44 protein-coding genes and 3 pseudogenes are annotated in these 54,571 nt (G+C 72.3%); 18 read left to right on the top strand and 29 right to left on the bottom strand.

Annotated elements, in window-relative coordinates:
• Positions 1-171: 171 nt before the first annotated feature.
• Entirely contained in the window at positions 172-951 is a 780-nt protein-coding gene (locus ABZZ74_RS08005; RefSeq protein WP_356762442.1) for a DUF3050 domain-containing protein, read from the bottom strand.
• 205 nt (positions 952-1,156) lie between these two features.
• Between ABZZ74_RS08005 and ABZZ74_RS08000 the strand changes: the two genes are divergently transcribed.
• Genes ABZZ74_RS08000 through ABZZ74_RS07975 form a run of 6 tightly spaced genes read left to right on the top strand, consistent with a single transcriptional unit; the run spans position 1,157 to position 9,124 of the window.
• Entirely contained in the window at positions 1,157-1,762 is a 606-nt protein-coding gene (locus tag ABZZ74_RS08000) for a hypothetical protein (protein ID WP_356762505.1), read from the top strand.
• Positions 1,763-1,791: 29 nt separating this feature from the next.
• Positions 1,792-4,035 carry an aminodeoxychorismate synthase component I gene (pabB, locus tag ABZZ74_RS07995; protein ID WP_356762441.1) on the top strand — a complete coding sequence of 748 codons (2,244 nt, stop codon included), beginning with the start codon at positions 1,792-1,794 and terminating at the stop codon, positions 4,033-4,035.
• Positions 4,032-5,555, top strand: coding sequence for a benzoate-CoA ligase family protein (locus tag ABZZ74_RS07990; RefSeq protein WP_356762440.1), 1,524 nt, complete (start codon positions 4,032-4,034; stop codon positions 5,553-5,555). The genes pabB and ABZZ74_RS07990 overlap by 4 nt, the downstream gene beginning before the upstream one ends.
• 23 nt (positions 5,556-5,578) lie before the next feature.
• Complete coding sequence (locus tag ABZZ74_RS07985; protein ID WP_356762439.1) at positions 5,579-7,141, top strand: class I adenylate-forming enzyme family protein; 1,563 nt, start codon at positions 5,579-5,581, stop codon at positions 7,139-7,141.
• Positions 7,138-8,316: an FAD-dependent monooxygenase gene (locus ABZZ74_RS07980; RefSeq protein ID WP_356762438.1), complete on the top strand. Its 1,179-nt coding sequence runs from the start codon at positions 7,138-7,140 to the stop codon at positions 8,314-8,316. Before ABZZ74_RS07985 ends, ABZZ74_RS07980 begins: the two co-directional genes overlap by 4 nt.
• A 13-nt stretch (positions 8,317-8,329) precedes the next feature.
• Entirely contained in the window at positions 8,330-9,124 is a 795-nt protein-coding gene (locus ABZZ74_RS07975) for an aminotransferase class IV (RefSeq protein ID WP_356762437.1), read from the top strand.
• Between the two features lie 101 nt (positions 9,125-9,225).
• Here the strand turns inward: ABZZ74_RS07975 and ABZZ74_RS07970 are convergent, their stop codons facing one another.
• The gene (locus ABZZ74_RS07970; protein WP_356762436.1) at positions 9,226-9,711 is read right to left on the bottom strand and encodes a carboxymuconolactone decarboxylase family protein; all 486 of its coding nucleotides are present in this window, start codon (positions 9,709-9,711) and stop codon (positions 9,226-9,228) included.
• 60 nt (positions 9,712-9,771) lie between these two features.
• Complete coding sequence (locus tag ABZZ74_RS07965) at positions 9,772-11,160, bottom strand: PLP-dependent aminotransferase family protein (protein ID WP_356762435.1); 1,389 nt, start codon at positions 11,158-11,160, stop codon at positions 9,772-9,774.
• Between the two features lie 47 nt (positions 11,161-11,207).
• On the opposite strand from ABZZ74_RS07965, the gene ABZZ74_RS07960 reads away from it, so the two are divergent.
• The 3 genes and pseudogenes from ABZZ74_RS07960 to ABZZ74_RS07950 all read left to right on the top strand — a co-directional run bounded on the left by ABZZ74_RS07960 (position 11,208) and on the right by ABZZ74_RS07950 (position 12,539).
• Positions 11,208-11,705 (top strand): carboxymuconolactone decarboxylase family protein, encoded by a 498-nt coding sequence (locus ABZZ74_RS07960; protein ID WP_356762434.1) that lies wholly within the window; start codon positions 11,208-11,210, stop codon positions 11,703-11,705.
• Positions 11,706-11,730: 25 nt separating this feature from the next.
• Positions 11,731-11,817: pseudogene (locus ABZZ74_RS07955) on the top strand (carboxymuconolactone decarboxylase family protein); the annotation flags it as partial.
• Positions 11,814-12,539: an isocitrate lyase/phosphoenolpyruvate mutase family protein gene (locus ABZZ74_RS07950; protein ID WP_356762433.1), complete on the top strand. Its 726-nt coding sequence runs from the start codon at positions 11,814-11,816 to the stop codon at positions 12,537-12,539. The pseudogene ABZZ74_RS07955 and the gene ABZZ74_RS07950, both read left to right, overlap by 4 nt.
• On the opposite strand, the gene ABZZ74_RS07945 is transcribed toward ABZZ74_RS07950, so the two are convergent.
• From ABZZ74_RS07945 to ABZZ74_RS07925, 5 genes are all read right to left on the bottom strand, one after another.
• A complete protein-coding gene (locus ABZZ74_RS07945) occupies positions 12,540-13,493 on the bottom strand; it encodes an ABC transporter substrate-binding protein (protein WP_356762432.1) in 954 nt (317 codons plus the stop codon).
• A 1-nt stretch (position 13,494) separates the two neighbouring features.
• Positions 13,495-15,432, bottom strand: a complete 1,938-nt coding sequence (locus ABZZ74_RS07940; protein WP_356762431.1) for an ABC transporter permease subunit — start codon at positions 15,430-15,432, stop codon at positions 13,495-13,497.
• Positions 15,432-16,487 (bottom strand): glycine betaine/L-proline ABC transporter ATP-binding protein, encoded by a 1,056-nt coding sequence (locus ABZZ74_RS07935; RefSeq protein WP_356762430.1) that lies wholly within the window; start codon positions 16,485-16,487, stop codon positions 15,432-15,434. The genes ABZZ74_RS07940 and ABZZ74_RS07935 overlap by 1 nt, the downstream gene beginning before the upstream one ends.
• Positions 16,484-18,016 (bottom strand): GMC oxidoreductase, encoded by a 1,533-nt coding sequence (locus ABZZ74_RS07930; protein WP_356762429.1) that lies wholly within the window; start codon positions 18,014-18,016, stop codon positions 16,484-16,486. Before ABZZ74_RS07930 ends, ABZZ74_RS07935 begins: the two co-directional genes overlap by 4 nt.
• Positions 18,017-18,135: 119 nt before the next feature.
• Positions 18,136-19,665, bottom strand: a complete 1,530-nt coding sequence (locus ABZZ74_RS07925; protein WP_356762428.1) for an aldehyde dehydrogenase family protein — start codon at positions 19,663-19,665, stop codon at positions 18,136-18,138.
• A 194-nt stretch (positions 19,666-19,859) separates the two neighbouring features.
• Between ABZZ74_RS07925 and ABZZ74_RS07920 the strand changes: the two genes are divergently transcribed.
• Entirely contained in the window at positions 19,860-20,618 is a 759-nt protein-coding gene (locus ABZZ74_RS07920; protein ID WP_356762427.1) for a hypothetical protein, read from the top strand.
• Position 20,619: 1 nt separating this feature from the next.
• Here ABZZ74_RS07920 and ABZZ74_RS07915 read toward each other — a convergent pair whose 3' ends face one another.
• The 4 genes from ABZZ74_RS07915 to ABZZ74_RS07900 form a co-directional block, all read right to left on the bottom strand.
• On the bottom strand, positions 20,620-21,393 hold the full coding sequence (locus tag ABZZ74_RS07915) for a hypothetical protein (protein ID WP_356762426.1): 774 nt from the start codon (positions 21,391-21,393) through the stop codon (positions 20,620-20,622).
• 568 nt (positions 21,394-21,961) lie between these two features.
• Positions 21,962-22,330: a hypothetical protein gene (locus ABZZ74_RS07910; protein ID WP_356762425.1), complete on the bottom strand. Its 369-nt coding sequence runs from the start codon at positions 22,328-22,330 to the stop codon at positions 21,962-21,964.
• A complete protein-coding gene (locus tag ABZZ74_RS07905) occupies positions 22,320-24,077 on the bottom strand; it encodes a hypothetical protein (protein WP_356762424.1) in 1,758 nt (585 codons plus the stop codon). The genes ABZZ74_RS07910 and ABZZ74_RS07905 overlap by 11 nt, the downstream gene beginning before the upstream one ends.
• 123 nt (positions 24,078-24,200) lie before the next feature.
• Positions 24,201-25,127 (bottom strand): LysR family transcriptional regulator, encoded by a 927-nt coding sequence (locus tag ABZZ74_RS07900; RefSeq protein WP_356762504.1) that lies wholly within the window; start codon positions 25,125-25,127, stop codon positions 24,201-24,203.
• Positions 25,128-25,223: 96 nt separating this feature from the next.
• On the opposite strand from ABZZ74_RS07900, the gene ABZZ74_RS07895 reads away from it, so the two are divergent.
• Both ABZZ74_RS07895 and ABZZ74_RS07890 read left to right on the top strand, forming a co-directional pair.
• Positions 25,224-26,627, top strand: a complete 1,404-nt coding sequence (locus ABZZ74_RS07895; protein ID WP_356762423.1) for an MFS transporter — start codon at positions 25,224-25,226, stop codon at positions 26,625-26,627.
• 45 nt (positions 26,628-26,672) lie between these two features.
• Positions 26,673-27,362: a siderophore-interacting protein gene (locus ABZZ74_RS07890; RefSeq protein ID WP_356762422.1), complete on the top strand. Its 690-nt coding sequence runs from the start codon at positions 26,673-26,675 to the stop codon at positions 27,360-27,362.
• Between the two features lie 3 nt (positions 27,363-27,365).
• On the opposite strand, the gene ABZZ74_RS07885 is transcribed toward ABZZ74_RS07890, so the two are convergent.
• The 6 genes from ABZZ74_RS07885 to ABZZ74_RS07860 form a co-directional block, all read right to left on the bottom strand.
• On the bottom strand, positions 27,366-28,382 hold the full coding sequence (locus ABZZ74_RS07885; protein WP_356762421.1) for a hypothetical protein: 1,017 nt from the start codon (positions 28,380-28,382) through the stop codon (positions 27,366-27,368).
• Positions 28,383-28,544: 162 nt separating this feature from the next.
• Positions 28,545-29,534 carry a malate dehydrogenase gene (locus ABZZ74_RS07880; protein ID WP_356762420.1) on the bottom strand — a complete coding sequence of 330 codons (990 nt, stop codon included), beginning with the start codon at positions 29,532-29,534 and terminating at the stop codon, positions 28,545-28,547.
• A 313-nt stretch (positions 29,535-29,847) separates the two neighbouring features.
• A complete protein-coding gene (locus tag ABZZ74_RS07875) occupies positions 29,848-31,029 on the bottom strand; it encodes a DUF2690 domain-containing protein (RefSeq protein WP_356762419.1) in 1,182 nt (393 codons plus the stop codon).
• Positions 31,030-31,225: 196 nt separating this feature from the next.
• Positions 31,226-31,681 carry a helix-turn-helix transcriptional regulator gene (locus ABZZ74_RS07870; RefSeq protein ID WP_356762418.1) on the bottom strand — a complete coding sequence of 152 codons (456 nt, stop codon included), beginning with the start codon at positions 31,679-31,681 and terminating at the stop codon, positions 31,226-31,228.
• A 210-nt stretch (positions 31,682-31,891) separates the two neighbouring features.
• Positions 31,892-32,341 carry a DUF3017 domain-containing protein gene (locus ABZZ74_RS07865; RefSeq protein ID WP_356762503.1) on the bottom strand — a complete coding sequence of 150 codons (450 nt, stop codon included), beginning with the start codon at positions 32,339-32,341 and terminating at the stop codon, positions 31,892-31,894.
• A 385-nt stretch (positions 32,342-32,726) separates the two neighbouring features.
• On the bottom strand, positions 32,727-33,581 hold the full coding sequence (locus ABZZ74_RS07860) for a bifunctional methylenetetrahydrofolate dehydrogenase/methenyltetrahydrofolate cyclohydrolase (RefSeq protein ID WP_133043176.1): 855 nt from the start codon (positions 33,579-33,581) through the stop codon (positions 32,727-32,729).
• A 258-nt stretch (positions 33,582-33,839) separates the two neighbouring features.
• On the opposite strand from ABZZ74_RS07860, the gene ABZZ74_RS07855 reads away from it, so the two are divergent.
• Entirely contained in the window at positions 33,840-34,559 is a 720-nt protein-coding gene (locus ABZZ74_RS07855) for an RDD family protein (protein WP_356762417.1), read from the top strand.
• 136 nt (positions 34,560-34,695) lie between these two features.
• Here the strand turns inward: ABZZ74_RS07855 and ABZZ74_RS07850 are convergent.
• Positions 34,696-34,800 (bottom strand): annotated as a pseudogene (locus ABZZ74_RS07850) (ATP-binding protein); the annotation flags it as partial.
• Positions 34,801-34,812: 12 nt separating this feature from the next.
• On the opposite strand from ABZZ74_RS07850, the pseudogene ABZZ74_RS07845 reads away from it, so the two are divergent.
• Positions 34,813-34,896 (top strand): annotated as a pseudogene (locus ABZZ74_RS07845) (transcriptional regulator); the annotation flags it as partial.
• Between the two features lie 107 nt (positions 34,897-35,003).
• Here the strand turns inward: ABZZ74_RS07845 and purH are convergent.
• Together purH and purN are read right to left on the bottom strand one after the other, a co-directional pair.
• Positions 35,004-36,572, bottom strand: coding sequence for a bifunctional phosphoribosylaminoimidazolecarboxamide formyltransferase/IMP cyclohydrolase (gene purH, locus ABZZ74_RS07840; protein ID WP_356762416.1), 1,569 nt, complete (start codon positions 36,570-36,572; stop codon positions 35,004-35,006).
• Positions 36,569-37,198, bottom strand: a complete 630-nt coding sequence (gene purN / locus ABZZ74_RS07835) for a phosphoribosylglycinamide formyltransferase (RefSeq protein WP_356762415.1) — start codon at positions 37,196-37,198, stop codon at positions 36,569-36,571. Before purN ends, purH begins: the two co-directional genes overlap by 4 nt.
• A gap of 339 nt (positions 37,199-37,537) precedes the next feature.
• On the opposite strand from purN, the gene ABZZ74_RS07830 reads away from it, so the two are divergent.
• On the top strand, positions 37,538-38,311 hold the full coding sequence (locus ABZZ74_RS07830) for a hypothetical protein (protein ID WP_356762414.1): 774 nt from the start codon (positions 37,538-37,540) through the stop codon (positions 38,309-38,311).
• Between the two features lie 250 nt (positions 38,312-38,561).
• Here ABZZ74_RS07830 and ABZZ74_RS07825 read toward each other — a convergent pair whose 3' ends face one another.
• Positions 38,562-40,346 (bottom strand): DUF6350 family protein, encoded by a 1,785-nt coding sequence (locus ABZZ74_RS07825; protein WP_356762413.1) that lies wholly within the window; start codon positions 40,344-40,346, stop codon positions 38,562-38,564.
• Between ABZZ74_RS07825 and ABZZ74_RS07820 the strand changes: the two genes are divergently transcribed.
• Entirely contained in the window at positions 40,329-41,273 is a 945-nt protein-coding gene (locus ABZZ74_RS07820) for an RNA polymerase subunit sigma-70 (RefSeq protein ID WP_356762502.1), read from the top strand. The genes ABZZ74_RS07825 and ABZZ74_RS07820 overlap by 18 nt on opposite strands.
• A gap of 87 nt (positions 41,274-41,360) precedes the next feature.
• On the opposite strand, the gene sucD is transcribed toward ABZZ74_RS07820, so the two are convergent.
• From sucD to ABZZ74_RS07790, 6 genes are all read right to left on the bottom strand, one after another.
• Positions 41,361-42,245: a succinate--CoA ligase subunit alpha gene (gene sucD / locus ABZZ74_RS07815; RefSeq protein ID WP_208784794.1), complete on the bottom strand. Its 885-nt coding sequence runs from the start codon at positions 42,243-42,245 to the stop codon at positions 41,361-41,363.
• A 27-nt stretch (positions 42,246-42,272) separates the two neighbouring features.
• A complete protein-coding gene (gene sucC, locus ABZZ74_RS07810) occupies positions 42,273-43,454 on the bottom strand; it encodes an ADP-forming succinate--CoA ligase subunit beta (RefSeq protein WP_133043188.1) in 1,182 nt (393 codons plus the stop codon).
• Positions 43,455-44,265: 811 nt separating this feature from the next.
• A complete protein-coding gene (locus ABZZ74_RS07805; protein WP_356762412.1) occupies positions 44,266-45,453 on the bottom strand; it encodes a hypothetical protein in 1,188 nt (395 codons plus the stop codon).
• Positions 45,454-45,679: 226 nt separating this feature from the next.
• Positions 45,680-46,846, bottom strand: coding sequence for a VWA domain-containing protein (locus ABZZ74_RS07800; protein ID WP_356762411.1), 1,167 nt, complete (start codon positions 46,844-46,846; stop codon positions 45,680-45,682).
• Positions 46,847-47,042: 196 nt separating this feature from the next.
• Positions 47,043-49,571, bottom strand: coding sequence for a DUF5682 family protein (locus tag ABZZ74_RS07795; protein ID WP_356762410.1), 2,529 nt, complete (start codon positions 49,569-49,571; stop codon positions 47,043-47,045).
• Complete coding sequence (locus ABZZ74_RS07790) at positions 49,568-50,707, bottom strand: AAA family ATPase (RefSeq protein WP_356762409.1); 1,140 nt, start codon at positions 50,705-50,707, stop codon at positions 49,568-49,570. The genes ABZZ74_RS07795 and ABZZ74_RS07790 overlap by 4 nt, the downstream gene beginning before the upstream one ends.
• A 133-nt stretch (positions 50,708-50,840) precedes the next feature.
• Here ABZZ74_RS07790 and ABZZ74_RS07785 point away from each other — a divergent pair, with 133 nt between their 5' ends.
• On the top strand, positions 50,841-52,193 hold the full coding sequence (locus tag ABZZ74_RS07785; RefSeq protein WP_356762408.1) for an SWIM zinc finger family protein: 1,353 nt from the start codon (positions 50,841-50,843) through the stop codon (positions 52,191-52,193).
• A gap of 161 nt (positions 52,194-52,354) precedes the next feature.
• Positions 52,355-53,977 carry a DUF5691 domain-containing protein gene (locus ABZZ74_RS07780; RefSeq protein WP_356762407.1) on the top strand — a complete coding sequence of 541 codons (1,623 nt, stop codon included), beginning with the start codon at positions 52,355-52,357 and terminating at the stop codon, positions 53,975-53,977.
• Between the two features lie 113 nt (positions 53,978-54,090).
• On the opposite strand, the gene ABZZ74_RS07775 is transcribed toward ABZZ74_RS07780, so the two are convergent.
• Positions 54,091-54,507 carry a cobalamin B12-binding domain-containing protein gene (locus ABZZ74_RS07775; protein WP_037886971.1) on the bottom strand — a complete coding sequence of 139 codons (417 nt, stop codon included), beginning with the start codon at positions 54,505-54,507 and terminating at the stop codon, positions 54,091-54,093.
• Positions 54,508-54,571: the final 64 nt, after the last annotated feature.

Below are 54,571 nucleotides of genomic sequence, written 5' to 3'. Positions count from 1 at the left end.
GAGACCGGCGCCCCGCACCACCGAGACCGCCACACGAGCCGCCGAGACCGGCGCCCCGCACCACCGAGACCGCCACACGAGCCGCCGAGACCGGCGCCCCGCACCACCGAGACCGCCACACGAGCCGCCGAGACCGGCGCGCTGGGCCGCCCCCGACCCACGTGCCGCTGCTCAACCCATCGCCTCCATGATGCCGTCCCACAGGCGTGACCTGGCCTCCAGGGCGAGGATGGCCGTTTCGACGGCCTGCTCCCAGCGGGTGTCGTCCGTGCCGCAGAGGTCGGCGACCATCTGCATGGCCATGGGGGTGTGTTCCTCGCCGTCGACCTCGATGTGGCGGGCGAGGTAGTCGCAGAAGAGCGGGAAGCGTTCCGTGCCCTCCTTCTTGATGACCTGGTCGAACATGTCGGGGATCAGGTCCTCGCGGGAGAAGGCGAAGGCGGCGGCCCGGCAGTGCAGGGGGCGGTCCTCGATGATGCCGAAGGTCGTGCGCACGAAGTCGGACGCGGGGAGCGGTACTTGGGCACCGCGCAGGGCGGCCGGCACGCCGTGGCCCTCCCCTATCAGACCGAGGAACGTGTCGACACGGGTCGTGTCGGCCCCCGCCTCCTCCATACCGGCGCGGTAGAGCTCGAAGTGGCTGGTGAAGCCGCCGTTCAGTTCGTCGCTCTCCTCGACGAGGACGATGTCGTTGATGAGGCGCCGGCTGACCTGTGAACCACGCGGGCGCCAGGGGACGTCGACGCAGGTGAGTTCGCGTTGCAGCGACTTCAGCAGGGACATGAAGTCCCACACCGCGAAGACGTGGTGGGCCATGAACGTGGCCATGTCCGCCCGGCTGTTTATGTGCCGGTAAATCGGGTGCGCGGTCACTTCTTTTCGTGCCGGTTCGATCACGGAACGCGCCCGGTCGATTCCTTCGTGCTGCATGTCCCAGTCGTACCTCGACATGGTTCTCCTTCGGTTCGGGGAAGATGAGGGAAAGTCGGGGGAAGGCGATCGTGCAGCTTTCACGAGTTACTCGGCAAGCGCTTTCGGCAATTCAGCGGAAGTTACCTCGAGTACCGATCTCTTACAACACGTCAAGGCGCCCGAAAAACTGATAAAGAGCCACGATACGGACACTCGAAAAAACCGTCATTGAAAATTGAACGCCATGTGGAGATCTTGCGTACCAGTCGTCGTGAGCAGCAATCCCGTCACCGTCACCGTGGCCTACCACGTGGTGCCGGGCCGAGAGGCCGACTTCCACTCGTGGGGGTGGGCGATGCTGGGCGCGAGCGCTCAGCAGCCGGGCTTCCTGGGGGGTGGCGTCCTTGTCGACCGAGAGGCGGAGTGGCATGTGGTCTATCGCTTCGCCAGCGAGGGAACGGCTCGGGCCTGGGAGGACTCCGCCGAGCGGGCGCAGTGGGACGTCGGGACGGCGGGCTTCGCCAGGCAGGCGGAGCGCCGGAGCGTACGCGGGTCCAAGGTGTGGTTCGACTCCCAGACCATCGCGCCGAAGGCGCCGGCCCCGCCTCCAAAATGGAAACTCTGGTTCATCAATATGAGCGCGGTTTTTCCGCCGGTGCTCCTGTTCAATCTGCTTGTCATTCCCTATCTCGGCGGACTCAATCCGCTCGTCCGCACACTGCTGTTGTGCCTGTGTGTGACGGCCCTCGTCACCTGGATTCTCATGCCACGGCTTCAGCGTTTCTTCAAGAAATGGCTGTATCCACCGCTCCAGGCACTGCGGGGACGGCACAAAAGACGGACCGCATAGGCCCGGAACGAAAAAAGGGAGGTGGGCGGGTGAAGACCCTGCTCATCGACAATTATGACTCGTACACGTACAACCTGTTCCAGCTGATCGCCGAGGTCAACGGCGAGGAACCGGTTGTGGTCCTGAACGACGTCGCCGACAGAATTCCCGATCTGGTGGGGTATCTCGCGGAATTCGACAATGTCGTCATCTCGCCGGGGCCCGGGCACCCCGCCGAACCTCGGGACTTCGGGCTCAGTGCCGCCGTGCTCGCCGCGTCCCCCATCCCCGTGCTCGGCGTCTGTCTGGGGCACCAGGGCATGGCGCTCGGCGAGGGGGCCCGCGTGGAACCCGCCCCTCAGCCACGGCACGGGCATCTGTCCACGGTCCGGCACGACGGACGGGACCTGTTCCTGGGGCTGCCGCAGGACATCACCGCGGTGCGCTACCACTCGCTGGCCGTGCACGAGCCGCTCCCGGAGACGCTGGAGGCCACCGCCTGGGCGGAGGACGGTGTGCTGATGGGGCTCAGGCACCGGAGCCGACCGCTGTGGGGGGTGCAGTTCCATCCGGAGTCGGTGCTGACCGAGTACGGCCACCGCATGCTCGTCAACTTCCGCAATCTGACGGCGGAACGGGCCCGTAAGCAGCGTACGAAGAACACCGCCGTCACCCCGGCCGCGGCGGCGATCCCCCAGCCGGCGGTCCCGCGTCCCCGGCACGCCGCCTCCCGTGCCTCCGCGCCGGCCATCCCCCGCCCCCGGCGCGCGATCCCCGCCTACCGTCTGCACACCCGGCGCATCGCCGGCGCGGTCGACGCGGAGGCGGCCTTCACGCGGATGTACGGGGCCTCGCCGCGGGCGTTCTGGCTGGACAGTGCCCTGGCGGAGGAGGGGCTCGCGCGGTTCTCGTTCTTCGGGGACGACAGCGGGCCGCTGGCGGAGTTCGTCCGTTACGACGTCGACAGCGGCCGGTGCGAGATCGAGCGGGCCGGGCGGCCGCCGCGCAAGGTGGCGGCGAGCGTCTTCGACTATCTGCGACGGCAGTTGACGAGCCGTCGGGTGGACGGCACCGGGCTGCCCTTCGACTTCACGGGGGGCTATGTCGGCTACTTCGGCTACGAGACGAAGGCCGACTGCGGGTCGCCGAACCGGCACTCCTCCGGCGTGCCGGACGCCTGCTGGCTGTTCGCGGACCGGATCGTCGCGGTGGATCATCTGAAGGGGTTCACCTACGCGGTCTGTCTCGCCGAGGACACCCCGCAGGCCGCGCGGGAGGCCGAGGACTGGCTCGAGAGCGCGCTGGCGCAGCTGTCGTTCGTCGCCGCCGAGTCCGAACCGCCCCCGCTGCCCGCCCGCGCGGAGCCCGACCTCGGCGCCGCCGAGCCCTGGCTGGTGCGGGACCGGGCGAGGTATCTCGCGGACATCGAGGCGTGCCAACGGGAGTTGCGCAACGGCACCAGCTACGAGATATGCCTGACGAACGCCGCGCGGTTACCCGCCCCGCCGGACGCGTTCGACTTCTACCGGGTGCTGCGGCGGGTGAACCCGGCACCGTACGCGGCCTTCCTGCGGTTCGGGGACGTGGACGTGGCCGGCTCCTCCCCCGAGCGGTTCCTGCGGATCACCCGGGACGGCGTCGCCGAGGCGCGGCCCATCAAGGGCACCGCGCCCCGGGGTGAGGGGCCCGAGGAGGACGCCCGGCTGCGGGACGCGCTGGCGGCGGACGCGAAGACCCGCGCCGAGAACCTGATGATCGTCGATCTGCTCCGCAACGACCTGGGCCGGGTCTGCCGGACCGGCTCGGTGCGGGTGACCCGGCTGATGGCCACCGAGACGTACGCCACGGTGCACCAGCTGGTCTCCACCGTCGAGGGACGGCTGCGGGAGGGCACGGACGCGGTGGACTGCGTACGGGCCTGCTTCCCCGGCGGCTCGATGACCGGGGCGCCCAAGCTGCGCACCCTGGAGATCATCGACTCCCTGGAGACGGAGGCCCGGGGTGTGTACTCCGGCGCTCTCGGCTACCTGGGGTGCAGCGGGGGCGCGGATCTCAACATCGTCATCCGTACGGCCGTGTTCGCGGACGGGCTGATGCAGCTGGGGGCCGGCGGCGCGATCGTCCTGGACTCCGATCCGGTCGCCGAGTACGACGAGATGCTGCTGAAGACGGCGGCCCCGATGCGGGCCCTGCACCTGCACACCGCGGAACGGATCCGTGAGCAGCGGCAGCACGCCTCGGCCCGTGCCGACGCCCGTCAGAAGCGCGCGGCGAGCGAGGAGCCGGTGCGATGACGACTCCGCAGAGCACGCTGGCCCCGGCCGACTTCGACGCGCCCGGCAACCTCGCCGCGCAGCTCGCCGGGCTCGCCGAGTGGCGGGGCTGGACCGACCGGCCGGCCTTCCACCAGGGGCACCGGGTGTGGACCCACGGACAGGTGCACGCCCTGGCGGCGAAGGCGGCGACCGTGCTCGATGGGCACGGGGTGCGGCCCGGGGACCGGGTGGTGCTGGCGCTGCCCGACGGGATCGCCTGGGTGACGGCGTTCCTCGCCACCGCCCGGCTCGGTGCCGCCGCCGTCCTGGTCAACCCCGAACTCCCCGCCGCCGACCAGGCGTTCATGGCCGCGGACACCGCCGCCGTGCTGTGTGTGACGGGACCGGGCCTGGAGGACCGCTTCGCCGGCCGGGAGCGGCTCGGCGCCGACCAGCTCCTCGCACTCAGCGCCTCCGCCGGACCGGCCCCGGCCCACCCGGTCGACGCGCACACACCGCTGTATGTGCAGTACACGTCCGGTACGACGGGCCGTCCCAAGGGTGTGGTGCACACGCACGGCGACCCGAAGACGTACCACGACCTCATCGGACGGCGGCTGCTGCGGATCACCCGGGACGACGTCACCCTGTCGGTGTCGAAGCTGTACTTCGCCTACGGCTTCGGCAACGGATTCGTCTTCCCGCTCTTCTCCGGCTCCTCCGCCGTGCTGGTGGACCGGCGTCCGACCCCGGCCGCCGTGGACGAGCTGGTCGCCCGGCACCAGGTGACGCTGCTGTACTCGGTGCCGTCCGCCTACGCCGCGCTGGTGGCCGACCGGGGCAGCGGGCACGAGGCCTGCTTCGCCTCCGTGCGGGCCGCGGTGTCGGCGGGCGAGGGGCTGCCGGACGGGCTCGGCGGACGGATCACCGAGCTGCTCGGGGCGCCGGTGCTGGAGCAGATCGGCTCCACCGAGGCCGGTCACGCCTTCTGCGCCAACAGCTTCGAGCACAACCACCCGGGCACCGTCGGGCGTCCCGTGCCCGGCTTCGAGGTGGAGCTGCGCGACCGCGCGGGCCGGCCGGTCCCCGACGGCACCGAGGGCGAACTGTGGGTGCGCGGCCCGACGGTGACCCCCGGCTACCTCAACCGCCCCGAGGAGACGGCCCGCACCCTGGTCGGCGGCTGGCTCGCCACGCACGACCGGGCGGTGCGCGAACCGGACGGTTCCTACCGGCACCTGGGCCGCGCCGACGACATGGAGATGGTCGGCGGGATCACCGTCTCCCCGCTGGAGGTGGAGGCGGTGCTGCGCACCCATCCGGCGGTGCGGGAGGTCGCGGTCGTGACCGTCACCGACGGCACCGGCGTCGGCCGGCTGCGCGCCTTCGTCGTCCCCGTCACGCCCGTCCCGGACGGTCTGCGGGACGACCTCCTGCGCCTGGCGCGCGAGCGGCTCGCCGCCTTCAAGGTGCCCCGCAGCGTGAGCCTGGTGGCGTCCCTGCCCCGCACCCCCACCGGCAAGCTCCGCCGTCACCTCGTCCGCCAGGGCGCCTGGTGACCATCAATGAAGGGAACGGCCAGATGCGACAGCAGCAACCACCGCTCGCCGACCGGGGGTTCTACCTGGGTCAGGTGTTCCGCCGGGCGGCCGACCGGCACGGAGCCGTCTTCGTCACCCTGGACCGGCCGCTGGACACCCACCCCGCCCTCGGCGTCGACCTCACCTACTCGGCGCTCGCGGACGCCGTCGAGGACCTGTCGGGCCGACTGTGGGCGGCCGGGGTACGGCCCTCGGAGCAGGTGGTCGTACACAAGACGGACAACGTCGACATCGTGTTGCTGACCTGCGCGATCTCCCGGATCGGCGCGGTGCCGGTGCTGCTGTCCCCCGCCCTGGCGGGTGAAGTGGTGGGGCAGTTGACCGAGCGGCTGCGCGAGCCTTGGCTGGTCACCGACCGGGCCAAGCTCGAGGGGCCACTGAAGGGGCTGAAGCCCGCCGTGCGGTGCGTGCTGTCCGTGGACGACGCGCCCGGCGCCGAGTCCCTGGCCAAGCACGCGGACGCCGAACGCCCGGCCCCGGTGCGTCTGCATCCGCGCGAACCGTCGCTCATCACCCACAGTTCGGGCACGACCGGCCTGCCCAAGCTCGCCGTGCACTGCGCGAACACCATGTGGAACCGGCTGGTGCCGCAGAAGGCGATGGGCTGGCCGACGCGCGGCGAGACGGCCGCGCTGCACATGTCGTTCGTGCACTCGCGCTTCTACCATCTGCTCGGCGTGCTGCTGCACTTCGGCAGTCCGCTCGTGCTGATCACCGACCCCGACCCGGCCACCGTGGGACCCCTGCTCACCCGGCACCGGCCCGGCATCGTCGAGACCCATCCCAACACCTTCGTGCTGTGGGAGGAGTTGGCGGACGCACCGGGCGCGCCCCTGTCGCGGGTGAAGTCGTACGGCTCGACGTTCGACGCGATCCATCCGCGCACGGTACGGCGGCTGCTGGACGCCTCCAGGCGCCGTACGCCCTGGCTGATCCAGCTGTACGGGCAGAGCGAGACCGGGCCGGTGGCCTTCCAGTGGTTCACCCGGCGCAGTGCCGCGCGCGCGGACGGACGGCGGGTCGGGATCGGGATACCGGGGTTCACCCGGGTAAGGGTCACCGGGCCCGACGGGCGGCCCGTCGCGCCGGGCACGCCCGGACGGATCGAGGCGCGCACCCGGGGACGGATCCTCACGTATCTCGGCATGCAGGACCGCTACGACCGGCAGCTGAACGACGGCTGGTGGGAGATGGGCGACATGGGGCACCGCAGCCGCCTGGGCGCCCTGCACCTGATCGACCGGGAGATCGACCGGATCGACTCCGTGCACAGCAATCTGGAGATCGAGGACGCGCTGATGGACCGCCTGGAGGAGCTGCGTGAGGTCGTCATCGTGCCGGGTGCGGACCGGGAGCCGGTGCCGGTGGTGTGCGTACGGGGCGAGCGGCCACTGGACCCGCAGCGGTGGCGGGAGGCGACCGCCGATCTGCCGGCGTTGGCCGAGCCTCGGCAGTGGCGGTTCGAGGAACTGCCGATGACCGCGACCTGGAAGGTCAAGCGGGTGGAGATCAGCCGGATGCTGACGGAGGGCGCACGCGCGTGAATCCGGTCGTGGTGGTCGGAGCCGGGCCCGTGGGGCTGTCGGCGGCGCTCGGGCTGCGGGCTCGTGGGCTGCCGGTCGTGCTGCTGGAGGCGGACGCCGAGGACCGCGAACGGCCGGGCAGCCGGGCCCTGTTCGTGCACCGCGAGACGCTCGCGCTGCTCGACGGGATGCTGCCGGGACTGGCCGGGGAGATCACGGCGTACGGGCGTACCTGGCAGACGAAACGGACCCTGTACCGGGGGCGGGAGGTGTACTCCCGCACCTTCCCGCCCCCGTCCGGCCCGCCGCCCTTCACCAGCCTGCGTCAGGTGGACACCGAGCGCTTTCTGCGGGGGGCCTGCGAGCGGGCGGGGGTGGAGTTCGTGTGGGGCACACGGGTCACGGGCGTGCGGACGACACCGGACGAGGCGGTGCTGACCTGCGCGGACGGGCGGGAGTGGAGCTGCGGGTACGTCGTGGCGGCGGACGGCGCGCGGTCGGCCGTGCGGCGGGGGCTGGGCATTCCCATGGAGGGAGAGCGTGGCGAGGGCTTCCATGTGGTCGTCGACGTGGCGGAGGCCGAGGGCGCCGAGCCGGTGTCCGAGCGGGTCTTCCACTACGAGCATCCGGGCGTCGGCGGGCGCAGTGTGATGCGGGTGCCGTTCGCCGGGGGGTTCCAGGTCGATCTGCAGTGCCGGGACGACGACGCGCAGGAGGACTTCGGCACCCGGGAGGCGGTACGGCGGTGGCTGCCGGCGGTCGTGGGCGACGGGTACGCCGAGCGGATCCTGTGGGTGTCGACGTACCGCTTCCTGCGGATGGTGGCGGCCTCCTTCACGGATCAGCACCGGCGGGTGCTGCTCGTCGGTGAGGCGGCCCACCTCTTCCCGCCGTTCGGGGCGCGCGGGATGAACAGCGGGATCGCGGACGCGGCGGCGGCCGCGGAGGCGGTCGCGGCGGGTACGGCGGACGCGGTCGGTGAGTTCGCGCGACTGCGGCGGGCCGCGGGGCTGTTCAACAGCGCCGCCGCCCAGACCGCGCTCGACCATCTGCGGCCCCGGCGCCGGATCGTCCGGGCCAGACAGCGCGCGGCGGCGGTCCTCGCGCCCATGCTGCCGTGGTGCGGGGCATGGCTGGAGCACGCGCCGTACGGGCCGCGGAACGGAGCCCCGGTGGTCGCCGGCGGCAAGTACTGAGGGAGGAGCAGCTGTGACGCAACCGGTCATCGCCGAGGGGCTGTTGACGTGGACGCCCGCCGGTGGGCTGGCTCCGGCGGGTGAGCCCGGCGGGCGGCTGCTCGTCGCGGACTCGTGGCTGGTGCGGGACGGCAGGGTGCGGGGTCTGGAGCGGCACCGGGAGCGGTTCCTGCGGGCCTGCGGAGAGGTCGGCGGGCCGCCGCTCAGACGGCTGCTGGAGTTCTGGCGGGATGTGACCGATGCGCTGCCGCGGACGGGCGAGTGGTTCCCGCGTGTCGAACTCGCGCCGGGCGGCACGGAGTTGCGGCTGCTGCTGCGGCACGCCCCACCGCTCGGGGCCGGTGTACGGGTCTGGGCCACGGGCCAGTCCGACCCGCGGACCGTGCCCCGCCGCAAGGGCCCGGACCTGGACACGCTGGCCCGGGTCCGCAGACGCGCCTCGGGCGAGGGAGCCGACGAGACGGTGCTCGTCGCGCCGTCCGGAGTGGTGCTGGAGGCGGCCACGGCCAGCGTGCTGTGGTGGGAGGACGACACGCTGTGTCTGCCCCCGCCCCAGCTGCCGATCCTGCCCGGCGTCACCGTCGCCCTCATCCAGGAACGGGCCCACCGTGAAGGCGTCCGGCTCGCCCACCGCCCCCGGACCGTGGCCGAACTGGACGGCCGCGAGGTCTGGCTCGTCAACGCGCTCCATGGGATCCGGCCGGTGACGGACTGGATGGGCGGGTCGATCGAGGCGGCCCCCGCGACCCACGCCCCGGAATGGCGCTCCTGGCTGGACGACATCATGGAACCGCTGCCGGAGAAATAGCCGGAAAGGCGGGAAAGGGTGCATGGAATACGGGCATCGACGCGGATCGCCGATGCCCGTATCAGGTATTCCTGTATCCGTCCCTATTCCCAGGACCGGCGTTATTTATTGGTCGGCTGATAACCGCCCGGTGCCATCCTGGTGGCGATGGCGATGCGGTTGTAGGCGTTGATGACGGTGGCCGCCCAGATGAGTGCCGCGATCTGGTCCTCCTCGAAGACCTCGGCGGCCTCGGCGTAGACGGCGTCCGGCACCCGGCCGTCGTGGACCAGGGTCACGGCCTCGGTCAACGCCAGGGCGGCGCGCTCGCGTTCAGTGAAGAAGGGAGTCTCCCGCCAGGCGTTCAGGGCGTAGATCCGCTGCTCCGTCTCGCCCGCCGCCCGTGCGTCCTTGGTGTGCATGTCGAGGCAGAACGCGCAGCCGTTGATCTGCGAGGCGCGGATCCTGATCAGTTCCAGGAGTTCCGGTTCGACCTTGGCGTCCTGGGCCGCGGAAACGGCGGCGGCGTGCAGGGAACCCATCGCCTTGGAGACGTCGGGGGTGATTTTCTTGAGGGCCACACGGGATATCGCGTCACTGTTGCTCATGGGGCGACTCTATCCGCGCGACCGCATTCAGGAATGCTGAATGCGGCAATTACGGCGGCGTCATTCGGGCAGTGCCGCGCACAGGGCGTCCAGCGCCCCCGACCAGGCGTGGTCCGGCGGTGTCCCGTAGCCGACGACCAGCGCGTCGCGCCGCTCGACCCTCGCCTCGGGGTGCTGGTAGCGGTGCAGCCCGTGCACCGCGAGCCCCTGCCAGGCCGCCGCGCGCAGCGCCTCCTGCTCGGTTCCCGGCGGGAGCCGCAGGACGACGTGCAGCCCGGCCGCGATGCCGGTGGCGCGAACCTGCGGGGCGCTGCGGGCGAGCTGGGCCACCAGCGCGTCGCGGCGGCGCCGGTAGCGCAGCCGGGCGGCGCGCACATGGCGGTCGTAGGCGCCGGAGGTGAGGAACTCGGCGAGGGTCAGCTGGTCCAGCGCCCCGCAGCTGTCCACCCCGCCCTTGGCCTTCACCGCCTCCCGCACCCATCCCGGGGGCAGGGCCAGCCAGGCCAGCCGGAGGCCGGGGGCGAGGGACTTGCTGGCCGTGCCGGCATAGACGACGTGTTCGGGGTCGAGGCCCTGGAGGGCGCCGACGGGCTGGCGGTCGTAGCGGAACTCTCCGTCGTAGTCGTCCTCGATCACCAGGCCCCCGGTGCGGCGGGCCCATTGGACGACGGCCGCCCGCCGGTCCCGGTGCAGGGTGCCGCCCATCGGGAACTGGTGGGCGGGGGTGAGCAGGACGGCGCCCTGGTCCGCCAACTCGCCTGGGTCCGTGCCCCGTTCGTCGAAGGGCAGCGGGACCGTGCGCAGGCCGGCCTCGGCGAGCAGGTCCCAGTGGACGTAGAGGCCGTACGACTCGACGGCGACCGTGTCGGCGCCGCGTGCGCGCAGGACGGCGGCGAGGATCCGCAGTCCGTGTGAGATGCCGGCGCAGATCAGGATGTGGTCGGGGTCGGCGCGCACGCCCCGGGAGCGGGCGAGGTAGTGCGCCAGGGCGGTGCGCAGTTCGGCGCGGCCGCGCGGGTCGCCGTAGTCCAGGGCCTGGTGGGGGGCGGCGGCCAGGGCGCGGCGGGCGGCCTTGAGCCACTCGGCGCGCGGGAAGGAGGCGAGGTCGGGCAGACCGGGGACCAGATCGTAGGCGGGGCTGCTCGGCGCACGCGGGTGGGGCGGGGCCTCGGAGGGCGGACTGACCGGGCGGTCGGCCACCCGGGTGCCGGAGCCCTGCCGTGCGGTGAGCCAGCCCTCCGCGACCAGGTCGGCGTAGGCCTCGGCGACGGTGTTGCGGGCCACGCCCAGGTCGGCGGCGAGACTGCGCGAGGAGGGCAGCCGGGTGCCGGGAGCCAGCCGGCCGGTACGGACCGCCTCGCGCAGGGCGTCGGTCAGGCCCCGGCGCACACCCGGTCCCGTCGGCTCCAGATGCAGGTCGACACCCAAAGTGGCCCATGATTTCGCCATGGAAATGGACCATACCCCTGGGCTGCCTCGCTTCTAGGGTCGAGGACATGACCACAGAGGAGACCACCGAGTACGCGCCCGAGCGGCCCGCCCGGCTGCGCTGGGCCCAGCACGCGCCCGAGGTCTACAAGGCGATGCTCCGCCTCGAGACCGCCGCCAGGCAGGGCCTGGACCCCAAGCTGTACGAGCTGGTGAAGATCCGCGCCTCGCAGATCAACCACTGCGCCTTCTGCCTGGACATGCACACCAAGGACGCGCTCGCGGCCGGGGAGAGCGTGGAGCGGGTCGTCCAGCTGAGCGCCTGGGAGGAGTCGAAGCACTTCTACACGGAGAAGGAGCTCGCGGCGATCGAGCTGACCGAGGCGATCACCGTCCTGACCGACGGATTCGTGCCCGACGAGGTGTACGACCACGCGGCCAAGCACTTCGAGGAGGCCGAGCTGGCCCAGCTGATCGCCGCGATCACCGTGATCAACGCGTGGAACCGTTTCGGCGTGACCACCCGGATGGCACCGGGCCACTACACCCCGGGGCAACACCAGTGACCCGTACACAGGTCCTCGACCGCGCCATCTCGTCGGCCTGGTCGTCGCCATCAACAACTGGAACCGGGTGATGGTCAGCCGCCGGATCCCGCCGGGAGGGTACACACCATGAGCAAGGTCGATGTCTTCCGCGCCCTGCACCGCGGCCGCCTCCCCGGCGACCCGCTCGTGCTGCCGGGACCGTGGGACGCGGTCAGCGCGCGGACGCTGGAGGAGGCCGGGTTCCCGGCGCTCGCCACGCCCAGTGCGGGGATCGCGGCCTCGCTCGGGTACGAGGACGGGGCGACCCCGGCCGACGAGATGTTCGCTGCGGTGGCGCGCATCTGCCGGGCGGTGGACGTGCCCGTGTCGGCCGACGTCGAGGGAGGGTACGGCTTGGCGCCGACGGAGCTGGTGGAGCGGCTGCTGGAGGCCGGTGCCGTCGGCTGCAACCTGGAGGACTCGCACCGGGGCGTCCTCAACGACCCGCGCGAGCACGCCGACTGGCTGGCCCAGGTGCGGTTCGCGGCCGGTGACCAGCTGTTCGTCAACGCCCGCGTCGACACCTTCGCGTACGGCGACGGCGATCCCGCACGGGCCATCGAGCGGGCCGCGTTGTATGTCGCCGCTGGCGCCGACTGCGTCTATCCGATCGGCGCCCCGACGAACGTACTGCCCCTCCTGCGGTCCGGGATCCAGGGGCCGATCAACGTGAACGCCAAGCTGGAGGGCGGCCCCGACCCCTCCGAACTCGGCGAACTCGGGGCCACGCGCATCACCTTCGGGCCGACCCTGCAGCGCTGGGCCGCGCTGGCGTTCAAGGGGATGACGGACGAGCTGCGGAAACGCTGGTGATCAGGACAGCCACGCCTTCCATGTGGACGCGTGGCCGTCCACCCACTTCTTCGCCGCCTGTTCGGGCGACAGTTTCTGGTCGGCGATCATCAGGGAGACCTCGTTCTGGTCCTCGGTCGTCCACGTGAACTTCTTCAGGAAGGCGGCCGCCTTGCCGCCCTTCTTCGCGAAGTCGGCGTTGAGGTACTTCTGCAGCGGGGTGTGCGGATAGGCGCAGGCGACCTTGGCCGGGTCCGCATCGCAGCCCTGCTTGTACGGCGGCAGCTTCACCTCGGTCATGGGGACCTTCTTGAACAGCCACTGCGGGGCGTACCAGTACGTCAGGAAGGGCTTCTTCTCCTTGGCGAACTGTTTCATCTGGGTGATCTGCGCGGCCTCCGAACCGGCGAACACCACCTGGTAGTTCAGCTTCAGGTTCGTCACCAGCGCCTTGTCGTTGGTGACGTACGACGGCGAGCCGTCCATCAGCTGGCCCTTGCCGCCGCTCTCCGCGGTGCGGAAGAGGGAGGCGTACTTGTTGAGGTTCTTCCAGTCGGTGATGTCGGGGTGCTGCTTGACCAGGTACGTCGGCACGAACCAGCCGATGTGCCCGGTCACCCCGAGACCGCCGCCGCGCGCGATGGTCTTCTTGTCGTCGACGTACCGCTTCTCCTGGTCGGGGTGGCCCCAGTCCTCCAGGATCGCGTCGACCCGGCCCTGGCTGAGCGCGTCCCAGGCGGGGACCTCGTCTACCTGCACGGTGTCGACGCGGTAGCCGAGCTTGTGCTCCAGCAGGTACTGGGCGACGGCCACGTTGGCCTGCGCGCCCACCCAGGACTGCACGGAGAGGGTCACGCTCCTGGTGCCCCCGGCGTTGGCGAAGGGGGACGCCTGCTTGGTCATGTCGGCGGCGCCGCAGCCGGTGAGCAGCGCCAGCGAGGCGACCGCGGCGGTCGTGGTGATGCGCAGTCGCATGTCACGCTCCCTTCGTCGCGCGGCGCTGCGTCGGCTGGGTCACCCGGTCGAGCATCAACCCCAGGCACACGATCGCCGCACCGGCCACCAGCCCCGTCGCCAGATCGCCCTGTGCGAGGCCGAACACGACGTCGTAGCCGAGCGCGCCGCCGCCGACCAGGCCACCGATGATGACGACGGCGAGGACGAGGACCACGCCCTGGTTGACGGCGAGCAGCAACGCGGGCCGGGCGAGCGGGAGTTGGACCTGGCGCAGCTGCTGGGCGGGCGTCGCGCCGAGGGAGCGGGCCGACTCCAGGGCGGCCGGGTCGACCTGGCGCAGCCCCTGGGTGGTGATCCGGACGACGGCGGGCAGGGCGTAGACCACGGCCGCCGCGACGGCGGGGGCGCGGCCGACGCCGAACAGGGCCACCACCGGGATCAGGTACACGAACTGCGGCATCGTCTGGAAGACGTCCAGGACGGGCCTGAGCAGGCGTTCGAAGCGGTCGCTGCGGGCCGCCGCGATGCCGGTCGCGAAACCGAGGACGAGGGTGACGGCGACGGCGGCCAGGACCTGGGAGAGCGTGTCGAGGGAAGGCTTCCACACGCCGAGCACGCCGATCGCGGCCATGGCGAGGACCGCGGTGAGCGCGGTGCGCCAGGTGCCGATCAGCCAGGCCAGGGCGGCGACCAGGAGCAGCACGGACCACCAGGGCAGCCACTGCAGACCGCCGCGGATCGGGTCCAGGACCCAGGTGGTGAAGTGGCCCGCCCAGTCGGCGGTGCCACCGACGACCGGGACGCCCGAGTAGAGGTGGGCGGTCATCCAGTCGACGGCGCTGTTGACCGGGTCGGCGATGTTCAGGGTCCAGGCCTCGGGCCAGTCGAGACGCCCGGCGAGACGTCCGGCGAGCGCCACGGCGACGGCGCCGGCGGCCGCGTACAGCCAGGGGCGCCCGCCCGCCGGCTCCTCGCCGGCGTTCTCGCCCGCGGCGCAGGTGACCCGGTCCAGGACGACGGCCAGCAGCACGATCGGGATGCCGGCCGCGAGGGCGGCGCCCACGTCGACGGAGGCCAGGGCCTGGTAGACGCGGTCACCGAGGCCGGCGGCGCCGATGACGGACGCGATGACCGCCATCGACAGGGCCATCATGATCGTCTGGTTGAGGCCGAGGAGGAGTTCCTTGCGGGCCAGCGGGATACGCGCGGTCAGCAGCCGCTGGCGGGCGGTGGCACCGAGCGAGTCGACGGCTTCGAGGACCTCCTTGTCGGCGCCGCGCAGGCCGAGGGAGGTGAGGCGGGCCATCGGCGGGGCGGCGTAGACGACGGTGGCGAGGACGGCGGCGGGGACGCCGATGCCGAAGACCAGGACGACCGGGAGGAGGTAGGCGAAGGCCGGCAGCACCTGCATGGTGTCCAGGACCGGGCGCAGGGCGCGGTCGAGGCGGTCGGAGAGACCGGCGGCCAGGCCCAGGAGGGCGCCCACCACCACCGACGCGAGGACGGCGACCACCATCAGGGCGAGCGTCTGCATCGTCGGGATCCACATGCCGAGCAGCCCGCAGGCGAGGAACGCGACGGCCGTGCCGAGGGCCAGCCTGAGACCGGCTACCCGCCAGGCGACGAGGGCGCCGATGGCCGTCACCCCGGCCCAGCCCGCGGCGAGGAGGACCAGATAGACGGCGCGTACGGAGAGGACGACCGCGTTGCTGACGTAGCCGAAGCCGTAGAGGAACAGCGGGTGGCTGTCGCGGTTGTCGATGATCCAGTTGCTGGCGCCGGTGAGCGGCTTGGACAGGTCGACCGTGAGGGCTGCGGGCCAACTTCCGCTCGCCCACTGGGCGTTGGCGAGCGGGACGAGGACCGCGGCGGCGAGCGCGAGCAGCAGGAGTTTCCGGACGGCCCGGTGTTTGAGGAAGCCCGCGGACAGCGGGACGGGCGCGGTGAGGGTGGCCATCAGGCGGCCTCCCTCTGCGGCTCGGTCCCGGCGACCACACCGAGGAGCCTCTCGTGGTCGACGACGCCCAGACAGCGGCCGTTCTCGACCACACAGGCCGGCCTGCCGCTGGTGGCGACCACCTTGATGGCGTCGGCGACGAGCTCGTCGGGGGCGAGCGCGCCGGGGTGCTCCGGGCCTTCGCAGCCGCCGGGGCGCATGGCCGTACGGACGGTCATGACCTGCTCCCGCGACACGTCCCGGACGAACTCGCGGACGTAGTCGTCCGCGGGGCTGCCCACGATCTCCTCCGGGGTGCCCAGCTGGACCACCCGGCCGTCGCGCATCAGCGCGATGCGGTCGCCGAGCTTGAGGGCCTCGCTCAGGTCGTGCGTGATGAAGACCATCGTGCGGCCCTCCTCGCGGTGCAGTCGCACGACCTCCTCCTGCATGTCACGCCGGATGAGGGGGTCGAGGGCGCTGAAGGGCTCGTCGAACAGCAGGACCTCCGGGTCGACGGCCAACGCCCGGGCCAGGCCCACCCGTTGGCGCTGCCCGCCGGAGAGCTGGCCGGGGCGGCGCTGTTCCATGCCCTCGAGGCCGACCTTGGCGACGACCTGCTGGGCGCGCGCCCTGCGCTCCGCCTTGCCGACGCCCTGGATCTCCAGGCCGTAGGCGACGTTGTCCAGGACGGTGCGGTGCGGGAGGAGGCCGAAGTGCTGGAAGACCATGGCCGCCCGGTGCCGGCGCAGTTCGCGCAGCCGGGACCTGTCCATGGCGCGGACGTCCTCGCCGTCGATGGCGATCGTGCCGGCCGTCGGCTCGATGAGCCGGGTGAGGCAGCGGACGAGCGTGGACTTGCCGGAGCCCGACAGACCCATCACCACGAAGACCTCGCCCTTGCGCACGTCGAAGGAGACGTCCCGGACGGCGGCCGTGCAGCCGGTGCGGGCCCGGAGTTCGGAGGGCGCCAGCGCGGACAGCTCGGCGTCGCCGGGAACGCTGTCCGCCTTCGGGCCGAACACCTTCCACAGGTTGTCGACGGAGAAGACGGGCTTTTCGATGGCCGTGCTCATCGCACACCACCTCCGATCAGGTCGACGGCCCTCTCACCGACCATGAGCACCCCGATCATCGGGTTCACGGCGGTCATCGTCGGGAAGACCGAGGCGTCCGCGATCCGGATGCCCTCCAGGCCGCGGATCCGCAGCTCGGGGTCGACCACGGCGAGTTCGTCGTCCGTGGCACCCATCCTGCAGGTGCCGGCGGGGTGGTAGACGGTGTGCGCGACCTTGCGGGCGTACTCACTCAGCTCCTCGTCGCCGGTCACCTCCGGCCCCGGGCACACCTCGCGCTTGAGCCAGCCCGCCAGCGGTTCGGTGCTCGCGATCTCGCGGGCGACGCGGATGCCGTCGACGAGGGTGCGGGCGTCGTAGTCGTCCTCGTCGGTGAAGTAGCGGAAGTCGAGGGCCGGTTTGACCGAGGGGTCCGCGCTCGTCAGGTACAGACGGCCGCGGCTCCTCGGCTTGGGGATGTTGGGGGTCATCGAGACGCCGTAGGCGGGGCGTTCGTAGCCCAGCTGCTCCGGGTTGTCCGTGAACGGGATCTGGTAGAAGTGGAACATCAGGTCCGGGCCCGGGTGTTCGGGGTCGCGGCGCACGAACAGGCCGGCGTCGCTGTCCATCGCGGAGTTGTCCGGGATGGGTCCGTTGGTCTCCCAGACGATCACCGACTCCGGGTGGTCGAGGAGGTTCTCGCCGACACCGGGCAGGTCGTGGACGACGGGGAGGCCGAGGGCTTCGAGGTCCGCACGCGGGCCGATACCGGAGTGCAGCAGCAGCCGCGGGGAGTCGACGGCCCCCGCGCACAGGACGACTTCGTTGCGGGCGCGTACGAGGATCTCCTCGCCGTCCTTGGTGCGGACGTGCACGCCCTCGGCGCGCGTGCCTTCGAGCTGAAGCCGGTACGCCCAGGTCTCCAGCAGGATCGTCAGGTTGGGCCGCTCGTCCATCACCGGGTGGAGGTACGCGACCGACGCGCTGGAGCGCTTGTTGGTCTCGGGGTGGTAGGCCAGGTCGAAGAAGCCGACGCCGTCGTCGAACGGCTTCTTGTTGAAGCCCTCGACGCGGGGGACGTCCAGCGCCTTCTGGGCGGCGTCGACGAAGTCGCGGGCGATGGCGTTCCGGTCCTTCTCGTCGACCGGGACGATGTTGTTCTTCAGGCGCGCGAAGTATGCCTCCATCGGCACCGCGCCCCAGCCCTTGGCGCCGGCCGCCTCCCACTCGTCCCAGTCGGAGGGCAGCGGCTTGAAGGCGATCAGCGTGTTGTGGGAGGAGCAGCCGCCGAGGACGCGGGCCCGGCTGTGCCGGATGTGCGAATTCCCGCGTGGCTGCTCGGTGGTGGGGTAGTCGTAGTCGAGCTCGCCGCCGAGCAGGCCCATCCAGCGGCGCAGCGTCAGGACGTCCTCTCTGCCGACGTCGCTGGGGCCGCCCTCGATGACGGCGACGGTGACGTCGGGGTTCTCGGTCAGGCGGGAGGCTATGACGGAGCCGGCGGTGCCGCCGCCGATGACGACATAGTCGTAGAGATGGGGGGTCTCGGACATGAGGGGGTTGCTCCAAGGTGCGGGGGACGTACGGGAGTCGGGGGCTTCGTACGGGAGTGGGGGGCGTACGGAGGTCGCTGTGTCGTACGGAAGTCGCGGGTCGGTACGGGAATCGGGGCTCAGCCCGCGAACCAGCGGACCGGCTTCGGCGCCAGGTTCTGGTACACGTGCTTGGTCTCGCGGTACTCGGCGAAGCCGGCCGGCCCCAGCTCGCGGCCGACGCCGCTCTTGCCGAAGCCGCCCCACTCCGCCTGCGGGAGATAGGGGTGGAAGTCGTTGATCCAGACGGTGCCGTGCCGCAGCCGGCCGGCGACCCGGCGGGCGCGGCCCGCGTCGGAGGTCCAGACGGCGCCGGCGAGGCCGTACTCGGTGTCGTTGGCGAGGGCGACGGCCTCGTCCTCGGTGCGGAAGGTCTCCACCGTCAGCACCGGTCCGAAGACCTCCTCGCGCACGACCTTCATCTGGCGGTGGCACTGGTCGAGGACGGTCGGCTCGTAGAAGTAGCCGGACGCGGGACGCTCCGGCGCCGGTACGGGCCGTCGGCCCCCCGAGCGCAGCACCGCGCCCTCCTCCAGCGCTGAGGCGACGTACGCCTCGACCTTGGCGCGCTGCTGCTCGGAGACGAGGGGGCCGCACTCGACGCCGTCCTCGGTGCCGCGGCCGAGGCGTATCCGGCTGGCGCGGCGGGCGAGTTCGGCGACGAAGCGCTCGCGCAGCGACTCCTCGACGATGAGGCGGGCGCCGGCCGAGCAGACCTGGCCGCTGTGGATGAACGCGGCGTTGAGGGCCTGGTCGACGGCGGTGTCGAAGCCCTCCTCGGTGGCGCAGGCGTCGGCGAAGACGACGTTGGGGTTCTTGCCGCCGAGTTCGAGGGCGACCTTCTTCACGGTGGGGGCGGCCGCCTGGGCGACCTTGGTGCCGCTGACCAGGCCGCCGGTGAAGGAGACCAGGTCGACGTCCGGATGCTCGGCGAGCCGGGCGCCGACGGAGTGGCCGGGGCCGGTGACGACGCCGGCGACGCCCGCGGGCAGACCGGCCTCGGTGAGCAGGTCGATGAGGGCGACGGTGGTGAGCGGGGTGATCTCGCTGGGCTTGACGACGAAGGTGTTGCCGGCCGCCAGAGCCGGGGCGATCTTCCAACTGGCCTGGAGGAGGGGGTAGTTCCAGGGGGTGATCAGGGCGCAGACGCCGACCGGTTCGTGCACGACGACGCTGTGGACGTCGGGCGAGCCCGCGTCGACGACCCGGCCCGGTGCCTCACCGGCGACCAGGTCGGCGAAGTAGCGGAAGGCGTCGGCGACACAGTCGATGTCGACCCGGCCCTCCTCCACGGTCTTGCCCGCGTCCTGGCTCTCCAGTCGGCCGAGGCGTTCGCGGTCGCGTACGAGAAGATCGGCGACGCGGCGCAGCAGCGCGGCGCGTTCGGCCACGGGGGTGCGGGGCCAGTCGCCGTGGTCGAAGGCCTCCCGGGCGGCCGCGACCGCCAGGTCCGTGTCCTTTTCGTCACCCTCCGCGACCAGGGCGAAGGGCTGCCCGTCCGCGGGGTCGAGGATCTCTCGCGTGGCGCCGGAGACGGCTTCTCGCCATTCTCCCGCCACGTGGATGGTCGCCTGCGCGTCGAGTTCCGGTGCTTGCGCCCTGTCCGCCATGTTCGGTACTGCCTTCCGTTCCTGTTCAGCTCCCGTGAGTCACACCGGTGTCACCCACCGGGACCGTGAGCACCTGCCCTCCGCCCCTGATTGCATGCGCAATCCATGGCCGAAAGTGCGCTGTGTCACTGAACATGCGGGCAAATAGGGCGAACCGTAGGCTGAGCCGTGACGCGCACCACGGAGGTGAGGTCATGCACGGCAGGGCTCTGGTGTGTACGGCGGCGAGCGTGGCCCTCGCCCTCACCCCGGCCGCACTCGCCGCCGCGGACGACGGCGGTGGGCTCTCCGCCCGGCAGCTGGCCCAGCAGGCGAAGAAGAACCTCCTCGACGCCACGTCCGTCCACCTGAAGCTGACGGACCGCGGGGCGGGGGTGGCGCACAGCAAGACCCGGCCGACGTTCATGGACCTCGCCCTGGACCGGGACGGCAACTGTGTCGGGACCCTGCGGATGGGCGGTCGCGGTGGCAGTGTCGAGCTGGTCAAGCGGGGCGAGCAGGTGTGGATGAAGCCGGACACCGCGTTCTGGAAGGCGCAGGTGCCCGGGCCGCAGGGTGACGCGGTCGCCCAGCTCTTCAAGGGCCGCTACATCCACGGCACGACGAAGGACGCCATGCTCAAGGGACTGTCGGACACCTGCGACCTGTCCGCCTTCCAGCGACAGGTGGACACCGGGCCGTCGTCGGGCGGCAAGTCCCTGACGAAGGGCGCCGAGACGACCGTCGACGGCACGAAGGTGATTCCGCTGAAGGGCACGGAGGGCGGGCAACGGTCGGTTCTGTACGTCACTTCGGGCGCGCCGCACCGGCTGGTCGAGGCCACGCTGAAGGGCGGCCGCACCGACACGACGCTGGCCTTCTCGGACTACGACAAGCCGGTGCCCTCCGCCACACCGTCGCCGGACCAGTCGGTGGACATCGGCAAGCTGCAGCAGCGGTTGCAGAGCACCTGAGTCAGTCGGTGCCCGAGGCCGGGTCGCAGATGGTGTTCGGCGGGCAGAACCAGTCCAACGCGGTGGTGAGCTTGGCGAGTTCGTCGTCGCGGCCGTCGGAGTCGGGGCCGTAGGAGGCGATGGCGTAGATTTTGCCGTCCTGGGCGACGAAGCGTTCGTCGTAGACGTGCCAGGTGCCGACGTCGGGCTCGCCCTTGATGGCGCCGGCGAGGTACTCCAGCCGGGAGCCGGTGAACTGCCCGTCGTCCAGGGTCTGCAGGCCGAGCTTCTTGAAGCCGGCGGGCTTGGGGGTCTGGTCGGACAGGTACAGGTCGAAGGAGGCCTGCGGGGACTCCTCCTGCACCTGGTAGACCTGCAGTCGGTGTGTGCTGTCGGCGCTGCGGTAGTTGACCACGTCGATCCCGAACAGCGAGGGCGCGGTGGTGCGGGTCCAGCCCTCCGGTACGGCGATCCGGAACCCCTCCTCGTCGTCGCGCAGTTCGTATCCCGCGGGCGGTGCGGAGGACGAGGGCGAGGACGTCGTGGTGTCCTCGACGAGCGGTGACGGCGACTGGGGAGGCGACTCGCTCGCCGTCGTGGAGGACCCGGCGGCGACGGGCTCCTTGTGTCCGCCTTCGCTCCTCCCCACGACGAGGGTCACCACAAGACTGACGGCGACCCCGACCACGGCGGCCCCGACCACCACGGACCACACGAGCCGCCGACTGAGCCCACCACCGCCCGCCCCCTGCTGCTCCGGGGGCGTCCACGAGGCTCCGGAACCCCACTCGGGCACGGTCCCCCAGGAAGCCCCACTGGACCACTCCGGCGCAGGTGCTCCGGCCCCGGCGCCACCGGCTGCGCCGGAGGAACCGGAATCAGCAGGAGAACCTGCGACGCCCGAGCCGGCCGACGACGCCCACGCCCCACCGCTCCCGGCCGAACCCGAACCACCGTTCCCGGCCCCCGAATCCACCACGGTCCCCCCGGCCCCGGGCCCATGCCAGCCGCCCCCGGCCCCCGCACCGGGCCAGCCACCGGGCAGGGGCGGAACGACGGGAGTCGGCGGTTGGGAGCCGACAGCCCCGGCAGCCCCGTCCGGCGAGACACCGGCGTCAGCCCCGCCGGCGCCGGCCCCACGATCAGAGCCCGGATCTTCCGCCTCACCACCGGCGTTGTCCACCCCGAGGCCGTCAGCCGTACTCCCCACTCCCGAGCCACCGACCTCGGCCCCCGATCCCCCCGCCCCCGGCCAGCCCGGCGGAGCGAACGGCGGCTCGGCCGTCGGATGACTCCCCGTGCTGTCCTCCCAGCGCTGGGTGTCCTCGTTCCAGTACTGTCCGCCCCCGCTCATCGGCTGACTCTCACATCCCCAGGAGGCCGGCCAGGGAGCCGGCGGAGGCCAGGAAGGTGACCAGGGCCTGGGAGTCGGTCAGCAGTTCCCTCAGGCGTTCGCGGCGGGTGGGGCCGGCCTGGCCCGTGGTCGCGATCTCCGTCTCCGTCTCCGCGAGGGCCTCGTCCAGCGCGGCCGTCTGCTCGGTGCCGCGCACCCGTTGGGCCAGGTCGGCCCGCAACTCCCGTACGGCGGCAAGCAGTTGTTCGGTCGCCTCGTCGCGCTGCGGACCCGTGCCGTTGTGCACGTGGTGGCTCTCGGCGTGCGACTGGCTGCCGATGGCGAAGGTGTTGTTGCCGGAGATGTCGCCGATGTTGACGCTCGGCTCGTTACTTGTCACTGGTGTCGGCTCCCTTCGGCGGCACCGCACCGCCCGAGACACTGGAGGAGGCGGCGGACGAGCCACTGCCGACCGCGAAGGTGGACCCCTCGATCCGGCCGATGTTCACGTCCCCGTTGCTGATGTTGACGACCTTCTGGACGAACTCCCCGGTCTCGTAACCGGATTCGGCGAGCGCGGCCCGCACCCCGTTCGCCACCCTGTCCTGCACGCTCTTCAGGTAGCGCACCACGTCCATCTCCTGGAACGTGGAACCGGCCGGCGCCGCCCCCAACTCCCGTACCGACGCCCCCGGCCCGTCGGGCAGCGCCCCCGCGTAGCCGCCCGTGAGCAGCCGCCACACGTACACCAGCCCCCGGCCCAGCTGCCCCAGCGAGCGGCCGACGGACGACGGCACCAGGACGAGCGCGCCCGCCACCTTCCCGGCCAGGTTGTTGTGCCGGAACCGGTGCGCCATACGGTCGGCGTCCTTGAAGTCGGCGCGCACCGGCGTCAGCACGTGCGGCGCGATCTCCAGCATCAGCATCCGTCCCTGCGTGTGGATGCGCACGAAGACCGTGACGACCAGCTCCTCCTCCCAGCCGCCGACCCGGATGCGCAGGAAGTGCCGCCGCTTCTCGGCGCCCTCCTCGACCGCCCGGGCCCGGTGCTCCTCGAAGGCCTGCGGGGTGTACGGCGCCTGGTCGCGGGTGAGCAGCCCCTCGGCCGGCAGGAAAACGCACTCGTCGATCTCCAGCCAGCGCAGCCGGTCACGGACCCCGGGCCCCGCGAACTCGGCCGGGACGCGCAGCTGTTCGAGCAGCGGACGGATCCGCTCCAGGACCGTGCGGTTGCTCAGTGGCTGCTGCTTCCGCTCCTCGTCCGGGCGGAGTTCGACGGCCAGCACCCAGGTGTCGTACGCGGCGCCCGCCCCGCAGAACGGCCGCGCCTCGTGGTACATGATCAGCGGCGCGTGCTGCTCGAGCCGGATGCGCTGCTTCAGCCGTTGGAAGCGCGGGTTGTCGGCCTGCTCGGCGGGGTCGTTCGCCGCGTCACCGAACCGCTGCGGGGAGAGTTCGGCGGCCAGCGCCCGGCTGACCTGGTTGCGCTGGGCGTATCCGCACCAGGCGATGAGCGCGAGCACGCCCAGCCCCAGCCAGGCCCGCCAGGGCTCGATCAGGTCGGTGATGGAACTCGGCGAGAACACGTCCGTGAGGCTCGACGAGTCGGAATAGGGGTCGGAGTAGGAGCTGTACGAGCTGGAGGAGGAACCGCTGTCCGAGCCGCTGCCGAAGGCCGCGATCAGGGTGAACACCAGCATCACCGCGAAGAACAGCCGGCCCCACCAGCGGGCCAGGAACGCCGGGACCAGTCGCCACAGCGGCGGCTGCTCGGCCCGCCCCCTGATCCAGGGCGCCAGGGCGAGGGCCACGCTGGGCCAGATGAAGAAGGCCAGCAGACCGCCGCTGAGCACCCCGCCGACCACCCACAGGCCGAGGATCGCCCCGGCCCAGAGCAGCTCGAAGCGACGGGCGCGCAGGGCGTGGGCGAGGACCCGGGCGGCGTCGAAGCCGAGCGAGGGCGCGACGATCCGCTGCTCGTTGAGCTGCAGTTCCTCGATGACCCGGTCGCGGTAACCGGAATCCAGATAGGTGCCCGCGCACAGCAGCCGGGTCGCCTCGCTGGCGTGCGGTGGGACGGGCGGTGTCGGCGGCGCCCCCGTGGAGACCACGGGCTGCGGTTGCTGAGGCACGTAAGCGGTACTCACGCTACTCCCCCGATGCGTGGAAAGACCGTTGTCAGACGTTCAGTTGACAAACCATCAGCATAGAGGTGCAGGTGGGGTAGGGGAAAGCGGAATGCCGAGGGACAGGCGCAGGCGATGTACTGGCTAAAGCTCACCCTCCGACCATCCGGCGAGCAGCTCCCGGACCGTCCGCCTGAGCCACGCGTGGGCCGGATCCGCCTCGTGCCGCGGATGCCAGGCCAGCCCCAGGTCCAGTGGCGGCAGGCGCAGCGGCACCTCGAACACCACGAGGTCCAGCGCTGCGGCGAGCGGTAGCGCCCAGGAACTGATCAGACCGACCAGGTCGCTGTCCCGTACGACGAAGAGGGAGGCGGGAAGGGTCCCGATCGTGCCCGCCACGCGCCGCTTCAGCCCGAGTCCGGCGAGCGCCTCGTCGACCGGTCCGTGCAGCCTGCCCCGGCGCGAGACGATCAGGTGATCCGCCTCCGTGGCGAACCGCTCCGCCGTCAACTCCCCCTCCAGCAGCGGATGCCCGGCCCGTACGACGCCGAGCATCCGGTCCTGGTACAGCTTCTCCCGGTGCACCTCGGGCGCGGTCGTGTCGATGACCCCGACCTCCAGATCGGCGGTGCCCGCGCGCAGGTACGGCTCGTCCGCGTGGCTCTCGGCCAGGTACCGCACCCGGATGCCCGGCGCCTCGGCCGCGGCCCGGGCGAAGAGGGCGGGAGCGAGGGCGGCGGCGATGGTATCGGGTCCGATGATCGTAAGGGTGCGGCGCAGGGTCCGTACGTCCGCGTCCCGGCCCGGCGCGAACAGCGCCCGGGCCCGCTCCACCACCGCGCTCACCTCCGCCCGTACGGCCAGCGCGTGCGGGGTCGGCACCATCTGCCGCCCGGCCCGCACCAGGATCGGGTCGCCGAGTGCCTTGCGGATCCGGCCGAGAGTGCGGCTCATCGCCGGTTCGGACAAGTGCAGCCGCTGTGCGGCGCCCCGCACGCTGCGCTCCTCCAGGAGCACGTCCAGGGCGGTCAGCAGATTGAGGTCGAGGTGCGCGGATTGCGTCACGTGCAGGTATCCCTTGCAAAGGTTGCACTGGAGTGCAGGACGGACCCGAGCCTACGGTGACAGGGCATCCCGAACCAGCCGTCGAGCTCCCTAGGAGGAGCCATGCCCCCGCACGCCCTGAAACGGTCCGTCCTCCTCGCGATGTGCGCCTGCGTCCTGGTCGCGCAGTCCATGGTCGCCGCCATCAACCTGCTGATCCCGCAGCTGAGTTCGTCCGCCCTGCACCCCTCGCACACCGAACTGCTGTGGACGGTCGATGCATACGTCATCGTCTTCGCCTCCCTGCTCATCCCGGCGGGCGCCCTCGGCGACCGGTACGGCCGCAAGGGCGCCCTGCTCACCGGGCTGGGCGTGTTCGCGGCGGGGGCCGCCACCAGCGCCCTCGCCACGGGCCCGGCGCTGCTCGTCACCGGCCGGGGCATCTCCGGCGCGGGCGCCGCGCTGATCACGCCGTCGACCCTGTCGATCCTGCTGCGCCTCGCCGGTCCCGAACACCGTGCCCGGGCCATGACGGCCTGGACGCTGGCACTGGGCCTGGGCGGCATGGCCGGCAACCTCGGCGGCGGCCTGGTGGGCCAGTTCCTCACCTGGCGCGCGCTGTTCCTCGCCATGGTCCCGCTCGCCGCACTCCTCGCCCTCACCGTGGCCCTCACCACGCCCCGCACCGAACGCTCCCCCGGCAACCATCCCGACCCCCTCGGCACCCTCCTGCTCACCGCGGCCCTGGTCGCCCTCCTCTTCGGCATCATCGAAGGCCCCACTCACGGCTGGACCTCCCCTCGCATCCTGGGCGTCTTCGCGGCCGGCGCCCTTCTGACGGCCGTCTTCACCGCCCACGCCCTCCGCTCCCGCACCCCCCTCCTCGACCCGCGCGTCTTCAGGTCGCCCCGGCTGCGCGCCGCCTCCCTCGGCATGGCCACCGGCTTCTTCGGCCTGTTCGCCCTCTTCTACGTCAACTCGCAGTACCTGCAGGGCGTGAAGGCGTACGGACCCGCCCTGACCGGCGTCGCGATCGTGCCGCTGATCGTCGGCATGGCGCTCACGCAGCGGCTGGCGACGCGCTGGACGTCGTACCCCCGACCGGTCATCGGCACCGGCCTCGCGCTCATCGGCCTGGGGCTGCTCGGCGCGTCCACCGCGGGTGCGGGCACGCCCTACCCGGTGTACGCCTGCTGGCTGTTGGTGATCTCGGCGGGCGCCGGTCTGAGCATGCCCGCGCTGACGCTCGGAGTGGTCACCTCCCTCCCGGCCCACCAGGCGGGCCTCGGCTCCGGGCTCGGCACCTCGGCCCGTGAGATCGGCGCGGCCCTCGGCGTCGCCACCGCCGGCACGGTCCTGGCCGCCCATCCCGACTTCGCCCACGGCATGGGCCCGGCGCTGCGCACGGCCGCCCTGCTGGTCCTGGCGGCGACGGCGGCGGTCGTGGCCGGGTACGGCAGGCCCACCGCAACGCGCACTATCGCGTCGAGCGGGAAACGCGTACTATCGCGTTCAGCTCGACCCTGACCTCCAACTCCCCTTCTCCGCCCGCGAGTTCCCAGGAGCCGCCCCATGCCCGCTCTGCTCTCCCCGGTTCTGGACCTGCTGACACTCCAGGGCACCATCACCGAGGCCGAACCCGTCACCGACCGGATGCGCCGGCTGCGCATCGAGGGCGAGGCGCTCACCGGACTCACCGTCCGGCCGGGGCAGCAGGTGCGAGTGCTGGTCGGCGGCGGGCTGACCCTGCGCACGTACTCGATCCGGCGCTACGACCCCGCCGGCGCCGTCGAGCTGTGCGTGGTGGACCATCCCGGGGCCGGGCCCGGGGCGCGATGGGGACGCGGTGCCGGGGTGGGCGAGCGGGTCCGGCTGCGCAGGCCGGAGGGGACGTTCGTGCTGCGGCCGGACGCCCCGCACCATGTGTTCGTCGGTGACGAGACGGCGTCCGTGGCCTTCGCCGCGATGCTGGACGCGCTGCCGGAGGGGGCGCGGATCTCCGGCTGCGTGGAGACCGAGAGTGAGGGCGACCGGCTCCCTCTCGCCCACGGCGACCGGCTCAACTGGGTTCTGCGGCGTGGCGGTTCGCTGGTCGACGCCGTACGGGAGCTGACGCCCGCGCCCGGTGGGGTCGCGTATGTCGCCGGGGAGGCGCGGGCCGTGCAGCGGGTGCGGCAGGTGCTCGTGCGGGAGACGGGGTGGGACCGGCGGGCGGTCCTCACCAAGCCGTTCTGGGCGCCGGGCAAGAAGGGGCTGGAGTAGGGCCTAGGTGCACTGCGCGCCGGTCGGGCAGAAGTACCGCACCGCCGCCCTCAGCGGCTCCCGTACCTGCTCGGGCGCCAGGCTCGCGGGGCCGCTGGCGCGGATCGCGTACAGGGTGCCGTCGGCGGCCTCGAAGCGGTGGTCGATGACCTGGCGGGCGCCCTTGTCCTGGTCCGTGTAGCGGTACGTCAGCTCCGCCCAGGTGTCGCCGTGGTCCCGCTGGATCACCTGGTAACCGGGCTGCTTGGCGAAGCCGAAGCCGGGATCGGTCTCGGCCAGGGTCAGCGACTCGTAGGGCGTGGACTCCGTGACCCGGAAGATCTGCAGCTGGCGGCCGTCGGCCGGGGAGTCGTAGTAGACGATCGGCGCGAGCTTGCCCTGCTTCTCACGGCGGGTCCAGCCCTGCGGGACGTCGATGGCGTAGCCGACCGGGTCCTCGGCGCGGCGGTAACCGGCGGAGGGCGAGTTCAGCACCGAGGCCGACGGGGTCGTGGTGGGCGTGTCCGACGGGCTGCTCGACGGCTCGGAACTCCGGCCCGGGGTCGGACTGGTCGAGGCCGAGACGCTGACGGAGCTCCCCGTCATGGGGCCGGCCCCGGTGCCCGAGCGGTGATCCCGGATCAGGTACCAGGTCCCGGCACCGGTCCCCGCGCCGACCGCGACGACCAGGGCGATGACGGCGAGCACCCGTCCGACGCGACGCCGGGGCGCCGGCGGCGGGACGGGGGGCAGGGTGTACGGCGGTGTGGGAGCCCCGGTGTAGGCCGGGCCGGGCGGCAGGGGGGACGCCATGTACGCGGGGCCCGGCGGTGTGGCGGGTCCCGGCGGCTGTGTCGCAGGTCCAGGCGGTGGTGTCGTCCAGGGCGGCGGGAAGGCGCCGCCGGTCTGCGTCTCGGCGGACGCCCATGGCGGGGTGGCCCCCGTCTGCCCGTCGGACCAGGCGGCCCGGCCTCTCTCCTCGCTCGGTTCCCGCTCCGGCCCGGAGCCCGAGCCGGCGCCGTACTCGTCCCATCCGCTCATCGCGAACCCCCCGAATCACCCCTGGTGGGTACCGCCTTAGACGGTAGCGGCGAAAACGGGCGCGGGCCCCGTTCCGACCGAAACCGGAACAGGGCCCGTGCGGGCTCGTGACGAAACCGAGGAAACGGCGACCGTCAGATGGCGACCGTCAGATGGCGATCGTCAGATGAGGCCGAGACCGCGGACCGCCTCGCGCTCCTCCTCGAGCTCCTTGACGGAGGCGTCGATGCGGGCGCGGGAGAACTCGTTGATGTCCAGGCCCTGGACGATCTCGTACTGGCCGTCCTTGGTGGTGACCGGGAAGGAGGAGATCAGGCCCTCCGGGACGCCGTAGGAGCCGTCCGACGGGATGCCCATGGAGACCCAGTCGCCGTCGGCGGTGCCGTTGACCCAGGTGTGCACGTGGTCGATGGCGGCGTTGGCGGCGGACGCGGCGGAGGAGGCGCCACGGGCCTCGATGATCGCGGCGCCGCGCTTGGCGACGGTAGGGATGAAGTCCTCGGCCAGCCACTTCTCGTCGTTGACGACCTCGGCGGCGTTCTTGCCGGCGATGGTGGCGTGGAAGATGTCCGGGTACTGGGTGGCGGAGTGGTTGCCCCAGATCGTCAGGCGCTTGATGTCGGCGACCGTCGAGCCCGTCTTCTTCGCGAGCTGGGTCAGCGCGCGGTTGTGGTCGAGGCGGGTCATCGCGGTGAAACGCTCGGCCGGTACGTCCGGCGCGGCGGCCTGCGCGATGAGCGCGTTGGTGTTGGCCGGGTTGCCGACGACGAGCACCTTGATGTCGTCCGCCGCGTGGTCGTTGATGGCCTTGCCCTGCGGCTTGAAGATGCCGCCGTTGGCCTCGAGGAGGTCACCGCGCTCCATGCCCTTGGTGCGCGGGCGGGCGCCGACGAGAAGGGCGACGTTGGCGCCGTCGAAGGCGACGTTCGGGTCGTCGCTGATGTCGATGCCCTGGAGCAGCGGGAACGCGCAGTCGTCCAGCTCCATGGCCGTGCCCTCGGCGGCCTTCAGCGCGGGCGTGATCTCCAGGAGGCGCAGCTTGACCGGCACGTCCACGCCGAGCAGCTGGCCGGAGGCGATGCGGAAGAGGAGGGCGTAACCGATCTGGCCGGCCGCGCCGGTGACGGTGACGTTCACGGGAGTGCGGGTCATGGCGTTCTCCGTAGGACAGCTGGCGGTGGTCGTCCGGGTGGGACGTACAAATGATCGATCTCTTGGTATCAAGAGAGATCCACCGGTCAGGCTATCGCGCATCCGGGATCCCGCACCGCCGGGCCCGTGTGGCCCACCCCACAGAGTAAAGCCGCCCCGAAAAATTCGGGGCGGCACGCATGGGCCTGCCCATCCCGGGCACGCGAACCGTACCCCCACGGGAGTCCGGCACAGTCGGTACCCCCCACCAGGCGGCCGCCCCGTCCCCCCTCTCCCGGACGGGCGGCCGCCCCCTTGTGCGGGCCCAGTGCCGCTAGGGGGTGCACCCCTTCCGCCCGGACGCCAGCGTCGCGCAGGCCTTCGCCTCGCCCGCGTCCTTCACGGCGACCATCGGCGTGTACGCGATCGTGTCGCCGGCCTGGGTGATGCTGTCGTTCTCCTTGGCGGTGCCCGCGGTGACCTGCACCGAGTCGCCCGGCGCGGCGGCGGTGATACGGCCCCACGCGGCGCCGCAGGTCTTGCTGTAGCGCACCTCCAGGGTGACCGTGCCGACGGTGGCGGTCTTGGCGGTCGTCACGGCGGCGGTGTCCTTGGTGCACCCCATGGCCTCGGCGTCCTTGCCGGTGCAGGAGGCGCCGGCGCACTTCACGCCGGCCGGGAGGTCGACGGAGCTGACCGAGGGCGAGGGCGAGGGCGAGTCCTTCGCGCTCCCGTGCTTGCCGCCGCCCCGGTCGGTCAGGAAGAACACCGCCGCCATCACCACCAGGACGCCGACCAGCCCCGCGAGGAACATCGTCAGCCGCCGGCGGCCGGCACCGGAGGAGGAACCTCCGCCGGGCCGCGGAGCCTCGCCGAATCCACTCGGTGTCTCCGGTGTCCGGACGGCACCGTCGGACGCGGATCCCTGCGCGGGTGCGCCGAGCACCGGCGTGCGTCCGCCGGCCGGCGAGGGGCCCTGGTAGCCCGCCAGCCGCCAGGAGTTGACACCGGAGGAGCCCTCCGAGGACGCGTCGGTCGCCTCCGAGCCGCCGCCTTCCGGTGCCTCGGAGGCGACCGGCTGCGGCGGCACCGTCGGCGCCACTCCCGCAGGTCCCGCGATCCCCGGTGTCACCGTCGCGCTGCCACTCCTGGCGACCGCCTTGCCGCCCTTGGCGATCGTCGCGGGGGGCGCCCCGAACTCCCCGAGCGCGGCGCGCGCCTGGGAGATGCGGATGGCCTCCATGGTCATGTCGTGGCGCATCTCCGACTTGCTCCAGGCACGCTCGGCGAGCTCCCACATGGTCGTCAGATGGACCGGGTTGGTCCCCGTGACCTCGGCCAGCGCCACGATCGCGCCCTTGGGTGCGAGCAGCCGGCCGTTCAGATACCGCTCCCAGGACGTCTTGCTGTAGCCCGTGCGGTCGGCCACCGACGCGATGCTCAGGCCGCTGCGGTCCACGAGCCGGCGCAACTGGCTCGCGAACTCCCTGACCTGCGGATCGAGTTCGTCCGGCAAGGCCCTCCAACGAGGCATTGCTTCCCCCCTCTTCCCCCCTGCTTGGTGCTCGTCTCCTCGCGTCTTCCCCGCCCGCCCAGGATCTCAGTTTCCGGAGTGGGGGCGCACGGGTGCATTCGCGGTCGGACTCGCCCACGCTAGCCCTCCCTTGGAACAATCCCGTGTCAGATACGCAAACTATTAATACAGAGCCATCTCACCCCAGAGCGACCACGCCCACGACCGCGATCAGCGCGGTGAGGACGAGCAGCAGCACCGCGTAGCGCAGCAGTCTCCCCCCGTCCTCGGACGGTGACGGTTCCGGAGTGTCCCACCAGGGCAGCGTGGGGTCGTCCTCGTACTCGCCCGTGCCCTGATCCTCCGCGGGCCGCGCCGGCCGGGGCCAGGCCTGGACCGCCAGTTCCCAGCGGACGACGAAGCGCTCGGCGTCCGTCTCGGGCAGGCCCGCGATCCGGCACAGCGCCGCCACGGCCTGGCGGGGCGGAGGCTGGGTGCCGTTGAGATAGCGGTGCCAGGAGGACTTGCTGTACGCGGTTTTGGAGCCGAGCGCGACGAGGCTGAGCCCCGTCCGGTCCTTGAGGAGCCGCAACTGCTCCACGAAGTGCCGCACCTCCGGCGGCATGTCCCCCGCCAGCGGCTGCCAGCCGCCCATCGCACACCTCCCGCATCGTTCTGAGCAGGTGACGACGCCGGTTCACCGATGGTTCCCACGTGCCGTGCGCGTACCGGAACGGTCACTTCCGTGCCACAGCGCGCTGACAGCCGTTGAACAGGCCCTTCGCCGTGCAGGAGGGTGGTTCCCGCGACGGCCCGTCCTTGCTCGGGGGAGAGGACGGGCCGTCGTCGTGCCGGGTTCCTATGACTAAGTGCTGCTCACGGTGAAGTGCAGCGTGTCCTTGAGGAACGGGATCTGCAGCCAGGGGTGGGGCTGCACCATCAGCGCCAGCAGCACGATCGCCAGGCCGAGGCCGCCGTAGGTGACGATGTCGGTGAAGCGGGAGCGGACGGCGAGCATGCCGACGTCGGGCAGGACCCAGCGCAGCACGGCACCGGCCACCAGGGCGCAGCCGATCAGCAGGGTGCCGTAGCGGAAGGCGTCGAACGCGGTCAGCAACAGCCCCAGCCCGACGACGCCGAGCACGGCGAGGATCGGCCACTGCCGCGCGGGCGCGGGAGCGTCACCGGGCGCGGCCCGGCCACCACCCTCGGGACGCGCGGTGTCCCGCGTGAACAGCGGAAAGCGACGGGTGGTACGGCGCGGCACACCTTCGGCGTCGGGAGCACTGATGGCATCCCGCACGGTCTCCTCCACGGCATCCTCCGCCTCGCTCTCGCCCCCGCGATGCGGAGTGCCGCCGCCGGACACGTCCCGGCCGGCTCCTGGGCCGCGCTGCGAGGTGCCCCGGGCGCCCGACCCACCCCGGTCGGTCTTCGCGGCGCCCTTCGACGTGCCTCCGGCACCTGACGCACCCGACCCTCGACCGGGCGTGCCCTCGGTGCCTCGCGCGTCCCGGCCCGCCTCCGCGGCCCTACGCCGCTGCGAGCCCTCGGCCTCGCTCGCGTCCCCGCCGGGCCGGCCGGCCTCGCCGCCCGGCGTGCCCTTGGTGCCGGTCGTCGCGTTGATCGCCTCGCGGACCGCCGCCTCCGCCTGCTTCTCCGGGTCCTGCGGCACGCTCCGGCGCCGGGCGTCCCGGGCGTCAGCCGACACTGCGCTCCGCCGCCTCGACCACGTTGACGAGCAGCTGGGCGCGGGTCATCGGGCCGACGCCGCCCGGGTTCGGGGAGATCCAACCGGCCACCTCGGCGACGCCGGGGTGGACGTCGCCCACGATCTTGCCCTCGGCGCTGCGCGAGACACCGACGTCGAGGACGGCGGCGCCCGGCTTGACGTCCTCGGGCCGGATCAGATGGGCGGAACCGGCGGCCGCGACGATGATGTCCGCGCGCTTGAGGTGGGCCGACAGGTCCCGGGTGCCCGTGTGGCACTGGGTGACGGTCGCGTTCTCGCTGCGCCGCGTGAGCAGCAGCGGCATCGGCCGGCCGATGGTGACACCGCGGCCGACGACCACGACCTCGGCGCCCTTGATCTCGACGCCGTACTGCCGGAGGAGGGTGAGCACACCGTTCGGGGTGCAGGGCAGCGGCGCCGGTTCGTTGAGCACCAGCCGCCCGAGGTTCATCGGGTGCAGCCCGTCCGCGTCCTTGTCCGGGTCCATGAGCTCCAGGATCCGGTTCTCGTCGATGCCCTTCGGCAGCGGCAGCTGGACGATGTAACCCGTGCACGCCGGGTCCTCGTTGAGCTCCCGTACGACCGCCTCGATCTCCTCCTGCGTGGCGGTGTCCGGCAGTTCGCGCTGGATGGAGGCGATGCCGACCTGGGCGCAGTCGCGGTGCTTGCCCGCGACGTACTTCTGGCTGCCGGGATCGTCGCCGACGAGGATCGTGCCGAGGCCGGGCGTGACGCCCTTCTCCTTCAGCGCCGCCACGCGGGCGGTCAGATCGGACTTGATCGCGGCTGCGGTGGCCTTGCCATCGAGAATCTGGGCGGTCATGACCCCATCCTCGCGGATGACCGCCCCCCGGTTCCAATCCGGGTCCCACCAGCGCCCACGCCCGCCCTCACGTCCATGATCAGCCGTATTGCACTTGCACAACACATCTGATTTCCGGCTGGACAAGCCACACAGGGGTGAAGAAGCATGAACGGCGCAGTATCGCGGTTCATGTTCGGGGGGCAAACCGCTCACATCGTGTGATTCCTCCGCGCAATCCGCATCGTCCCCGCAGAGCGCAACGGAGGAAGACCGGCCATGAGTTTCGGCTCGCCCAACAATCCCTACGGTCAGCCGCAGAACCCGCAGCAGCCCGGTTACGGCTACCCGCAGCAGTCCCCGCAGGGAGTCCCGCCGCAGCAGGGTTACGGCTATCCCCAGCAGCCGGGTCAGCCCGGTTACGGCTACCCCCAGCAGCCAGGCCAGCCGGGGTACGGCTACCCCCAGCAGCCGGGCTACCCCCAGGGCGGCGGCTACCCCGGCGGCCCCGTCCCCAACGTCGCCTCGATGGGCCGCCGCTTCGGCGCCCGCCTCATCGACGGGCTGATCATCGGCGTGGTCTACATCGTCCTCACCTTCGCCGGCATCGCGGGCGCGGCGAACTCGGTCAAGGACTGCGACCCGAACGCCGCCGACTACAACACCTGCATCAACAACGCCGGCTCGGACTTCCTGGCCAAGTTCGGCGCGGTCTTCGGCATCATCATCGTCGCCAGCCTCCTCTACGAGGTGCTGATGATCGGCCTCCTCGGCGCGACGCTCGGCAAGATGGCCGTCGGCCTGCGCGTGGTGAAGGTCGAGACCGGCGAGAAGCCCGGCGTCGGCTCGTCGTTCATCCGCTGGGTCATCCCCCAGGTCGGCAGCGTCCTGTGCGGCATCGGCTCGCTCCTGGTCTACCTGTCCCCGTTCTGGGACAAGTCCGGCCGCCAGCAGGGCTGGCACGACAAGGCCGCGAGCACGATGGTCATCCAGAACTGACCCCGCCCCACCCCACCGAACACCAAGGGCCGTGCCCACCCACCAGAGGGGGGCACGGCCCTGGTGCGTCACCTGAAGGTTGCATCAGGAAGCCACTGCACCCGTCATCGCGGTCACCTCACACCACACGACCTTGCCCCGCCGGCTCAGGCGGTTCGGGATCCGCGTCCCACGCCCCGATCCACAACACCCCTGCCGCCCAGGACACCCGCAGGGCGGCGCCCTTCGTATGCCGTACGGCATAGCGCTCCACACGCTCTTCCATAGAGTGGAAGCCGCGTCGCTCGAACCCGAACAGTCGCGCGACCACATCCACAGGCTGGCCAAAGAGCCGTGAGGTACCCCGATGAACCTCCCCGAACTCTGCTCCGACGCACAACACGCACGGCGCCCCCGCACCGCTCAACAGGTGCGGGGGCGCCGTCAGTTCCGGGCAGGCGGGGGTCAGTGGAAGAAGTGTCGCGTCCCCGTGAAGTACATCGTCACGCCTGCCCTCTTCGCGGCCTCCACGACCAGTTCGTCGCGGACCGAACCGCCGGGCTGGACAACGGCCTTGACGCCGGCCGCGGTGAGGATTTCCAGGCCGTCGGGGAAGGGGAAGAACGCGTCGGAGGCGGCGTAGGAGCCGCGGGCACGCTCCTCGCCGGCCCGCTCGACCGCCAGCTTCGCGGAGTCGACGCGGTTCACCTGGCCCATGCCGACGCCGACCGAGGCGCCGTCCTTGGCGAGCAGGATGGCGTTGGACTTGACGGCGCGGCAGGCCTTCCAGGCGAAGGCCAGTTCGGCGAGTTCCGAAGGGGACAGCGCCTCGCCCGTGGCCAGCGTCCAGTTGGCGGGGTCGTCGCCGTCCGCCTGGAGGCGGTCCGTCACCTGGAGGAGCGCGCCGCCGTCGACCGGCTTCAGCTCGACGGGGTTCGAGGGCGCGCCCGCGGCCTTCAGGACCCGGATGTTCTTCTTCTTGGCGAGGGCTTCGAGAGCCCCCTCCTCGTAGTCCGGCGCGACGATGACCTCGGTGAAGATCTCGGCGACCTGCTCGGCCATCTCCTTCGACACCGGACGGTTGACGGCGATGACGCCGCCGAACGCCGACAGCGGGTCGCAGGCGTGGGCCTTGCGGTGCGCCTCGGCGACGTCCGAACCGATCGCGATGCCACAGGGGTTGGCGTGCTTGATGATCGCGACGCAGGGCTCTTCGTGGTCGTACGCGGCACGGCGCGCGGCGTCCGTGTCGGTGTAGTTGTTGTACGACATCTCCTTGCCGTGCAGCTGCTCGGCCTGCGCGAGACCGCCCGTGCCGGAGACATACAGCGCGGCCGGCTGGTGCGGGTTCTCGCCGTAGCGCAGGGTGTGCGCGCGCTCCCAGGTGCCGCCGAGGAAGTCGGGGAACTGGGAGTCGTCCACCGGGGCGTACGAGGACGCGAACCAGCTCGCCACCGCCACGTCGTACGCGGCCGTGTGCTGGAAGGCCTCCGCGGCCAGACGCTTGCGGGTGTTGAGGTCGAAGCCGCCCTCGCGGACGGCGGCCAGGACGTCCGCGTAGCGAGCCGGGCTGGTGACGACCGCGACGGAGGGGTGGTTCTTGGCGGCGGCGCGGACCATCGACGGGCCGCCGATGTCGATCTGCTCGACGCACTCGTCCGGGGTGGCGCCGGAGGCAACGGTCTCGCGGAACGGATAGAGGTTGACGACGACCAGGTCGAACGGCTCGACACCCAGTTCCGCCAGCTGCTCGCGGTGGCTCTCCAGCCGCAGGTCGGCCAGGATGCCCGCGTGCACCCGGGGGTGCAGGGTCTTGACGCGGCCGTCGAGGCACTCGGGGAAGCCGGTCAGCTCCTCGACCTTGGTGACGGGGACGCCCGCGGCGGCGATGCGGCCGGCGGTGGACCCGGTGGAGACGAGCTCCACGCCCGCCTTGTGCAGGCCGCGCGCGAGGTCTTCGAGGCCCGTCTTGTCGTAGACGCTGACGAGCGCCCGGCGGATCGGCCGCTTGTTGGTCTCGGCGTTGGCGGTCACTGGATAACTACCTTTCGTCCCTCAATGCGATAGCCGTTGCGGGCGAGCCGCCCCACGACATCGACGAGCAGCCTTCGCTCGACTTCCTTGATGCGCTCGTGCAGAGCGCTCTCGTCGTCCTCGTCCCGGACCTCCACCACGCCCTGAGCGATGATCGGTCCGGTGTCGACGCCGTCGTCGACGAAGTGGACGGTGCATCCGGTGACCTTGGCGCCGTACGCGAGCGCGTCGCGCACACCGTGGGCTCCCGGGAAACTGGGCAGCAGGGCCGGGTGGGTGTTGACGAACCGTCCGCCGAAGCGCGCGAGGAACTCCTTCCCCACGATCTTCATGAACCCGGCGGAGACCACGAGGTCGGGTTCATGGGCGGCGACGGCCTCGGCGAGGGCGGCGTCCCACTCCTCGCGCGTGCCGTAGCCCTTCACCTTGCGCACGAAGGTGGGCAGTCCGGCGCGCTCGGCCCGCGCGAGCCCCTCGATGCCCTCGCGGTCCGCGCCGACGGCCACGATCTCGGCGCCGTAGGCCTCGACGCCGGTGGCCGCGATCTCGTCGAGGAGCGCCTGCAGATTGGTGCCGGATCCGGAGACCAGCACGACGAGGCGCTTGACCACGGGCTTGGCGGCCACGATGGGGCCCTTTCTCGGGGGTACGTCGGGTGCGTTCTTCGCGCGGCCGGTTCGCACGCTGGACGAGCACGGGCTTTGTACATTCGTACGAATGCTTCGCGCCCCGGGATACGGGGAAGTCTACGAAGCGGCCGACCGTCAGCAACGATACCGGCACATGCGGCGGCCCCCACGGGACGGGGGCGTGGCCGGAAGGTAGCGTCTGGGAGGAGCCTGCCGGGAACGCGCTCGCCGTGCGGCACGTTCATGGGGTGAAGCCTCCTGCAGGATCAGCCGTAATCGCCCAGTTCGCTGGGTTCGCCCAGTTCACGAAGTCACCAAGGGGAAGACGCTCTCTTGATGTCGGACCGCAGTCTGCGCCTCCTTACGCTCTCCCCGCTCCCGGCACAGGGAGGGGAGCGGGACGCCGTGCTGCTGCGGGAGCGGCCGTCCTCGCCGCCGGACGCGCCGTCGGAGGGCGCACAGGGCGGCGACGGGGACGGCGACCGCCAGGAGGACAACCCGTTCGCCCCGCCGCCGGAGGGCACCCCCGACCGCCCCTGGCAGCCGCGCCGGCCCGCCGGCGGCGACGACTCCCAGGGCGACGACAACTCCCACTCCCCGTGGGGCAGCCAGTGGAGCGACCGCCAGCCGGGCCGCTCCTCGGGCGGCTTCGGCGAGCGCCCCGGCGCCCCCGGCCCGGAGGGCCCCGGCGGCAACACCCCCGACCAGGGAATGCGCTGGGACCCGACCGACCCCGCCCAGCGCCGCGCACGGTACGCCCTGCTGTGCGGCATGTGGGCCTTCTTCTTCGCCCTCTTCAGCTGGCCGTACGTGGCCCTGCTGCTGGGCGCGCTCGCCCTGTACTGGGGCATCAGCGCACTGCGCACCAAGCCCCGCGAGAACCCCGGCGCCTCCCCCGCCGACCAGGGTCGCCCCCAGATGACCGCGGCGGTGACGGGCCTGGTCACCGCCTCCCTGGCCATCACCCTGGTCGCCGCGGCCTTCACGGCCCAGCTGGTCTACCGCGACTACTACACCTGCACGAACGACGCCCTCACGAACGAGGCGAAGCAGGCCTGCACGGACCATCTCCCCAAGGAACTACGGGGGTTGCTGGGCACGAACAGCTGACGCGCCGGACGGGGGCGGGCAGGGGGTTGGCGAGCGGCCGGTGATCGGAGCGGTCACTGTGGGGCGGGGGCTGCCGCACGTCGACGGTCCGCTGTGCGTCCGGCACCTGCGGATTGGCGGTGGCTTACTGCCCGTCCGGCGACTGCGGCACGTCGGCGGTGGCGCCTCCGGTCATCGCTGCAGGTCGCTGGGTGCGTGCGGCGGCTGAGGCACTTCGCTGTGACACCGCGCGTCGGGGCCTGCGATGCGTTCACTCCGTTTCCGGTGGCTGCGACTCGTCGCCGGCCTCTTTGAGCGCCGTCCAACGTGCCTCCCGTGAGGCGTCGTCCTCCCGTGGAGCGGGCGGGGGTTCCGGCCGGGGGTCGGTGGGCAGGAGGTCGAACGCCGTGTCGGCCTGGTCGCGTACGACGCCGTAGAACTCGTCCCCGTCGTACGCCCCGCCGCCCTCCGGCACCGCACCAGGAGCCCCCTTCTGGAAGCCGAGCCACGCCCCGAAGGCGGCCAAGGCCCCCCGCCGGCCCTCGGCTTCGGCCGTCTCCGACCTCGGCGCGGCCACCCTTGTCTCGGCGCGCCACGGCTCAGTGATCCTCGGCCCAGTGATCCTCGACTCAGTGATCTTCGACTCGGCATTCCTCGGCTCAGCGACCTCCCGCCGACTCCCCTCCCGTCCGTTCTCCTCCCGCCCACTCCCCTCCCGTCCGCTCTCCCCCCGCCCTCCACCCCTGCGCCGCCAGCCCCGCACCCCGAGCGCCACCGGTACGGCCACCGCCAGGATCCATGCCAGCGCCGCGCCCCCCGTCTCCCACCACACCGGCCCGAACCGCGCCAGCGCCGCGACCCCGAGCCGTCCGCCCGCCAGCGCGGTGAGCACGGCGACGCCCGCCGCACAGAGCACCGTGGCCACTACGGCCGTACCGGCGGTCCTGCCGCCCGACCAGGCCTCGGCGCCGTCTCCCCCGCCCGCCGCCCCCAGCGAAGCAGCCGCCGCACCCACGAACCACCCCACGACCATCCCGGCCACCACCGGCACCACCCCCGTCGCCCAGTCGGCCCATCCCCCCTGCCCCGCCCCCGGCACGGCCGCCAGCAGTGGGAACGGCGGGAGCATCGGTGCCGGTGCCGAGGACAGCGGGGTCACGGCATGCCCCACGCTCAGCACGAACCCCGGGCCGAGGGCGTACGAGGCGCCCCACACGGCCGCGTTGGGCAGCAGGGTCAGGCACAGCAGCAGTACCGCGAACCGCCCCGACCAGCCCTCCGTCACCTGCAGAAAGGACGCGCGCGTCGCCTCGCCGTGCCACAGCAGGGAGGCGCCCACCAGCAGCGCCCCGCCCCCGACAAGGACCGTCACCCCGGCCGCCGCGGCCCGCGCCGCGACCCCCCACCGTTCACGCGCCCGCGTGCCGAACACCAGCCGACGTACTCCCGCGGGCAGCAGCAACAGCACCCCGTCAACGGGCTCCCGGGGACGGCCGTAGGCAGTCCAGATCCCGGCCCCCGCCGCCCCCACCACGACGAGCGGCACGCAGATCCCCGTCCACATCCACGACGGCCGCAGAGCGCCCCCGGACGCGTACAGGGCAGCCGCCGCTCCGACGCCCAGGTAGCCGAGGACGACGCCCGTCAACGCCGTACGGCCCGGGAGCAGCGGCACCGGCCCCTCCGTCTGCTCCCCCTCCACCGCGTCCCGGGCCGCGCGGTGCACCAGCCACAGCGGCAGGGCGAGCAGCAGCAACGGCGTCACACCGACGGGCGCGGCGGCGCCGGAGAGCGTGTCGGTCCGGACCAGTTCCACGCCGTGCGCGAGCAGCCACAGCGCCGCCGCCACGTGCAGCGCGCCCCCGGGCCCGCTGTCGGGGTACGGCGAACTGATCCACAGCATGATCACGAGTACCGCGAACACCCCGAGCCCCAGCCCGGCCGCGACCGCGCCACCCAGAAGGCTGGCACCCAGTCCGGGCGATCGGTCGCGCAGACGGATGAGCAGGGACGACAACGACATGCGGCGAGCGGTCAGCTGGGTCACGACCGTCATGCTCCCAACGACACGCGCTTTCCCGTCGTAACAGGCGAACCTCCGCTGTGTCGCCCAATATACGTTTATGTACTTTTTCGTACGAAGGGGCGCCCAGTGACGCAGCCTCAGGAACCGGAACAGACAGCGCCCCTGACACCCGCTCAGGCCTTCGACGCGCTGTACGCGTTCTGCGCCCCGGCCCTCGTACGGCAGACCTACCTGCTCACCGGCCGACGCGAACTCGCCCGTGAGTCCGTGGAGCGGGCCTTCCAACTCGCCTGGCAGCGCTGGCCGGAGGTGGCCCGCGACCGGGATCCGGGAGGCTGGGTGCGCGCGGCGGCGTACGACTTCGCGCTCTCCCCCTGGCACCGCTTCCGCCCCCGCTACCGCCACCCCGAGCCCCCACCGGCGGACGCCCCCGACCGCGCGCTGCTTTCCGCGCTCCTCGAGCTCCCCCCGCCGTACCGCCGCACGCTCGTGCTGTACGACGGTGTGGGGCTCGGTCTCCCGGAGACCGCGGCGGAGACGGAGGCCAGCACACCGGCGGCCGCGGGCCGGCTGCTGCACGCCCGCGAGGTCGTCGCCGCGCACGTCCCGGACCTCGTGGACCCGGCCGAACTCCACCACCGACTGGCGAGGCTGGCCTCCACGGAACGGCTGCGCGCGGCCAAGCCGACACGGGTGCGGGTCGGGGGCGAGCGCAGGACGCGCTTCTGGACCCGGGCCGCCATCGCGTGCACGGTCGCCCTGATCGGCACGACGACGTTCACCGTGCGGACGGCTCCGACGCACTACGAGCCACCGGTACCGCCCGGCGTGCAGGTGCGGGGTCTTCCGCCCCGGGTCGCACAGGGGCCGCTGTCGGAGGAGGAGGCCGACCTGCGCAAGAAGCTGCGGGCGGAGACGGTCCCGGGGCAGGACAGGCTCGTACCGCTGGACCGGTGAGCGAACCGGGGAGGAAAGCAGTGGCAGGCAGGCCGATGGGCCCGCCCCCTTCCCGGGAACGGGCCCATCGGTCGACGCTGGGGGACCTCAGGCGCTGAGGATCTCCCGGGCCAGCTTCGCGGTCTCGGTCGGGGTCTTGCCGACCTTGACGCCCGCGGCCTCGAGAGCCTCCTTCTTCGCCTGCGCCGTACCGGAGGAACCGGAGACGATGGCGCCGGCGTGGCCCATCGTCTTGCCCTCGGGCGCGGTGAAGCCCGCGACGTAGCCGACGACCGGCTTGGTCACGTTCTCCTTGATGAAGGCCGCGGCCCGCTCCTCGGCGTCGCCGCCGATCTCACCGATCATCACGATCAGGTCGGTGTCGGGGTCGTCCTGGAAGGCGGCCAGCGCGTCGATGTGCGTGGTGCCGATGATCGGGTCGCCACCGATGCCGACGGCGGTGGAGAAGCCGATGTCACGCAGCTCGTACATCATCTGGTAGGTCAGCGTGCCGGACTTCGAGACCAGGCCGATGCGGCCCGGCTTGGTGATGTCGCCCGGGATGATGCCGACGTTCGACTGACCCGGGGTGATGATGCCGGGGCAGTTCGGGCCGATGATGCGGGTCTTGTTGCCCTTCTTGCCGGCGTACGCCCAGAAGGCGGCCGTGTCGTGCACGGCGATGCCCTCGGTGATGACGACGGCCAGCGGGATCTCGGCGTCGATCGCCTCGTCCACGGCGGACTTGGTGAACTTCTCCGGGACGAAGATGACCGAGACGTTGGCGCCGGTGGCCTCGATGGCCTCCTTGACGGTGCCGAAGACCGGTACCTCGGTGCCGTCGAAGTCCACGGTGGTGCCCGCCTTGCGCGGGTTCACGCCGCCCACGACGTTGGTGCCGTCGCCCAGCATGAGCTTGGTGTGCTTCATGCCCGTGGCACCGGTCATGCCCTGGACGATGACCTTGCTGTCCTTGTCGAGCCAGATAGCCATGGTGTGTTGTGTCCTCGTCCTGAGTGCTTACTTGGCGGCGTGGGCCAGCTCGGCGGCCTTGTCGGCCGCGCCGTCCATGGTGTCGACGCGCTGCACCAGCGGGTGCGCGGCGTCGGTGAGGATCTGTCGGCCCAGCTCGGCGTTGTTGCCGTCGAGACGGACGACCAGCGGCTTGGTGACGTCCTCGCCGCGCTCCTCGAGGAGCTTCAGGGCCTGCACGATGCCGTTGGCGACCTCGTCGCAGGCGGTGATGCCACCGAAGACGTTGACGAAGACGGACTTGACGTCCGGGTCGCCGAGGATGATCTCCAGGCCGTTCGCCATGACCTGGGCGGAGGCGCCACCGCCGATGTCCAGGAAGTTGGCGGGCTTGACGCCGCCGTGCTTCTCACCGGCGTAGGCGACGACGTCCAGGGTGCTCATCACGAGACCGGCGCCGTTGCCGATGATGCCGACCTCGCCGTCGAGCTTGACGTAGTTGAGGTTCTTCTCCTTGGCGGCGGCCTCGAGCGGGTTGGCCGCGGCCTTGTCGTGGAGCTCCTCGAAGTCGGGGTGACGGAACTCGGCGTTGTCGTCGAGTGACACCTTGCCGTCGAGGGCGATCACGTCACCGGAGGCGACCTTGGCCAGCGGGTTGACCTCGACCAGGAGGGCGTCCTCCTTGATGAAGGTGTCCCACAGCTTGACCAGGACGTTCGCGACCTTGTCGGCGACCTCGGCCGGGAACTTGGCGGCCGCGACGATCTCGCGGGCCTTGGCCTCGTCCACCCCGTCGATGGGGTTGATCGGGGTCTGCGCGACGGCCTCCGGGCGGGTGGCCGCCACCTCCTCGATCTCCATGCCGCCCTCGACGGAGGCGATGGAGAGGAAGGTGCGGTTGGCGCGGTCGAGGAGGAAGGAGACGTAGTACTCCTCGACGATCTCGGGCGCGGTCTCGGCGATCATCACCTTGTGGACCGTGTGGCCCTTGATGTCCATGCCGAGGATGTCCGTCGCACGGGCGACGGCCTCGTCCGCGGAGGCGGCCAGCTTGACGCCACCGGCCTTGCCGCGACCACCGACCTTCACCTGCGCCTTGACGACGGACTTGCCGCCCAGACGCTCGGTGATCTCGCGCGCCGCCTCAGGCGTGTCGATGACTTCACCGGCCAGCACCGGTACATCGTGCTTGGCGAAGAGGTCCCTCGCCTGGTACTCGAACAGGTCCACGCGCTTCCGTCCCTATCAGTGATCTCGCGGTTCGTTGGATGCGTGGGCGTGCCGCGAAGGGCAACGTGACGTCCGCATGGGTCACAGGGGAAGCGCACACGGTGTCCGAGCGCGCGGCATGTCCGTCTCGCAGGTTATCGCCGCTTGCGGGGGTGCCCTAAATCGAGGGTCACACCTGAGCGGTGATACCTGTCACATGATGCCGGAATCACTGGCACGGGGTGCCGGGTGCGAGGGCGAAGGGGGAGAGCGCGAAGGTCACGTGGGAGGACGCGGGGAAGGGCCTCACCGGGCTGGGGTTGACCCGGTGAGGCCCACTGAACAGCCCCGCGGGGGCACGAATGGGCCACCCCTGGGGGCTGGGGCCGGTGGTTCCCACCCCAATGGGAACCACCCGCCCCGTTCCGCGCGGCCACGACAGGACGACCGACGGCTTTCGGCCGTCCGTGTCCCGCACCTCACGGAGTCAGCGACCCGACGCGCTGCTCACGCGCCGGAGGAGGGCGTCTTACGACGCCGGTGGTGGACCGGTCGTATGCCGGTGCGTCCCGCGACGCCGGGGCCGATGCTTCGGCTGCCGGGGGTGTGGGGCGCCCACGGAGGTGGTGAGTGACCGGTCGGTCGGTGTCGAAGGGGGCGTACGACGCTGAGCCTCACCTGGACGTTTCCGGCGCCGGATCCGGTCGCGCTCCGGGGAGTGGGACCGGCGGGCCGGAGAGTCGGCGGCTTCCGTCCCGAGATTTTGGGGTCCGGACCGGCGAGCGACCTCTTCCGCCCCCGCACGGCGGGTCAGCCGTGCGGGAGGGCCGCCCTAGGCGGGGGAAACCGGAACGTCCCGGTGCCTGTCGCGGGTGGCGCCCACGTCGGCGCGGTCTGCGACGCCGGCCAGAAGCCGCAGCGGCGCCCGCTGGTCGAGCGCGACGGCGTACGCGTCGCCGTGCCGCGAGGTGCCGCTGTCGAGGGCGTTACGGCTGCTCAGCTCACCGGTCGGGTCACCGCCCGGAGCCTGGTGCACCGGGACGTACCCGGTGATGTCGTTCCGCTGTCCGCCGCCATGGCCCGAGGCATGCGCCGCACCGGTGTCCAGGCCCGGTTTCGGCCCGTACGTCGTCCCGCGCACCGCTACTCCGGAACGGCCGTCGGCGGAACCCGCGCCCGTCGCCGACCGCCCCGCACCGTCACCCGGCTGCGGAACCGGCGCCGGCAGCGTCTGCCCCGGGCCGGCCGGAAGTCCGGGCACCGAGGGGAGCGAGGGCAGGCCGGGCAGGCCGGGCAGCGACGGTGCGCCGGGCTGGGTCGGGAGGCCCGGCAGCGCCGGCAACGACGACAGCGGCGGTATCTGCGCGGTCACCTCGCCGAGTGCGTCGGTCACCGCCACGACGAGTCCACCGACCGGCTGCAGGACGTGCCCGCCTACACCCTGGACGAGGGCGTCGACGGCGGACCCGAGGATCTGGTCACCGGCACCAGGGAGGGTGAGGGGAGCGGCCGGGGGCGGCGGTGCCGGGCGGCCCGTCCGGGCTTCGGGGTTGGCTCCCGTCGGCTGCGGGTCCGGGTTCGGTCTTGACGGCTTCGGGTTGGCCGGGTTCGCGGGCCTCGGGGACGGTGAGGAGGGGGGCGTGGGAGCCGTCGGCCAAGGCTTGGCCGGAGGCTCCGGCTGAGGCGGGACCGGGGATTGGGCCCGGGGGGCCGGGGGTGGCGCCGGGACCACCGGCCGGTCGTCGACGAACGCAGCCGGCGCCTGGACGATTCGGCCGACCGAGCGCTCCGCCACCGCCCCGACGCCGCCCAGCCGCAGGCCATCCGCCCGCACACCACCCGCCCGCAGGCCATCCGCCCGCACGCCATCCACCGCAGCGAGCGGCCCGGCCGTCCGTGCGGACGTCACCGGCACCCCCTCCGCCGCGTGCGCCTGCTCTCCGCAGAGGAACCCGAGTGCGACCAACCCGCCCGCCAGCAGCGCCACTTGCAGCACACGCCGGGCAACCGCCGTGCGCATCAAACGCAGAGCGGCGCCGGGCAGGGCTGCTGGCCAGGGCAAGAGGGGGTCGATCCTCCCGTGCTGCGGAACGGTCTCGGTCGAGAAGGCGTCGATCCTTGCACGCCCCTCCGGAGGTTGCGCAAGCCCTCCGTTACCGATGGGTAGTCATGTCCCTTTTGCTGCTCCGAGTCGGACGACGACTGGTCGACAAATCGTCAGCGAACACCCGGTGCCCGGGCCGCCGTCACCCCGCCTCCGGTATCGGCAGGGGCCGCTTCTCGATCGCGGCCGCCATCACCTCGGGGAAGAGATCGGGCGTGCAGGCGAACGCCGGTGCCCCCAGCGCGGCGAGCGCGGCCGCATGCTCCCTGTCGTACGCCGGCGCCCCTTCGTCCGACAGCGCGAGCAACGCCACGAACTGCACCCCGGACGCCTTCATCGCGGCGACCCGCTTGAGCATCTCGTTGCGTATCCCGCCCTCGTACAGGTCGCTGATCAGCACGACCACCGTCTCGGCGGGCCGGGTGATCTGCGACTGGCAGTAGGCGAGCGCCCGGTTGATGTCCGTACCGCCGCCGAGCTGGGTGCCGAACAGGACGTCCACCGGGTCGTCGAGCTGGTCGGTGAGGTCGACGACGGCCGTGTCGAAGACGACGAGCCGTGTGTCGATCGACCGCATGGACGCGAGCACCGCCCCGAACACCGACGCGTAGACCACGGACGCCGCCATCGAGCCGGACTGGTCGATGCAGAGGACGACCTCCTTCTTCACCGACTGCGACGCCCGCCCGTAGCCGACGAGCCGCTCGGGCACGATCGTGCGGTACTCGGGGAGGTAGTGCTTGAGGTTGGCCGCGATGGTGCGGTTCCAGTCGATGTCGTGGTGGCGCGGCCGGTTGATCCGGGCGCTGCGGTCGAGGGCGCCGGTGAGGGTGGCCCTGGTGCGGGTCGCGAGCCGCTTCTCCAGATCCTCGACGACCTTGCGCACGACCGTCCGCGCCGTCTCCTTCGTCGTCTCCGGCATGGCCTTGTTGAGGGACAGCAGCGTGCCGACGAGGTGCACGTCCGCCTCCACCGCCTCCAGCATCTCCGGCTCCAGCAGCAGCGTGGACAGCCCGAGCCGGTCGATGGCGTCGCGCTGCATCACCTGGACGACGGAGGACGGGAAGTACGTCCGGATGTCCCCCAGCCACCGCGCCACCGAGGGAGCCGACGCCCCGAGCCCCGCCGAACGGTCCCGCCCCGACTGCCCCTGCCGGTCCCCCTTCCCGTACAGCGAGGTCAACGCCCCGTCCATCGCCGCGTCCTGGCCCGCCAGCACACATCCGGTGCCGTCGGCCGCCTCGCCCCCGAGCACCAACCGCCAGCGCCGCAACCGCTCCTGCGCCGGGTCCGTCGCCTCCACGGTCATCGGCACACCCCCACGCGTGGGCGGTCCCAGAGCGGGACGACCACGACAGCAGCGGTCGGACGGTCGGCCACCGCCACGCCCCCCGCCGGGCCACCTCGTGCATAAGGCCTGCTGAGCTGCCGCCCCTCTCGGCACCTGCGTTCGACGGCATCCCTCACCATCACTCCCCCGTCCGATTGCCTGGGTCCGTCGTGCGTCATCCCGCCACCCCCACAAGGTCGTTGTCCACGTCCCGCCGCCCCTCCACGTCCTGTCGCGTCCCGTCCAGCCCCAGCAGCAGCCGCACCACCGGCACCACGGCGTCGGCGCGTTCCGCGTCCAGCTCCGGGGCGAAGCCCGGTATGCCGGATCCGGCCGCCCCCGTGCTCCCCTGCCGCCCGGGTCCCCGGCGGACCAGCTCGCCGAGGGTGCGCCGGACTCCCGGTTCGTATGCGGAGAACGTCCGCCTGAGCAGCGGCAGTACGTCCGTGAAGGCCTCCGCCGGCACCCCGGTCAGCCAGGCGTCGACCAGACCGAGCAGCCGCTCGTCGTGCACGAGCAGCATCCCGCCGCCCGAGCCGCCGCCGACGAAGCCCTCGATCCACGCGGCCGCGTCCCCCGGCGCCGTCCCCGGCGACAGCACGAGCCCCATGAGCCGCGCCGCCTCGTCCTGCTCCAACGCCCCCTCGTCCAGCAGCAACCGCACGGCCCGCCCCCGTACGACTCCCGGCACGGTGTCCCGCAACCCCAGCACCCGCAGCACGGCCCGCCAACGCCCGCGCAGACCACGCTGCCCACCCGCGTCGTCCACAACGTCCCGCACCGGTTGTGTGGATGGGTGTGTCAGGGCGGGTACGTCCGCCAGGAGCCCCACCGCCCCGTGCACCGCGTCCACATGCCGGCGCATCTCCTCGGCCCCGTCCTGGTCGAGGGCGGCGCAGGCGGGAGGGAGGCCCACGAACACGCGCTCGGCCAGGCCCGCCGCGACCTCGGCCAGGGCGCGGGTGTCGGTGCCACGTACGTCGCCGTACCGCAGGGAGCGAACCAGGGCGGGCAGGGCCTGGGCGAGGTGGCCGACGTCCGCGTCGAGGGCGGCCCGGTCGGCGAGGACCCGCATCACCACGGGCAGCGCCTGCTGCAGTTCGGCCAGCAGACAGCGCTCGGCGAGCCCGGTGACGTCGGCGAGCCCCTGCGCGGCCAGCGCGTCCGCCTCCGCCTTGGCGGTCGCGGCGCCGAGCACGGTCGTCCCCCACACCCCCGCCTCGGCCACCCGCACCGACAACTCCGGCTCCCAGCGCAGCCGCCAGGTCTCCCGGAAGGTCCCCGTGCTCCCCCGGGAGGCGACCGGCTCGCCCCACCCGATGCCCAGCAGCCGCAGCCGGTGCAGCAGCCTGCTGCGGCCGGCGTCGGTCTCCTTGCGCAGGTCGAGCTCCAACTCCCGCTCCAGCGCCTCGGGTTTGAGCCGCAGCCGGCGCTGGGTCCGCTCGAGGTCCCGCTGCAACGGCACCGCCGGCGCCGTCCGCGGCACCTCTCCCAGCACGTCCCCGACGACCAGCCGATCGTGCACCAGCCCCAGCGGCACGTCCGAGCCCTCGCACATCACCGCGCGCACGGCGTCGGTCGTCTCACCGAGCCCCGGCAGGGGGCGCCCCCGCATCGCCGCGAGCGTCTCGGCCAGTCGTACCGCCTCGATGACATGCGCGGAGGAGACGAGCCGGTCCTCCTCCCGGAGCAGTCCGGCCACCTTGGTCATCCACCGCTCGATCGGCCGGTCCGGGGCGCCGAACAGATGCCCGTACCAGCCCGGCGACTCGATCCCCGCGCCGTACCCGCTGACCCGGGACAACCGCCGGTGCGTCCACGGCACCCAAGTCATGTCCGCCTTGACCTTCGGCAGGCCCTTCAGCAGCGCCCGGTCGGCCGCGACGGCCGTCCTCTCCCGGAGCGCGGGCACATGCCAGGCCCCGCACACCACGGCCACCCCGCCTCCGAACTCCCGCTCGGCCGCCCGTATCTGGAGCCGCATATGGGCCTCGCGCACGAGGTCCCGGTCGCGCCCGCCGACGCCGTACGTCTCCCGCAGCGCCCCCATCGCCTCTTCGAGCACGGCGAACGGCGCGAACGCGTCCCTCTCGCCCACTCCCCGGTGCTCGACGACGTCCTCCCACCACCGCTCGGGGTCGTCATATCCGGCAGCACCTGCGAGCACGGCCAAGGGGTCGATCCGGACGTCGGCTTCGGATGCGGCGTCGGGGCCGTTTTCCGGGAGGTCCCCAGGTCCCGTTCCCGGGACGTCCGCAGCTCCCGCCCCCGCGGAGTCGCCGCCTTCGACGACCTCGGGTCCCTCCGCTCCCTCTCCTCCGGCCCCGTCGGCTTTCCGCTCCGTCGGCCCCTCGGTCCCGTCCTGCCCCCACGCCAGCGTGTGGGTCGCCGGCAGGTCGATGAAGCGGGCCGGGACCTCCTGGGCCAGGGCCCAGCGGATCGCCACCCACTCCGGGGAGAACTCGGCGAGCGGCCAGAAGGCCGAGCGGCCGGGCTCGTCCACGGCATGGGCGAGGAGCGCGACCGGCGGCCGCATGTCCTCCTCGGCGGCCAGTGGGATGAGCGCGTCGGCCTCGGGCGGCCCCTCGATCAGCACGACGTCCGGTCGGGCCGCGTCCAGCGCCGCGCGCACCGCCCGCGCCGATCCGGGCCCGTGATGCCGCACCCCGAGCAGCAACGGCCAGCCGCCCCCCTGCCCCGTCACGCGCTCACCTCCCGGCAGGCCCGGTAGAAGTCCGTCCAGCCGTCGCGCTCGCGGACGACCGCCTCCAGGTACTCCTGCCAGATCACCCGGTCGGCCGCGGGGTCGCGGACGACGGCGCCGAGGATGCCGGCGGCGACATCGCCGGCCCGCAGCACCCCGTCCCCGAAGTGGGCGGCCAGGGCCAGCCCGTTGGTGACGACGGAGATCGCCTCGGCCGTCGACAGCGTGCCGCTGGGCGACTTGAGCTTCGTCCGCCCGTCGGCGGTGACCCCGTCGCGCAGTTCGCGGAAGACCGTCACGACCCGGCGGATCTCGTCGACGCCGTCGGGCACGGCCGGCAGCTCCAGGGAGCGGCCGATCTGGTCGACGCGCCGGGAGACGATGTCGACCTCGGCCTCGACGCTCTCCGGCAGCGGCAGCACCACCGTGTTGAAGCGGCGGCGCAGGGCGCTGGAGAGGTCGTTGACCCCGCGGTCGCGGTCGTTGGCGGTGGCGATCAGGTTGAAGCCGCGGACCGCCTGGACTTCCTGCCCCAGCTCCGGTATCGGCAGCGTCTTCTCGGAGAGAATCGTGATCAGCGTGTCCTGGACGTCCGCCGGGATACGGGTCAGCTCCTCCACCCGCGCGGTCATCCCCTCCGCCATGGCCCGCATGACGGGGCTCGGCACGAGGGCGTCCCGGCTCGGGCCGTGGGCGAGCAGCTGCGCGTAGTTCCAGCCGTACCGGATCGCCTCCTCCGGCGTACCCGCTGTGCCCTGCACGAGCAGAGTCGAGTCGCCGCTGACCGCCGCGGCCAGGTGCTCGGACACCCAGGTCTTGGCGGTGCCGGGCACGCCCAGCAGGAGCAGGGCGCGGTCGGTGGCGAGGGTGGTGACGGCGACCTCGACGATGCGGCGCGGGCCCACGTATTTCGGTGTGATCACCGTGCCGTCCGGCAGGGTGCCGCCGAGCAGATATGTGGCCACCGCCCACGGCGACAGCTTCCAGCGGGCCGGGCGCGGCCGGTCGTCCTGCGCGGCCAGCGCGGCGAGTTCACCGGCGAAGGCGTCCTCGGCGTGCGGCCGCAACGCCTCGGCCGGTTCCTCCACATGTACTTCGGCTGCTTCGACGGTCGTCGGTTCCACGGACACAGACATGGCTGAGGCCCCCTCCAGCTCGGCCGGTTCGGATCTGTCACCCACCGTGCACCACGCCACTGACAATGCGATGTGACCTGCGCAAACGCCCTCGCAGGGCCGATTGTCAGTGGCGGGATCTACCGTCGGAGACATGACTCAGCAGGGGGTGCGCTGGAGCGCGGAGCAGGTGCTGGCACTGGCGCCTGACGCCGCGTCACGCAAAGCGGGAAGCAAACTCGGCGCGGCGGGGCCGTGGTCCGAGGCGGGGAGCTGTGACGAGGGGACGGTGTGGGGGCTGTGCAAGGGCAGTGGCAGCAAGCCGTATCAGACGGTCGTCGACATCGCGGACGCGACGGGGCCCGCGTACAAGTGCAGTTGTCCGAGCCGCAAATTCCCGTGCAAGCACGCGCTCGGGCTGCTGCTGCTCTGGGCGGGCGAGGACGCCGCGGTGCCGGCGGGCAGTCCGCCGGACTGGGCGGCGCAGTGGATGGAGGGGAGAAGGAAGCGGACGGAGGAGAAGCGGGCGGCGGACGCCTCCGGTGCCGCTTCGGCCTCCGCTGATCCGGAGGCGGCCCGGCGCCGGGCGGAGCGGCGGGCCGAGCGGGTCACCGCGGGCGCGACCGAGCTCGAGCAGCGCCTGGCGGACCTGCTGCGCGGCGGCCTGGCCAGCGCGGAAGGGGCGGGGTACGGGCTGTGGGAGGAGACGGCGGCCCGCATGGTCGACGCCCAGGCGCCCGGACTGGCGGCGCGGGTGCGCGAGTTGGGGGCGATCCCCGGGTCCGGACCGGGCTGGCCCGTGCGTCTGCTGGAGGAGTGCGCACTGCTGCACCTCCTCGACCAGGGCTGGCTGCGGCGCGAGCAGTTGCCGGACGGTCTGGCGGCGACGGTCCGCTCCCGCATCGGACTGCCCGGCGCGGCGGACGGCCCGCCGCTGCGGGACCACTGGCTGGTCCTGGCCCAGTACGACACGGCGGACGCCCGTCTGACGACCCGCCGCATCTGGCTCCACGGCGCCGACTCGCGGCGCACGGCGCTGATCCTGTCCTACGGAGCGGCGGGCCGCGCTCCCGAACTGGCGCTGCCGGTGGGCCTGGCCCTGGACGCGGAAGTGTCCGCGTATCCGGGCGCCCAGCAACGCGCCTCCCTGGGCGAGCAGTTCGCACCGCCGGCGCCGACACCGGTACGGCCACCGGGCATGACGACGGCCGAGGCCGCCGCCCACTACGGCACGGCCCTGCGCGGCGACCCGTGGCTGGACTCCGTCCCGGTCACGCTGGACCGCGTCATACCGACCCCGGCCGGTGACTCCTGGCAGCTCGCGGACGCCGACGGCGACACGGCACTGCCCCTGACCCCGAGCGCCCGGTCCCGGCCCGGCCTCTGGCGTCTGGTCGCCCTGTCGGGGGGCGCCCCCGTCAAGGTCTTCGGCGAGTGCGGCCACCGGGGCTTCACACCGCTGACGGCCTGGCCGGAGGGCGAGGGCGAGGCGGTCCGGCTGTGCTGAGCGGCGGCCACGACCACCGAGCACGGCACGCCCGGGTGGCGTCCGCCGAGAAACCCGCCGACCGATTCCTCACCTCTTCCATGGATACATCCCGCCCCACGGGACACCCGCAATCAGCTGAGCCTTCAACCACTCCCGGGCACGCCAGGGAAAGGAACCGCATGAACAGGACGTCCACACCTGTGGATGCGCCCGCCCCGGGCGCCTGGGAGGAGCTCGTCACGGCCGCCCTGCTCGGGACGGAGCGCCGTACACCGCCCGGCGGCACCGCCGGCCGCGAGGCGCCGGTCGCCCTGCTGGACGCGGCGGCCCTGGAGACCGTACGACGGCGGGCCGGCCTGCGCCCCGCCCCGGCGGCCGAGCGTCCCGCGCCCGCCCCCGACGACCCTCGCCCCCTGCTGCCGCCCGCGGCGGCCCGCAGACTGGCGCTGCTCCTGGCCGACCGCCCCGGCACCAGTACCGGTGGCCGCAGGGGCACCGCGCCGGACCTCATGGAGTTGCTTCCGCAGTGGCTGGCGGCGGCGAACGCGCGCGGTTTCGCCCCGCCCCCGCAGGTGCTGCCCGCCCTCCTGGACGCGGCCCGTGGCCGTACGGACCTGCGTCCGGCGGCGCTGACGTTCGCGGGGCCACGAGCGACCTGGCTGGCCCGGCTCAACCCGGACTGGCGCTTCGCGCTACGCGCGACCCCGGGCGGCGGTGCGGCGCTGCCCCGTCCGGAGGACGAGGAGCAGACGCGCAGGCTGTGGCAGGAGGGCCTGTTCGCCGAGCGGGTCGCCCTCCTCGGTGCCCTGCGCTCGCGGGAGCCCGCCGCCGCCCGCGAACTGCTGTCGACCACCTGGTCGACGGAGCGGGCCGAGGACCGGCTGATGTTCCTCGACTCGTTGCGCACGCGGCTGGGCCCCGAGGACGAGCCGTTCCTGGAGCAGGCGCTGGCGGACCGCAGCCGTAACGTGCGCGCGACGGCAGCCGAGCTGCTCTCCGCGCTGCCGGACTCGGCGCTCGCCGCGCGGATGGCGGTGCGAGCCAGCGCGTGCGTGGCCGTGGACCGCACACGCGAGACACCCACGATCACCGTCGAGGCCCCGCACGAGTGCGACGCGAGCATGGAGCGTGACGGTGTCGTGCCGAAGGCACCGGCGGGACGGGGTGAACGGTCGTGGTGGTTCGGCCAGTTGGTGGAGGCAGCACCGCTGCGGACGTGGTCCGCACGGCTCGGCGGCCGGACGCCCCGCGAGATCGTGGCCCTGCCGGTCGCGGACGACTGGCAGAGCGAACTGCACGGGGCGTGGTGCCGGGCGGCCGTACGGCAGCGGGACGCGGAGTGGGCGCGGGCGCTGCTGGGCGTCCCCTCGGCCCCGGAGGCCGGTGGGCCGGGGGCGGTGTCCCTGGCCGAGCGCGCCAAGCTGCTCGGCACGCTGGACGCGGCCGAACGGGCCGGCTGGGTTGCCGGGTTCATCGCGGCGCACGGGCTGTCGGAGGCGTTCCAACTGCTCGGGGTGTGCGCGGTGCCCTGGGCCGAGCCGCTCGGCCGGGCGGTGGTCGACGCCCTCAACATCGCGCGGGACGCGGGGAGTTACCCATGGAGCTTCAGCGGAGTGATGGGCCTGGCCGAACGCTGCCTCGACCCGTCGGAGGCGAGCAGGCTCGACGGCCTGCTGGCGATACCGGACGAGCACGAGGACGCGTCGCCGGGAGCGGGCGGGTACTGGGCGGAGGCGTTCCAGCGCCTGGTCACGACCTTGCGCCTGCGTGCGGCGATGGCTCAGGAGCTCGGGGCGGAGTAGGGATTCCCGCGACCCGTCGGGCGGCCGAGGGCGCGGTCCTTCAGGCCGGCGAGGGGTCCGGGGGCAGGGCCCCCAGGTCCGCGCGCCCCCACGCACCGGTACCGCACCGGGGCTCAGGCTCCGGCCGGCTGCCTGACATTGGCCCGGACCCAGTCCACGATCGACTGTGTCGTCGCCCCGGGCGTGAAGATCTCCGCGACGCCCTTCTCCTTCAGCGGGGGGATGTCCGCCTCGGGGATGATCCCGCCGCCGAAGACCAGGATGTCCTCCGCGTCCCGCTCCTTGAGCAGGTCGATCACGGCGGCGAACAGCGTATTGTGCGCGCCGGAGAGGATGGACAGCCCGATCGCGTCGGCGTCCTCCTGGATCGCGGTGTCGACAATCTGTTCGGGCGTCTGGTGGAGCCCGGTGTAGATGACCTCCATACCGGCGTCGCGCAGCGCCCGCGCGATCACCTTGGCCCCTCGATCGTGGCCGTCGAGCCCCGGCTTGGCCACCACCACGCGGATCGGACCGGCTGCCACACCCATCACTGCCTCCATGAAGCGACTGCATTCATCCCTACCGACGAGTACAGGGGTACCCGAATCGGCC

Source organism: Streptomyces sp. NPDC006476 (assembly GCF_040612015.1).
Taxonomy (GTDB): domain Bacteria; phylum Actinomycetota; class Actinomycetes; order Streptomycetales; family Streptomycetaceae; genus Streptomyces; species Streptomyces griseorubiginosus_B.
This window is presented reverse-complemented; position numbering and strand designations above follow the sequence as displayed.

Coding starts and splice junctions, on each gene's coding strand:
- ABZZ74_RS08005 (WP_356762442.1), bottom strand. CDS start 951: ATGTCGAGGTACGACTGGGACATGCAGCACGAAGGAATCGACCGGGCG.
- ABZZ74_RS08000 (WP_356762505.1), top strand. CDS start 1,157: ATGTGGAGATCTTGCGTACCAGTCGTCGTGAGCAGCAATCCCGTCACC.
- ABZZ74_RS07990 (WP_356762440.1), top strand. CDS start 4,032: ATGACGACTCCGCAGAGCACGCTGGCCCCGGCCGACTTCGACGCGCCC.
- ABZZ74_RS07985 (WP_356762439.1), top strand. CDS start 5,579: ATGCGACAGCAGCAACCACCGCTCGCCGACCGGGGGTTCTACCTGGGT.
- ABZZ74_RS07970 (WP_356762436.1), bottom strand. CDS start 9,711: ATGAGCAACAGTGACGCGATATCCCGTGTGGCCCTCAAGAAAATCACC.
- ABZZ74_RS07965 (WP_356762435.1), bottom strand. CDS start 11,160: ATGGCGAAATCATGGGCCACTTTGGGTGTCGACCTGCATCTGGAGCCG.
- ABZZ74_RS07960 (WP_356762434.1), top strand. CDS start 11,208: ATGACCACAGAGGAGACCACCGAGTACGCGCCCGAGCGGCCCGCCCGG.
- ABZZ74_RS07950 (WP_356762433.1), top strand. CDS start 11,814: ATGAGCAAGGTCGATGTCTTCCGCGCCCTGCACCGCGGCCGCCTCCCC.
- ABZZ74_RS07945 (WP_356762432.1), bottom strand. CDS start 13,493: ATGCGACTGCGCATCACCACGACCGCCGCGGTCGCCTCGCTGGCGCTG.
- ABZZ74_RS07940 (WP_356762431.1), bottom strand. CDS start 15,432: ATGGCCACCCTCACCGCGCCCGTCCCGCTGTCCGCGGGCTTCCTCAAA.
- ABZZ74_RS07935 (WP_356762430.1), bottom strand. CDS start 16,487: ATGAGCACGGCCATCGAAAAGCCCGTCTTCTCCGTCGACAACCTGTGG.
- ABZZ74_RS07930 (WP_356762429.1), bottom strand. CDS start 18,016: ATGTCCGAGACCCCCCATCTCTACGACTATGTCGTCATCGGCGGCGGC.
- ABZZ74_RS07925 (WP_356762428.1), bottom strand. CDS start 19,665: ATGGCGGACAGGGCGCAAGCACCGGAACTCGACGCGCAGGCGACCATC.
- ABZZ74_RS07920 (WP_356762427.1), top strand. CDS start 19,860: ATGCACGGCAGGGCTCTGGTGTGTACGGCGGCGAGCGTGGCCCTCGCC.
- ABZZ74_RS07895 (WP_356762423.1), top strand. CDS start 25,224: ATGCCCCCGCACGCCCTGAAACGGTCCGTCCTCCTCGCGATGTGCGCC.
- ABZZ74_RS07890 (WP_356762422.1), top strand. CDS start 26,673: ATGCCCGCTCTGCTCTCCCCGGTTCTGGACCTGCTGACACTCCAGGGC.
- ABZZ74_RS07885 (WP_356762421.1), bottom strand. CDS start 28,382: ATGAGCGGATGGGACGAGTACGGCGCCGGCTCGGGCTCCGGGCCGGAG.
- ABZZ74_RS07880 (WP_356762420.1), bottom strand. CDS start 29,534: ATGACCCGCACTCCCGTGAACGTCACCGTCACCGGCGCGGCCGGCCAG.
- ABZZ74_RS07870 (WP_356762418.1), bottom strand. CDS start 31,681: ATGGGCGGCTGGCAGCCGCTGGCGGGGGACATGCCGCCGGAGGTGCGG.
- ABZZ74_RS07860 (WP_133043176.1), bottom strand. CDS start 33,581: ATGACCGCCCAGATTCTCGATGGCAAGGCCACCGCAGCCGCGATCAAG.
- ABZZ74_RS07855 (WP_356762417.1), top strand. CDS start 33,840: ATGAGTTTCGGCTCGCCCAACAATCCCTACGGTCAGCCGCAGAACCCG.
- ABZZ74_RS07830 (WP_356762414.1), top strand. CDS start 37,538: ATGTCGGACCGCAGTCTGCGCCTCCTTACGCTCTCCCCGCTCCCGGCA.
- ABZZ74_RS07825 (WP_356762413.1), bottom strand. CDS start 40,346: ATGACGGTCGTGACCCAGCTGACCGCTCGCCGCATGTCGTTGTCGTCC.
- sucD (WP_208784794.1), bottom strand. CDS start 42,245: ATGGCTATCTGGCTCGACAAGGACAGCAAGGTCATCGTCCAGGGCATG.
- ABZZ74_RS07805 (WP_356762412.1), bottom strand. CDS start 45,453: ATGCGCACGGCGGTTGCCCGGCGTGTGCTGCAAGTGGCGCTGCTGGCG.
- ABZZ74_RS07800 (WP_356762411.1), bottom strand. CDS start 46,846: ATGACCGTGGAGGCGACGGACCCGGCGCAGGAGCGGTTGCGGCGCTGG.
- ABZZ74_RS07790 (WP_356762409.1), bottom strand. CDS start 50,707: ATGTCTGTGTCCGTGGAACCGACGACCGTCGAAGCAGCCGAAGTACAT.
- ABZZ74_RS07785 (WP_356762408.1), top strand. CDS start 50,841: ATGACTCAGCAGGGGGTGCGCTGGAGCGCGGAGCAGGTGCTGGCACTG.
- ABZZ74_RS07780 (WP_356762407.1), top strand. CDS start 52,355: ATGAACAGGACGTCCACACCTGTGGATGCGCCCGCCCCGGGCGCCTGG.
- ABZZ74_RS07775 (WP_037886971.1), bottom strand. CDS start 54,507: ATGGGTGTGGCAGCCGGTCCGATCCGCGTGGTGGTGGCCAAGCCGGGG.